The sequence below is a fragment of the Gardnerella sp. DNF00257 genome (assembly GCF_049262745.1).
Taxonomy (GTDB): domain Bacteria; phylum Actinomycetota; class Actinomycetes; order Actinomycetales; family Bifidobacteriaceae; genus Bifidobacterium; species Bifidobacterium piotii.
Genome location: NZ_CP058403.1, coordinates 1,211,103 through 1,268,773 on the forward strand (window position 1 = coordinate 1,211,103; position 57,671 = coordinate 1,268,773).

Genomic DNA, 57,671 nt, shown 5'->3' on the forward strand with positions numbered 1-57,671 from the left:
TTAAGCTCTTCGTATTCCCTGCGCTTTGCAAGACGATTCTTGCGAGCCTTAGAGGACTTTCCACCTTGGCGACCAAACGCACCTGCGGCTCCTGCGCGTCCGCGACCGCCCCTAGATGGGCCTGCGTTTGGAGCACCTGCAGCCGCTGCTTGGAAGCTTGCAGCTTGATTTGCGTTAAAGCGCGACTCTGCCGATGGGCGCGATCCTGCCCCACCATTGCCGCCGCCTGAACGATGCGAACCTTGCCATTGGGAACGATTTGCTCCGTTTCCACCATTGCCATTGCCGCCGCCTTGACGGTTTCCGCCGCGACCACCGCGTCCGCGACCACCACCGTTGCCGCCGTTGCCATTGCCAGATCCTGGCTTTGAGCCACGAGCGTTCTCTGCAGCTGCGCCTGGACGCGACATTGGGTGTGGGCGTGGAATGTCTCCAGGTGTAGGCGCGCGCATACCCTGCTTTCGACTAAACGGATTGTTTCCTGGACGAGGAGCGGCTCCCGAGCCAGAGCCTTGGTGTGGTCTAGGGCGTGGAGGCATTTGCGCAGAACGCTCTTGCTTAGCAGATTTAGATTCTGCACCACTGCGCTTTTCTGCGTTGCGCTTTGAATCGCCAGACCTAGAAGCATTATTAGGCTTTGCGTTTCCAGCCGAAGGCTTAGGAGTTGCACTGCTAGCAGCATGCGCGTTAGAAGTCTTAGATTCGTGATTTTCATGCACTTTTTGCGCAGAATTCTGCTTTGCAAAAGACTTTTGTTCTGGCTTTTGATTAGCCTTCTTTTCTGCATTTTGACCATGCGATTCTGGCTTGTTACTAGGCGCAGAATCCGCAGATTTATTAGATGCATGATCAACATTCTTAGACGCAGAAGGCTTCGATTCGCTCTTTGCAGCAGAATCCGCAGGCACAAATTCCGTCTTTAGACGACGCACTACAGGAGCTTCAACGGTTGAAGATGCGGACTTTACGAATTCGCCCATGCTCTTCAAACGTTCCAATACGGTTTTACTATCTACGCCAAATTCTTTGGCCAGTTCGTATACGCGCTTTTTTACCACTCAGTGTTCTCCTCAGTCTGTGGCAGCGTAAAACGAACGCAGCCACTTTATATTGTTATAAGATTCTTACTCTTATGCTTTTTATTTAGATATCTCATAATGCGATATCTCATCGTGTAACCATGATTTCAACCATGATTTTGTACCTCGTTCCCTAGGCAAAAAGCTGTTAATAAGCCCAGATTGCAGCTTTCAGCTTACTCGAAACGTTGGATTCTCGGGAGTGTCGCAAGTTTGCTAAATGCTAGCAAAATCTTATTCCGCCGAATTAGAATCAGCGTTCATTGCTTCTTGCTTTTTAGCATGCTCTTCCGCAGACTCAATTCCAATCTTCCAACCAGTCAACTTTGCTGCAAGTCGCGCGTTCTGTCCCTCCTTGCCAATGGCAAGCGAAAGCTGAGAATCGTGAATAAAAGCAACAGCAGTCTGACTTTTCTCACTAACAACATGAACTTCAGTTACTACTGCTGGAGACAACGCAGCGGAAACAAACTGTGCTGGATCTTGCGACCAATCAACAATATCGATTTTTTCTTGACCAAGATTTTCCAATACAGCACGAACGCGCGAACCACCAGGACCAATCAAAGCACCCTTTGGATTAACGCCATCTGTGTTAGCGCGAACAGCAATCTTAGTGCGAGCGCCAGCTTCGCGAGCAATTGCCATAATCGAAACAGCTCCCGAAACAAGTTCTGGAACTTCTCGCTCAAAAAGTCTGCGAACAAGATCTGGGTGAGACCTAGAAACAACTATTTCTGGTCCGCGCAATCCGCGAGCAACGTTTACAACATAAACGCGAATACGCTCGCCGTGACGATACCTTTCGCCAGGAACTTGCTCTCTTCTAGGCAAAATGGCTTCAACGTCTCCAACAGCAACGTGAATATTAGAAGGATCTTTAGAATCCTGCTGCACAATGCCGTTAATAAGCTTTCCTTTTTGACCAGAAAAAGCTCCAAATACGCGGTCATCTTCCACTTTGCGGAAAAGTTGAGTAATAACTTGGCGAGCTGTTGCTGCAGCAAGACGCCCAAAATCTCTAGGTGTATCGTCATACTCCTCGCCCAAAGTAAATGCTGGGTGAGGATTATCTTCTGTAGGAACACCCGGAATCTCATCTCGTGCCCATACAGTAAAGCAGCCAGCACGCTCATCTAGCTCAACTCGAGCATGCCTTGCTGGGTGGGAAGTCTTCATGTATGCAAGACGCAAAGCCTCGGCGAGTGCCTCGTCCAGCTCATCGGCATTAATCCCCTGCTGAGCCGCAAGCTGATGCATTCCCGCCAAATCCAATTCCATCGTGCACGTCCTCCTGTGATTCATTTATAAATTTTCACTTATAAAATTAACTTATTCTTCTTTTATACGTTTTACGCATAACAAAACGCTAAAATCTAATTTTAACAAGTACGTAAAGCGCAAAATCTTATGACTATGATTAAAAATGTTAAGCATAAAATGTTAGACACAAGGCAAGCCAACATTGGTCACAGTCACGGACTATTTTAGTAGATTATGCAGACACGTTTTGTTTTGTCCTAAAGCCTTGCAAGGCGTGCAAAATATTATCAAACGCGTAGCAAAAGGTGTTCTAATGCGCAAAAAAAAGTTTGTTCTAGTATTTGCATCACTTATTGCTGTATTAATGGCTTTTAGCGCTTGCTCGGGATCAAGGCAATTTAATAACGTTAATAACACTGCGGTTCGTTCATCTAAAAGCAATAATGAGTGCTACCAGGTTCTACAAAGCGCAAAGCACAATCAAAAAATCGTAGATAAACAAGAAGCAAACGTAACTAGAAACAACTTGCAAAATGCTGCGGATTCTTGGAAAAACGTTGCAATACAATGCAACGCACGATTTGCTCAAGGCGTTGTTTTTAGCGCGCAAAACACTTGGAAATTGGCCAACTTAAGTCAAGGTAACGAAAGCGGAGCGGCAAACGCCTCTAAAATCGCAAATCAAATGGAATCAAGCGTTTACAAAAAATTGTATGACTTTGCAAATAGCACTAGTAACTTGTATTGGAATCACGACCCACTTGCAAAAGCGGCATTAGAACAAGACAAACTAGCTTTTATGTTACAAACTTTAGCTGCAAAAGATGTTGATAATGTTTCGTTAAGACAAAGCGATATTACAGCTACGATTGCTAACACGCTTATGCACTTTGCTTCAAGCGGAAGCGACTTGCGACAAAAAGTATACGAAATACCGCAAAAGAATCTGGATTCTGGCGTTGCAAAAGACGAAGCGAGCGCAAAAGACTTGCCAATAGTTGCAATAGCGTATATGGATTGCGCGCGCGGAGAACTAGACGCGCTAAATCAAGCCATTTTCCCTACAAACAAAGACGGCAGCGTAAATCATAGCGCACTTTCTAGCAGAACAAATCAAGAGTTTATTGAGATTCTTGCAAACATTACTATTTCGCATATTATGAGCGCGTACGCGTATGGATACCCTAGCGATTCTTCCGCGATTTATGCGCTTTGACTGAGCTTGAAATTGCATAGCGCGTTTCAAGCTCCTTCAAAGCGCTGAGCCACTCAAGGCAGAAGCACTGCTTCTGCGTGGCGAAGACGTTCGCGCGCTTAGACCGCGCGAACGTAGAAACACCCAGCCCTCTAGCAACACCAAATAGGAAATAGGAAATATCACTCGCGTAAGTAAAAAGGGTTTCTAGCGATTTGCTAGAAACCCTGCTTGCGGATGAAGCGAGATTTGAACTCGCGGAGGGTGTAGCCCTCACACGCTTTCGAGGCGTGCTCCTTAGACCGCTCGGACATTCATCCTTTGCGCTAATCGCAAATACGCAAAACGCAAATGCAAAAAGAAACGCAACTTTTCAATTGTAAAACAACCCTAGAATATACAAGCGCATGGCGCGTTGAACTCACCCAAGCTCCTCGATAGTGCGCTTAGCACGAATCGCGTTTGCTCGCGCACCAAGCTCCTCATCTTTAGGGTATTCAACATATTCCAAAGTCAAACCATTTGCTGCAATCGGCCCAGTAGAGCCTTCTCGAATCGGATTTTCAATCTTATTTTTGAACCAATCAACAGAACGCTTTGCACACCCAACTTGCACGCACGCTCCAACAAGCGAACGAACCATGTTATGCGCAAACGCATCTGCAACAATAGTAAACTCAAGCAAACCGTTCTCAATGCAAGGAATTTTTCCAGTTGATTTAGATAAACAGCTCCCCACGCAAACGCGATTCCAAACAGCCTTTTTAACGCAGCGAATCGTAGTTCCACCAGGATTTGGCCGCGCAAAAGAGCCAAAATCATGTAAACCAACAATCAAAGACGCCGCCTGATTCATGGCATCAACGTTTAAGTCGTAGTCAAGTTGCAACACAAAGCCACGCATGCGCGGATCCAAATTCGCGCGATTTGCAGCATCACTAATCCTATACACGTATGTGCGATCCAACGCAGAAAAACGCGCGTCAAAACCGCTTGGCGCAATGCTTACGCTGTGAATCGAAATGTCTTTAGGCAAAACGCCACAAAGCCTATATTCCAAGGCTTTTACTGGCGTAAGATTTGTGTGACCGACGCAATTTTGCAAAATGGATTCCGAAACGTCTAAATGGCAAACTTGGTAAGATGCGTGAACGCCCGTATCTGTGCGGCCAGCAACGCTAAGGCGCAAAGGTTCGCTAGCATCGCTTTTATTCACGCGCAAAACCTTGTGCAATGCGTCTTCTAAAACACCTTGAACGGTGCGCAAAGTAGGCTGCTTTGCCCAACCATAAAAATCGCCGCCATCATACGCTAAATCCAAACGAAGACGCATTCAAAACCTTTCCAAACAGATTTACAGACAGACTTACAAACAGACTTCCACTAGTTTTTCTTATCTGAACCGCCAGCGAGCGCAAAAGCACTCATAACGCTACGAATCAACTCATATGTCTTTGAATCCATATGCATTGCAATCTTCAATAATGTAGGAACAACCTCCGACCAATGCGAAGACATCTCGTCGAAAGTCGAGTACCCTAAACTACTAAACATGCTGTAAACACTATCAATTCTGCGTTTTCGCTCTTCAAATGGCAAATTCATCATCCACTCGTTTGCAGCCTTAGAAACGGCCAGAGCGCGCGGAGTTACACAATCGCAGTAGTCAAAATCACCATCTTTAACTTGCCAATACATGCCAAAATGTTGCATTAATCCAATTGAATCGGCAGCTGTAACCTTATACGGCACTCCCGTATCCATAATCAATCCAATAAAAGCAGATTGCGGAACAACTTTTTCGATTCTGGAAACAACGCGAGAAAAAACCTTTGGATCAACAACATCCGAGCCAAAACTAGGGCCGTCCATTGAATAGATTTTACTAATATGATTTCCAAGGCTTCGATCTTGCGCGTCTAATCGCATTGCCGCGTATGCAGCCATATTCCCGCCTTTTGAATGGCCCACAACAAATATTTTAGGATTATCACTTAAATCGCAATCATTGCTATTTTCTAGATTGCTCTTATCTAAATCACTATTCTTAAAATCACTCTTCTTATTAAACAAATTCGCAAAATAATCACCAACACTGCTAAAAATCCCACGAATACCGCCACTTTTGCAAGAATATTTACACGCGCGCCTAGATATAGAGAGCAAATACTCCGCCGACGACTCCTGCGCTGGCACTGGGCAGCGAAATGCCATGTTAAAGTCTTCCTTCCAGCCAACAAGCGTATTGTCTGTTCCCCTAAAAGCAACAACAAAGCAGCTAGACCCAATGCAATCTGTTAAATCAAAAGTAACAGCCGCAAATTGCTGTTCGCAAGAGTCATCAATATTCGACTCATCAAAACGTTCAAGAACCTCACCAACACGCATACCCCTATAACGCGGGCTAGACTCAACAGCCAAAAGTAGATTCTTGCGAAACTCATCTACCTTAGTAGAACCAGAGCTAAACATTGAATAAAAATCCTCGCCGCGAAGCAATTCGCTTAAAGGAACGGTTGCTAGTGCGTTAGAATCGTCATTATACTTTGGAATCGATTCAGGCATGCAAATATACGCCAACTCGCATAAAATAAGCGAATCTACGGCGTTGAATTTTCGCTCTTTAAAATTAGTAAAATCGTTATTCAGTAAATCGAGAATATTTGGCATAGTTCAATAATAATTGATACCAGATATAGAAAAGATATGTCAGATATATAAAAACGGGCTGGAGATATCTCCAACCCGTTTAATAAACCTTTATACTTGCGATTAATCGCAAAAGATTTACTTACCGATGCATCAAGATGCTAATCTCAACTACTCGGCTGCTTCTTCTTTAGCAGCAACCTTAGTAGCGGACTCAGCTTCCTTAACAACAGCCTTCTTTGGGCTTACTGGCTCAACAACAAGCTCGATAATAGCCTGTGGAGCAGTATCACCACGACGAGGGGCCATCTTAACGATGCGAGTATAGCCACCTTCACGCTGCTTCATCTGCTCAGCAATCTGAGTGAAAAGCATGTGAACAACGGACTTATTGCGAATTACGCGCAACACGCGGCGGCGCGAATGCAAATCGCCACGCTTAGCGAATGTTACCAAACGCTCAGCAAGTGGACGAAGACGCTTTGCCTTTGGCAAAGTAGTCACAATACGACCGTGCTGGAAGAGGCTTGTAGCCATATTGGCCAGCATCAGGCGCTCATGCGCTGGGCTAGAAGCCAGACGAGGCCCTTGTTTCGGTGTAGGCATTATTACTCCTTATTGCCGCGGAATTCAGGTGGGCAAAAACCCGAACATCCAAAAACCGCGACGATTTACGGTGGTTGTTTACTCGTCTTCTGGCGAGAAGAATGTGCCACCTTCGAGATTATTGGCGTCAAAGCCAAGCGGTGAAGGCTTAAGAGACAATCCCATGGATTGCAACTTTTCTTTAACCTCATCGATGGATTTCATGCCGAAATTACGAATATCGAGCAAATCCTGCTCAGTGTGAACTACCAGCTCACCAACTGTGTGGATTCCTTCACGCTTCAAGCAGTTGTAGCTGCGCTGCGTTAGGTTCAAATCCTCAATTGGAGTGGCCATTTGGGAATCAGCTTCCGCCATGACTGGAGCTGGACCAACTTCAACACCTTCAGCATCGACGTTAAGCTCACGGCAAAGACCGAAAAGCTCAACCAAAGTCGAACCTGCGGACGCAACTGCGTCGCGTGGTGTAATAGCTGGCTTAGTTTCCACATCCAGGATGAGCTTATCGAAGTCCGTGCGCTGTTCCACGCGGGTAGCTTCGACCTTATAGCTCACCTTCAAAACTGGCGAGTAGATCGAATCCACTGGAATGCGACCGATTTCGCTGTTTTCCTGCTTATTCATTTGAGCAGGCACGTAGCCACGACCACGCTCCACAGTGAACTCAATTTCGAGCTCGCCATCTTCAGCAAGTGTAGCGATATGCATCTGTGGGTTGGCAATAGTGACGCCAGCAGGAGGAGTAATATCTCCAGCTGTTGCCTCACCCTTGCCGCTCTTGCGTAGATACATCACTACTGGCTCGTCATACTCACTTGTAAGTACGATGCCCTTGATGTTCAGCAGGATTTCAGTGACATCCTCTTCAACACCTGGCAGAGTCGTGAACTCGTGTAAAGCACCAGAGATGCGTACCGAAGTAACGGCCGCACCTGGAATGGAGCTCAACAAGGTACGACGCAGCGAATTGCCGAGCGTGTATCCGAAACCTGGTTCCAACGGCTCAATAGTAAAGCGAGAACGCTGGGGATTCAGTGATTCCTCGGTAAGTGTTGGACGCTGTGCGATAAGCACTTTTGTATCCTTTCAGCTTCTGGTCGGTGGTGCACTCGCCGCCCATAAGCGGGTTGGATGGATGGATTCGTAAGAGTGCTCAGACGCGGCGACGCTTTGGTGGGCGAACGCCGTTATGCGCTTGTGGGGTGACGTCGGTAATAGAACCGACCTCAAGACCCGCGGACTGAAGGGAACGGATAGCGGTTTCGCGACCGGAACCTGGACCCTTAACAAACACGTCGACCTTTTTAAGGCCATGTTCCATTGCCTTACGAGCAGCAGACTCAGCGGCCATACCTGCAGCGTAAGGAGTCGACTTACGGGAACCCTTAAAGCCGACATCGCCACCAGAAGCCCAAGAGAGGACTGCACCCGATGGATCGGTGATGGAAATAATCGTGTTATTGAATGTTGATTTAATATGCGCCTGCCCAACCGGTACCGACTTGCGGTCCCGGCGACGCGGCTTGCGCGAGGCTTGCTTTGCAGCTGCCATTGACCCTCGTTTCCTATGACGAATTAGTTGGTATGTCTAGGCGATGAGAATTAACTCGTGGCCTAGAGCCGACCACCGACTATCGGGTGGCCTTCTTCTTCCCGGCGACAGTACGCTTTGGACCCTTACGAGTACGAGCATTAGTCTTAGTACGCTGACCACGCACAGGAAGACCCTTGCGATGACGCTGGCCTTGATAGCAGTTGATCTGAATCTTACGACGGATGTCAGCGTCGATTTCACGACGCAAATCGCCTTCAATCTTATAGTTGGCCTCAAGATAATCACGCAAAGTGATTAACTGTTCATCCGTAAGATCCTTGACGCGGGTATCCGGATTAACACCGGTCGCGGCAAGCGTTTCCTTAGCGCGAGTGCGACCTACACCAAAAATATAGGTGAGGGCAATCTCAATGCGCTTCTCATTGGGAATATCTACTCCGGCAAGACGTGCCATTGTAATTCCTTTACTATTACGCAGGTCGTGCACCAAGTCTCCCGCAATAATATCGATTATTTACGGCCTGGGCCTGCGCACCCAGGGTTCAGCTTAAGCTGCGACTTAGCGCCTTATTCCTTTATATTCGCGGTGGAGATCCACTCAGCCCTGACGCTGCTTATGACGTGGGTTGATGCAAATCACCATGACGCGACCGTGACGGCGGATCACGCGGCAGTTTTCGCAGATCCTCTTCACGCTAGGGCTGACCTTCATGGTTTTCCTTTGCTTGTACCTTTACTTATAACGGTACGTAATACGTCCGCGGTTCAAATCGTAAGGACTCATCTCCAGCACAACACGATCTTGCGGAAGAATGCGAATGTAATTCTTACGCATTTTTCCCGAAATCGTCGCTAGTACGATGTGCTCGTTCTCAAGCTGAACGCGAAACATCGCGTTAGGCAGTGCTTCTACTACCGTGCCTTCGACTTCAATCACACCGTCTTTTGCCATGAGCCTCGTTCCGTTCCTTGGATATACTACTTTGCGCATCCGAAGACACGCCAATCTTCTATGATACAGTAAATGCGCCCAATACAACACTCGGCGTGTCGCAAGGGCGCATTATTAATATGAGAAAATCTAAATCTTAAATAAATCTCATACCAAGGATTCAACTATGCGATTGTTGATTTCGGCAATATCTCCAACGCCATCAACTTCAACAAGTTGACCACGGCTTTCGTAAATATCCAGCAAAGGAGCTGTTTCCTTCTCGTAAGTTTCCAAACGCTTAGCAATAACTTCTGGAGTATCGTCGGAACGACCCTGCTCTACAGCACGCTTTTGCATACGTTCAAGCAAAACCTCACGCTCTGCTTCGAGAGCAACAACATGATCTAGTGGAGTACCAAGCTCTTCCAACATGCGATCAAGCGCCTGAACTTGAGAAGCGTTGCGAGGGTAGCCATCTAGAATCCAGCCATTCTTTGCATCATCTTGAGCAAGACGATCTTTAACAATGCTATTTGTTAATTCATCTGGAACAAGCTCTCCCTTATCGAGATAACCTTGAACCTTCTTGCCAAGCTCCGTTTTATTCTTTAAGTTGTAACGGAAAATATCGCCAGTAGAAATAGCAGGAATATTGTAATGCTCTGCAAGCAAAGCGGCTTGAGTGCCTTTACCTACTCCTTGCGGACCCATAATTAACAATCGCATATTAATCTCCTAGTTTTATGCCAATGCAAATCCAATACAAATATTAAACAAAACCTATCTGAAATACTACTTAGCAACCTGCTTATTATTGCTGTGATCAAACAGGAATCCAGCATACTGGAATTGCTCAGTTTGAGCCTTAGCTTGACGCAAAGTATCCAAACCAACACCAGCAATAATCAGAATTGTTGTACCACCAAATGGAAGCTTCATATTAAGATGCAAAGACATAATCAAAACCGTTGGAATCAAAGCCACAAACAGCAAGTAAATAGCACCAACTGTGTTAAGCCTATTCATAACGTAGCTAAGATAACGGCTTGTAGCGCTACCAGCGCGAATACCAGGAATAAATCCGCCGTATTCCTTCATGTTGTCTGCAGTCTCATCTGGATTAAAAGTAATCTCGGTGTAGAAGAAGCAGAAGAACACAATCATAACGGTGTACAACGCTATGTACCAAGCAGAAGTAGAGTTTGCTAAATTGGCATTAATCCAACGCACCCAATCCTTACGACTATCTCCAAACTGAGCAAGAAGTGTTGGAATAGCAAGAATCGAAGACGCAAAGATTGGTGGAATAACGCCACTCATATTCACCTTTAATGGCAAGTATGTGGAAGAACCACCGTACATCTTGCGACCAATCATTCGGCGCGTGTACTGAACAGGGATTCTACGCTGAGCAAGCTCCACAAAGTCAACGAAAATAAGAATCACAAGGAAAACGCCAGCAACAATGGAGAACTTAGTCCAATCTCCATTAAGGCCATTCGTACCCCAACCGATTTCCCACAACTTTGGAAGGAATCCAGAGCAGATAGACATAAAGATTAATACAGACATACCCTGGCCAATACCCTTATCTGTAATAAGCTCTGCCATCCACATTATGAGGCCAGTGCCACCAGTCATGATTAAGACCATTACAATAAGGCTCCACATAGAACCGTCTGGAATAACTTGGCCGCATTGATAGTTAAATAGCGCGCCAGAACGAGCCGTAACCAAAATGGTAGTTGATTGCAAAACAGCCAAACCGATGGTTAAGTAACGGGTGTACTGAGTAAGCTTTGTTTCTCCAGATTGACCTTCTTTGTGAAGAGCCTCAAAGCGTGGAATCACAACTCTAAGCAACTGAATAACAATGGACGCCGTAATGTATGGCATAACACCCAATGCAAAAATCGAAAGCTGCAAAAGAGAACCGCCAGAGAACAGATTCACCAACCCAATAAAGTTCTCGCTAGAAGAAGCCAGCTTAGCGGTGCAAGCTCGAATAACTTTGTAGTCAACTCCAGGAATCGGAATAAATGAGCCGATTCGGTAGATAATAATCATTGCGAAGACGAAGAGGATCTTATTCCTCAACTCCTTCGTCTTGAAGGCCTGGATTAACGTTTTCACCTGGGTCTTCCTCCCTTTTTTGCGCTACGATCTAGGCGCACCAGTAAAAAAACAAACTCTGAGGCAATAGTTTATATCACGGTACATACTGAAACAATAATTGAGTGAGTTTTGCAATAAAATAATCCCCCCAGCGCAAACTAGGGGGATTATTAAACAGTTAAATCACTGCGTTAATTAGCATTACTAGCTTAAGTATTACTACTTATTACTACTCTTCGCTAACAGAGCCACCAGCAGCTTCGATCTTGGCTTTAGCGGATGCAGAAGCCTTAACTCCCTTAAGAGTCAAAGCAACCTTAAGATCGCCATCGCCCAAAACCTTAACTGGGTAACCATCACGCACAGCGCCCTTAACTACCAAATCAGCAACAGTGACTTCACCACCCTTTGGGAAGAGTTCTGCAAGGGCTGCAACATTAACAACCTGGAACTCCTTCTTGAATGGGCTCTTAAAGCCACGAAGCTTAGGCAAGCGCATGTAAAGTGGAAGCTGGCCGCCTTCAAAGCCTGGACGAACTTGGTAACGCTTCTTCGTACCTTTGTCTCCACGACCCGAAGTCTTACCCTTAGAGCCTTCACCACGACCCACGCGGATGCGATCCTTCTTAGCTCCTGGAGCTGGACGCAACGTGTGCATGTGCAACATTGGTTCTTCATTAGCCATAATCAGTCAACCTCCTCAACGCTCAGCAAGTGGCGAACGGCCATAACCAAGCCACGATTGACTGAATTGTCCTCGCGAACAACGCTTTGACCAATCTTGTGAAGGCCAAGAGTCTTAACGTTAGCGCGCTGACGCTCGGTGGAATGAACCAAACCGTGCACCAGAGTGATCTTTAAGTTAGCCATCACTCACCATCCTTTGCCTGGGCAGCCTTAGCAGCCTGAGCTTCTTCACGAGCCTTGCGTGCTTCGGCAATGCCAGCAGCGCGCTCACGAAGCAATGCGTCTGGTGCAACTTCCTCGAGGGAAAGTCCACGACGAGCGCAAATTTCTTCTGGCTCTTCAAGCTTCTTCAAAGCATCCACAGTAGCGCGAACCACGTTAACAGCGGTTGCGGAGCCCATGGACTTGGTGAGGATATCGGTAATGCCAGCGCACTCCATAACAGCACGCACAGCGCCACCAGCGATTACACCAGTACCTGGAGCAGCTGGACGAAGCAAAACTGTACCAGCAGCATCGTGACCCAACACAGGGTGAGTCACGGTACCACGAATGCGTGGAACAGTAAACATGTGCTTCTTAGCGTCAAGCTGACCCTTAGCGATAGCTGCTGGAACTTCGCGAGACTTACCGTAACCAACACCAACAGTGCCCTTACCGTCGCCAACAACAACAAGTGCTGCAAAGCTAAAGGTACGGCCACCCTTGTGGGTCTTGGAAACACGGTTAATAGTAACTACGCGATCCAAAAGCTCTTCGCCGCGGTTTTCTTCACGACGGCTACGACGTTCGCTACGCTTACCTTCGCCCTTAGAACGACGGGAACGACGATCGTCGGTACGCTCCTCAGCGGATGCCTGAGTGTTCTGAGTTTCTTCAGCCACTTGGGTTTCCTTTTCGTTATCGCTCACAGTGCTAGACCTCCCTGACGGGCGCCTTCAGCTACGGCTGCGACGCGACCATGATACTTATTACCGCCACGATCGAAGATAACAGCGGTGATTCCCGCTTCCTTCGCCTTGGCTGCGATTAACTCGCCAACCTTGGTAGCAGCTTCAGTCTTCGTACCAGTAAAACCAGCGAAGTCAGAAGTCAAGGTGGAAGCGCTTACAAGGGTAAGACCCTTAGTGTCATCCACAATCTGAGCAACCATGTGACGGTTAGAACGAGAAACTACCAAACGTGGGCGCTCTGGAGTGCCAGAGATGCGCTTACGAAGGCGGGCGTGACGACGCAAACGTGCGACTTTGGTACCCTTACCGAAAATCTTAACGCTCATATCACTTACCAGCCTTTCCAGCCTTGCGCAAAATACGCTCATCGCTGTACTTAATGCCCTTGCCCTTATAAGGTTCTGGAGCACGAAGCTTGCGAATGTTAGCGGCAGCCTGACCAACGGCCTGCTTGTCAGTACCCTTGACGATTACCTGATTTGCGTTTGGCAATTCAAACTCAATGCCCTCAGGTGGCTGAACGGTAATAGTGTGCGAATAGCCGAGCGAGAACTCAATGCCCTTGCCCTTCATTACAGCACGATAACCAGTTCCAACAATGTCTAGAGTCTTGGCGTAGCCTTCGTGCACACCCTTAACCATAGACGCCACGATTGCGCGAGCCAAGCCGTGCTTTGCACGAGTTGGACGCAAATCGTCAACTGGGGTCAAAACGATCTTGCCATCAGCAACTTCAGCGGTAATACCTTCTGGAATTACATAGGAATCAGAACCCTTAGCACCCTTAGCGCTAAAGGACTGACCTTCAATCTTAACTTCCACGCCTGCAGGAATGTCGACGGGGAGCTTACCAATATGCGATGCCATTTTCAGCTCTCCTTTCTCACCATACGTAGGCGACGATTTCGCCGCCAATGCCTCGATCGAGGCATTCCTTCTGAGTCAACAATCCCGAGCTGGTCGAGATAATAGCGATACCGAGACCGCCAAGAGGCATAGGCAAAGAATCAGACTTTGCGTAACGACGCAAGCCTGGCTTAGAGATGCGCTTAATGCCCTGGATGGAACGCTGACCATTGGAGCCGTACTTTAACGTAACTTCCAAAGTCTGTCCAACCTTAGCTTCTTTAGCAGCAAAGTCTTTAATGTAGCCTTCGCGCTTAAGAATCTCGGCGATATTCGCCTTGAATTTGGAGTACGGCATTTCCACGATATCGTGCTTTGCCGCGCTCGCATTACGCAGACGTGTCAACATGTCTGCGATAGGATCTGTCATTGTCATGTTGGGCTAACGCCCTTTCTCGCCGTGGTTTCCACCGCCTGTTTGTTATTTATAAAGCAGTGGACCTTCAGCGTCGATATTTACCAACTGGACTTCGTAACACCCGGCAACTCACCGCGATGTGCCTTTTCACGAAGGCATACACGGCACAGACCGAACTTGCGATACACGGAGTGAGGACGACCACAAACCTGGCAACGCGTATAAGCGCGCACCTTGAACTTCGGCTTAGCGGCCGCCTTGTTTTTCAGAGCGGTTTTTGCCATATCAGTTCTCCTTGAATGGGAAACCGAGGTGCTTAAGTAGCGACTTCGCTTCCACATCGTCCTTGGTGGTGGTCACCACGGTGATGTCCATACCACGCTGATGATCAATCGAATCAGGATCAATCTCGTGGAACATTGATTGCTCCGTAAGACCGAAGTTGTAATTACCCTGACCGTCGAACTGGTTGCCATTAATACCACGGAAATCGCGGATACGTGGCAAAGCCAGAGTGAGCAAACGATCCAAGAATTCCCACATACGATCGCCACGAAGAGTTACGTAAGCGCCAATAGCTTGGCCTTCGCGCAAATGGAACTGCGCAACAGACTTCTTAGCCTTAGTAACCTTTGGCTTCTGACCAGTGATCAAAGTGAGATCCTTAATCGCACCTTCGATGAGCTTGGAATCGCGAGCTGCAGCGCCAACGCCCATAGAGACGACGACCTTCTGCAAACGAGCCACCTGCATAGGATTAGTGTGGCCAAATTCCTTTTCCAAAGCTGGAACGATTTGATCATTGTATTGCTGCTTTAAGCGCGGAGTTGCCGGCGCCTCAACTGTAGTATCGGTCATGCCAGCTCCTTTCCGGACTTCTTAGCTACACGCACGCGCACGGTCTTTACTTTGCCGTCGCGAGCTTCTTGCTTAACAATCACGCCCACGCGGGTTGGCTGCTTTGTCTCTGGGTCAATCACCATAACGTTAGAACGGTGAATTGGAGCCTCAACAGAGACGATGCCTGCCTGCTGACCCTGCTGGGTAGCACGCACATGCTTCTTAACAACCTGAACACCCTCGACGATCAAACGGTCTTCGGCGAGTACACGAAGTACTTTGCCTTCCTTACCGCGATCCTTGCCGCGGATAACCTTTACCTGGTCGCCGGACTTAATCTTGGCTACCATCTCAGATCACCTCCGGGGCGAGGGACACAATCTTCATGAAGCGCTTATCGCGCAATTCACGACCGACTGGTCCAAAGATACGAGTGCCCTTTGGTTCACGGCCGGAGCCGAGAATAACAGCGGCGTTCTCGTCGAACTTAATATAGGAACCATCAACACGACGATGTTCCTTGACAGTACGGACGACGACAGCCTTAACTACGTCGCCTTTCTTGACCGACCCGCCAGGAATAGCATCCTTAACGGAGGCGACGATAATGTCGCCGATGCCGGCATAGCGTCGCTTCGATCCACCGAGCACGCGGATGGCAAGTAATTCCTTAGCACCCGTGTTGTCGGCGACATGAAGCCGCGTTTCCTGCTGAATCATTGATTCTCCTTAGTCGAGCTGGTTCTCCCCGCTCACCCGTACCGCTCAAATAAGCAGCACAGGTGAAGCGCGGAGCCTTGCTGAACTTGTTTACTTGGCGCGCTCGATAATCGAGTCGAGACGCCAACGCTTGGTCTTGCTCAAAGGCCGAGTTTCCATAATACTCACGAGGTCGCCAATATGCGCCTCATTGTGTTCATCATGGGCCTTGACCTTGCGGGTGGAGCGGACGACTTTACCGTAAAGTGGGTGTGTCGAACGCTGCTCCAGCTCCACGGCAATCGTCTTGTCCATGGCCTCGGACACGACGTAGCCGCGACGAACCTTGCGGAAGTTGCGCTCTTGGTTCTCAGCCATGCTTACTTCTCCTTGACCTCAGTGGCGCCAGGCTCTTGGCTGATGCCGAGTTCACGCTCACGCAGGATAGTATACATCCTGGCTATGTCGTGCTTGACCGCCTTGAGGCGAGCGCTGTTTTCAAGTTGACCAGTTGCTGCCTGGAAGCGCAAGTTAAAAAGCTCTTCCTTAGACTTCTTTAAGAAGCCTTCGATTTCAGCATTAGTCTTCTCGTTTAAATTCTTGATGGTGTAGTCTGCAGTTCCGACTGGCATCAGATGTCACCGCCTTCACGCGCAATAACACGGCATTTCATTGGGAGCTTGTCGATAGCGCGGCGCAAAGCCTCGCGAGCGACGTCCTCAGAAACACCACCGATCTCGAACATTACACGACCTGGGTGAATGTTGGCAATCCAGAATTCTGGAGCACCTTTACCGGAACCCATTCGTGCACCAAGCGGGTGCTTGGTTAATGGACGATCAGGGAAAACCGTAATCCACACGCGACCACCACGCTTAATATAGCGGGTCATTGCGATACGGGCTGCCTCGATCTGACGGTTAGTGATGTACGCCGGAGCCAGCGCCTGAATACCGAAATCGCCGAAAGCGATAGCGGTTCCACCCTTAGACATGCCGCTACGGGTAGGACGGTGCTGCTTGCGATATTTAGTCCTTTTTGGGATAAGCATCTGCTCACTCCTTCGTTTCCGTTGCGGCAGGAGCTTCAGCAGCTACAGCCTCGGCTGGCTTTTCAGCCTGTGCCTCGGTAGCCTTCTGCTGATTGGCAGAGCGTGCTCCACGACGTGGACGACGATCGCCACGGCGACCTTCACGCTTACCCTGCTGAGCCTGCTGCTCTTCAAACTCACGCTCAGTCATATCGCCCTTGTAAATCCAAACCTTTACGCCAATACGGCCGTAAGTGGTCTTGGCCTCAAAGAAGCCGTAATCAATAAGGGCGCGCAAGGTCTGCAGTGGAACGCGACCTTCGCGGTAGAACTCAGAACGGCTCATTTCGGCGCCACCAAGGCGACCAGAGAGCTTAATACGGATACCCTTGGCACCTGCACGCATTGCGTCTTGCTGTGCCTTACGCATAGCACGACGGAATGTAACGCGGTTAGTCAACTGTTCCGCAATTCCCTGAGCAACTAATTGAGCGTCAAGTGCAGCGTTCTTTACTTCAAAGATGTTGAGCTGTACTTGCTTACCAGTGAGCTTCTCAAGCTTTGCACGAACACGCTCGGCTTCTGCGCCACGACGACCGATAATAATACCTGGACGAGCGGTGTGAATATCCACACGAACGCGGTCACGGGTACGCTCGATAACAATGCGGGACACGCCTGCACGTTCGAGGTCATGGCTCATTTCCTTGCGAATCTTGTCATCCTCAAGGACGAAGTCACGGTAACGCTCGCCGGCTTTAGTATAGTCGGAGAACCACCTAGAGCGATGATTCTCGGTAATGCCCAGGCGATAGCCGAAAGGATTGATCTTCTGACCCATCTTTAGCGATCCCCTTCCTTAAGCGAGACGATAACAGTGATATGGCTTGTGCGCTTGTTAATGCGCGCAGCGCGACCCTGTGCACGAGCGCGGAAACGCTTAAGCGTTACACCCTCATCCACATAAGTTTCCTTGATGACCAAGTTTTGCTCGCGGAATGGTTCTCCAGCTTTCTCAGCCTTAACGCGAGCATTAGCGATCGCGCTTTCAAGAACCTTGCGCACCGGCAACGATGCGTCTTGAGGAGCAAACTTCAAAATGGTAATAGCTTCGCTTGCACGCTTGCCTCGGATGAGGTCGACCATGCGGCGAGCCTTGCGCGGCGTCACACGTACGTGACGAGCGATTGCTTTAGCTTCCATGTGTCCTAACTCTCCTTTAGCGGCGTGCTTTCTTGTCGTCCTTCACATGACCCTTGAAGGTCTTGGTTGGGGCGAATTCACCGAGCTTATGACCAACCATTGCTTCGGTAACGAATACCGGCACATGCTTGCGGCCATCGTGTACGGCAAAGGTGTGTCCAATGAAATCAGGAGTGATCATCGAACGACGCGACCACGTCTTGATGACGTTATGCGTGCCCTTGTCGTTTTGTTCATCGACTTTCTTCTGTAAGTGGGCGTCGACGAAAGGGCCCTTCTTGATGCTACGAGTCATCTGTTCGACACTCCCTTACTTGCGGTTCTTACCATTCGGACGACGACGAACAATCATCTTGTTCGAAGCCTTCTTCGGACGGCGGGTACGAACCTCGCCCTTGCCCCATGGAGAAACAGGTGGTTTACCACCACGGGTACGACCACCATGAGGGTGATCAACAGGGTTCATAGATTCGCCTCGGGTGATTGGCCTGCGACCAAGCCAACGAGCACGACCTGCCTTACCAAGCTCGATATTAGCGTGGTCGGAGTTGCCAACCTCGCCGATTGTAGCGCGGCAACGAGCGTCCACGTTACGAATTTCGCCAGATGGCATACGCAACTGAGCGTAAGCACCATCCTTAGCTACGAGCTGAACGGCAGCACCTGCGGAGCGTGCAATCTTTGCGCCACCAAGTGGACGAAGCTCGATTGCGTGAACCACGGTACCAGTTGGGATGTTCTTAAGAGGCAAGTTGTTGCCTGGCTTAATATCAGCCTGGGCGCCAGTCTCAATAACATCTCCCTGGGAAATGCCTTCAGGAGCGATAATGTAGCGCTTCTCACCATCTGCATAATGCAACAATGCGATGCGAGCGGAACGGTTAGGGTCATACTCAATATGAGCGACCTTGGCTGGCACGCCATCCTTGTCCCAACGCTTAAAATCGATGAGACGATACTGACGCTTGTGTCCGCCGCCGCGATGGCGGGAAGTCATGCGACCGTAAGAGTTACGACCGCCAGTTTTGCTGAGTTTGCGTACCAACGACTTTTCAGGAGTAGAACGCGTAATCTCGGAGAAGTCCGAAACCGAAGCGTTACGACGTCCTGCAGTCGTAGGCTTATAAACGCGGATAGCCATAATATAGTATTCCTTTACTTTTCTCGGCTAGCCTTCAGTTACCAAAGATATCGATTGTCTGGCCTTGTGCCACGGTGACAATAGCGCGCTTTTGATTCACACGACGACCGAAGCCGGTGCGAGAGCGCTTGAGCTTGCCAGCGCGATTCAAGGTGTTAACATTCGTTACCTTGACTTTGAAGATTTCTTCGATAGCCTGCTTGATCTGAACCTTGTTAGCGTTTGGAGCTACAACGAAGGTGTACTGGCCACGATCGGAAGCTGCATAGCTTTTTTCAGAAACAACTGGCTTTAAAATGATGTCATGTGCTGGGTTATGGACTGCGACCATTTAAATCAGGCCTCCTTAACTTCAGGCTCGGTCTTAGCTGCAACGAAGGCTTCGAAACCTTCCTTGGAGAAGACGACATATTGAGCGGTGATGACATCGTAGGTGTTGAGCTGATCAGCGAAGATCACATGCACCGTAGGAATGTTACGAACAGACATCCACTCGTTAATGTTCTCGCGAGAGAGAACAACAGTGGTGAACTGATCCTTAGTTACTGGTGTGAGTGCTGCAACAGCTGCCTTTGTGGATGGAACATCCTTAATGCCAAAGTCCACAATTGCAATGCGACCAGCATTTGCACGATCCGAAAGAGCATAACGAAGAGCAGCTGCCTTCATCTTCTTTGGAGTACGCTGATCGTACTTGCGAGGAACTGGGCCGTGCACAACGCCACCATGTACCCACTGTGGAGCACGAATGGAGCCTTGACGAGCACGACCAGTGCCCTTTTGCTTCCATGGCTTCTTACCGCCACCAGATACGTTAGCGCGATTCTTAACCGCGTGAGTACCCTGGCGAGCAGCAGCAAGCTGAGCAATAACGACCTGATGAACCAATGGGCCGTGAGCTAAAACGTCTTCGTTGGAGATGCCGAAAATCTCGGCAGGAGCTTCAACAGTGCCGTTTGCATTACCCTTGGTGTCAGTTACGTTCAGAGTTACGTTTGCCATTTAAATCAGGCTCCCTTCACTGCCGAACGGACTAGAACGATAGCACCCTTAGGTCCTGGAATAGCACCCTTGATAGCTAAAATACCGTTCTCAACATCCGAAGAAACGATTGTGAGGTTGAGCGCAGTAGAAGTCACATGACCCATGCGACCAGCCATACGCTTGCCCTTCAAAATGCGGCTTGGAGTTGCACATGCGCCCACAGAACCTGGACGACGTTCATTCTTGTGCGAGCCGTGAGTACGACGGTAAGACTTGAAGCCCCAACGCTTGATTGTGCCAGCAAAGCCTTTACCCTTTGTAGTACCCGTTACGTCAACTTCTGCACCTTCAGCAAATACCTCAGCGGTCAATTCCTGACCTGGCTTGTAATCTGCTGCATTTTCAGTGCGCACCTCAGCGAGGTGACGACGAGGAGTCACGCCAGCCTTTGCAAAGTGACCAGCCAATGGCTTGGTAACCTTGGTAGGATCAATCTGGCCATAACCGAGCTGTACGGCGCAATAACCGTCAGTTTCTTCGGTCTTAACAGCGGTAACTACGTTGGTAGCAACCTCAACCAGAGTTACGGGGACAAAAAGGCCGTTTTCATCCCAAACCTGGCTCATGCCCAGCTTACGGCCGAGCAAAGCAGTGCGATTCTTATTTTGCGACATTATTTACCCCCCTTCCTACAGCTTAATCTCGATATTTACATCCGCAGGCAGGTCAATGTGCATCAAAGAATCCACAGCCTTTGGCGTTGGATCAACGATGTCAATGAGGCGCTTATGAGTGCGCATCTCGAAATGCTCGCGAGAATCCTTGTATTTGTGAGGAGAACGGATAACAACAAACACGTTCTTCTCGGTCGGCAGAGGAACCGGACCCACTACTGTGGCGCCCGCGTTCGTCACCGTCTCGACGATTTTCTTCGCCGATTGGTCGATGACCTCATGGTCATAGGACTTAAGCCTGATGCGGATTTTCTGTCCCGCCATTGCCGTCCGCCCTTTCTAGCGATTCGTTTACTGTTTACCAACCTGTATCAAAGGGCACCGGGAGAATAGACACTAAAGGCCATTCCACATCAGTGCGCAGCCTACAAAAATCAACAAAAAACTGCGATTTCTGCTTCTGCGCTCGCTTTTTTGAATTACAATATGCGAGCCTTAAAAACAGGCAACTAAGTAATTAAACCATCAACCTTGGATTAACAAAAATCGGGCGTGTCGGCTATTTTCCAACGAAAAATGGCAGAAACTACAGCTAGTGCAGCCTCTGCCATTTGTAACTAAATATGCAATAATCATTCAATAATTATCTAGATAATCACTTAGATAACCACTCAAATAATCATGCAATAAATTTTACTTAAATTCTACTTCGATTCACGCTGTAGGCGCATACGATGTCCTTCTTCTTGAGAAACACCATAATACGCTGCAATCGCAATATCCTTCATATCTTCGATTTGAGGAATACGCGGATTTGCAGGAGCACACTGATCTTCGTAAGCACGCATACCAATCTGATCCAACAAAGACCAGTAGTATTCTTCGTCCACACCGCACGCCTTAAACGAAGCATCCATGCTAAGGAGATTATCCCTATAATTTTCAACAGCGCGCGCCAAATTCTCCACGCCCTCTTGAGGAGTTTTACCAGGATTTACACCAAGATTCTTAGCAAGCTGCTGGTAACGCTCTGGAGCGATATAGCGATTGTACTTTGGCCAGCTTGTAGGCTCTTGTGGAATTTGACCATTGTAGCGAATTACATAAGGAAGCAAAATCGCATTTGTGTGGCCGTGCGCAACGTGGCACAAAGCTCCGATTGTATGCGCCATTGCGTGGCACATTCCAAGGAACGCCGAGCCAAACGCCATTCCAGCCATCGTAGCTGCATTATGCATCTTCTCTTGAGCTTGAATCTTGCGCTCGGAATCGTTGGAATTCACAGAATCGTTAAGATTCTCCCAAATCAACTTTGCTGCATGCAATGCCATTGCATCAGTAAAGTCGTTAGCATAAACAGATGCAAAAGCTTCCATAGAGTGAGTCAAAGCGTCAAAACCAGAATCGCAAGCAAGTTTTCTAGGCTGCGTACGCGCCAAAACTGGATCCACAATTGCAACCGAAGGCGTAATCGCGTAATCCGTAATCGGGTACTTGTAACCAGTCTTATGGTCTGTAATAACAGCAAACGGAGTAACTTCCGATCCAGTTCCAGAAGACGTTGGCACGCAAATTAAGCAAGCCTTTTTACCAAGAGGCGGAATCTTAAACGCACGCTTTCTAATATCAAAGAACTTCTCGCGCAAATCTGCGAAGGAAATTTCTGGGTGCTCGTAAAGAAGCCACATAATTTTTGCAGCATCCATAGGAGATCCGCCGCCAACAGCAATAATCGTGTCTGGCTGGAATTCTTCGCGCATCATTTCCGCGCCGCGCTCAACAGTTTCAACGCTTGGCTCTGGCTCAACGTAATCAATAATCCTAAACGTTACGCGATTGTCTCTAGCGCGAAGCTGATCAATCACCTTGTCTATAATGCCAAGCTGTTCCATCACTTTATCGCACACAATAACAGCGCGCTCAATGCCATACATGTCTCGCAAATAGCGAACAGCATTCGGCTCAAAATACGTTTTGGCCGGAATCTTGAACCATTGCATATTGTTATTCCTTCGCGCTATGCGCTTTATATTAATAAGATTTACCGCTTGAACGTTTCCAGAAACAGAGTTTCCGCCATAAGAACCGCATCCCAATGTAAGAGAAGGCGCGATTGCGTTGTAGATGTCTCCAACGCCACCCAAAGATCCTGGGGAGTTCCAAATGATTCGGCAAGCATGCATACGGCTGCCGTATTCTCGAGCAAGCTGCTGATTATTGGTGTGAATCACAGCAGTGTGGCCAGCTCCGTGCACAAGCATTTTCTCGCACATTTCAAAGCCTTGTTCCTTGTTATCTGCGCGAAGCAAAGCGTGAACAGGAGCCAACTTTTCCATTGTTAGAGGCTCCATCTCGCCAACTTCCTTGCACTCAGCAATAAGAATCACGGCATCTTCTGGAATCTCAAATCCTGCTTGTTGCGCAATAAATTGAGGCGACTTTCCAGGAACAACAGAATTAAGCTTTGGAGTTTGGCCACTATAAGACGTGCAACCAAACATGTATTGCTCAAGCTTTGCTTTTTCTTCTTCGTTTACAAAGTAAGCTTTACGGCGCTTTAATTCGAGCTTCAAAGCATCATACACATCTTTATGCGCAATAATCGCCTGCTCTGTTGCGCAAATCATGCCGTAATCAAAATGCTTTGAAAGCACCAAATCGTTTGCAGCGCGCTCAACGTCTACATCTGCATCAACGTATGCTGGCGCGTTTCCTGCGCCCACGCCAAGTGCTGGCTTACCAGAAGAATAAGCAGCTTTAACCATTCCAGGGCCACCTGTTGCAAGAATTGTTGCAACATCTGGGTGCTTCATTAAAGCTCCCGTAGCTTCGATTGATGGATGCTCAATCCACTGAATGCAATTTTCTGGCGCTCCTGCTTCTATTGCTGCATCGCGCACAATTCTTGCTGCTTCCGCGGAGCACTTTTGAGCAAATGGGTGGAATCCAAAAATAATTGGGCAACGAGTTTTAAGCGCGATTAGCGACTTAAAAATGGCTGTAGACGTTGGATTTGTTACTGGCGTAACGCCTGCAACAATGCCAACTGGCTCAGCGATTTCGTCGATTCCAAGAACATCATCTTCTCTAATAATGCCTACAGTGCGCTGGCCTGCAAGATAATGCGTAATATGTTCGCATGCAAAAATGTTTTTTGTAGCTTTATCTTCTACTAATCCTCTGCCTGTTTCTTCAACAGCCATTTTTGCTAAGACTAAATGCTTGTTCAGAGCTGCAATCGATGCTTTTGCTACAATTCTGTCTACTTGAGTTTGATTTAACTTTTCAAATTCATCTAAAGCGACTTTTGCTTTTTTAGCTAACTCATCAACTTCTTGTTTTGCAACTAATGCCGCTTGCTCTTTTTCATCGAGCACATTTTCTTGCGCTGTTTCTTGCGCTTGCGCCATTTGGTCCTCCTTGATCTTTAGATTCCTTACGTACTTCTACGCTTTTTGCACATCAACATTTACATGCATAATCTTCTATGAAAGACGCATCATAATGCTGGTATGTGATACATTTCACAATTTACTTGAATTACTGTACTATTTTGGCTTTGCAGCGAGTTGCGCTATTTATGAGCGAGGTTTATCCTCTAATGTTCGTTATTTGTTCTTATTTGTAATGATTTATGTGCGATTTGCTGAAAAATTTTCTAGAATGTTAGCTTTAGATGTTACTTACAAACGATTAATAACATTTAACTTGATTCTAGATTACACACAAATAAAAAATGGCTCCCAGCATGAGCCAGGAGCCATTGAAGTTGTAATTCTTCGCAGCTTAACGCTTCGAGAACTGAGGTGCACGACGTGCCTTGTGCAAACCAGCCTTCTTACGTTCCACAACGCGAGCGTCGCGGGTCAAGAAGCCAGCCTTCTTCAAGGAAGCACGGTTTGCATCGCGGTCAATAGCGTTCAAAGCGCGGGCAACGCCCAAGCGAATTGCGCCAGCCTGACCAGTGGTGCCGCCGCCGTCTACCAAAACGACAACGTCGAACTTACCTTCAAGCTTTAGAAGCACGATTGGGGAATTAACTTCGCGCTGCAATAAGCGAGATGGGAAGTATTCCTCAAGAGTGCGGCCATTAATAGTCCACTTACCAGAACCTGGAACCAAGCGAACGCGAGCAACGGCTTCCTTACGACGACCAGTGCCATAGCCTGGAGCGATAGCGGAAGTACCAGTGCCTGCACCAGCGTTGGTTTCGGTGGTGTAGCTAGTCAGTTCTTCTTCGTTCTCAAGAACCGCGGAGTTGTTGTTATCTACCATAATCATATTCTCCTTACGATTCACTTAGCCTGCTGGCTAACCTGAGAGATCTCAAAGACCTGTGGCTTTTGCGAAATATGAGGATGCTCAGCGCCAGTGAACACACGAAGGCGATCAAGCTGAACCTTAGCAAGACGATTCTTTGGAAGCATTCCCCTAACAGCGGAAACGATGATGCGCTTTGGATTCTTCTCCAAAAGCTCAGCATAGCTATCGCGGCGAAGTCCGCCTGGACGGCCAGAGTGGGAATACAATTCCTTGCTCAACTTATTGCCAGTCAAAGCAATCTTATCTGCGTTAATAATAATAACGTGATTGCCAGAATCAGCGTGAGGAGCATAAGTTGGCTTATTCTTACCACGAAGCAAAATAGCTACCTGGGAAGCCAAGCGACCAAGCACCACATCAGTGGCGTCGATAATGTACCAGTCATGAGTTAAATCTGCTGGTTTCGGTGTGAAAGTCTTCACAATCGTACCTTTTCTCTATTGTGTTTCGAGCTTTATATCTTCTTGGTTTATAGAAGATACTCTACTCATAATCCGTGGGCTCCCTGAAAGTCCTCGATGGCGAGTGGGAAAAGCGCTTTGAAGGACCCCTTAGGGAAACACAACAATCTGCAAGTATATCGCCATATGACGACTATTTGCAAACTTCTATTTTACATACAACGCGGACTACAACGTTATGCAAATGCGGACTACAACGCTCGCAAGTCAAAAACAAACGCTGCAGCCCGCAATTAATAATGCATCTACCTCTATTTATTCATCTCTATTTATTCATGATTTGCGCTAAAGACTTAACTCTAGGCAAGTCGAATAAATCGTCCAAAAGAACAGGATTGCAATCAGCATCTGCCAAAGGAATACGCCAATTTGGATATTCGTCGTTAGTTCCAGGCTGATTTTGCGCTCTGTGCTCGCCAGTGGCGTCAACAATCGACGCAGCAAGCAACTTAGAAGGCGCAGCTTTAAGCGCTTTATACAACGCTTCTACAATCTCTTGCTCATGCTGCGACTCGTCTTCTAGCGCACTTTCGCTTAAGAATCCGCCAGAAACAAGCATCTTAAGCATTGCGTTATGCTCTTTAACAGCATCGGCGCGGAACTCTTCTACAGAGCCAGTAAGAAGATTCAAACGCTCGCGAATATTAACGTGCTCGTAGTTTAAGTACCCTGCAGCAGGTGGCATATCGTGAGTATTTACAGATGCAAGCGTCATTTCGCGCCACTTCTTAGGCTCGCGGAATGCGCCATCTCTCTGTTCAAACCACTCAACCGTGCATCCAAGAACCTTATTCTTAGCCAAAACATCTAGAGCTTCAGCTGGCACAACGCCAAGATCTTCTCCAACTACAACGCCATTTGCGCGCGTGGCTTCAATCGCAAGAATGCCAAGCATAACGTTTGCATCGTAGTAAACATAAGCTCCGTCTCCTGGAGTAGATCCTTCTGGAATCCACCAAAGTCGGAAAAGTCCAAGAATATGGTCGATTCGCACAGCTCCTGCAGAAGCAAACATGCCATGAACCATATCTCTGTAGGTCTTAAAGCCTGTGCGCTCAAGCTCAAATGGATTAAGCGGAGGCTGAGACCAGTTTTGACCTTGCTGATTGAAGTAATCAGGAGGCGCACCAACGCAAGCACCATTGGCGAATCGCTCTGGATTCCACCAAACTTCCGATCCTGCTGGATGCACGCCAACAGCCATATCCGACATAATTCCAATGCGCATTCCTGCTTTTTTAGCTGCCATTTGCGCATCGTGCAACTGGCCGAACGCAACCCACTCAAGCCAACGATAAAACTCTAGCGTGTCTGGGAATTGCTTTGCTAAAGCGCTAATCTCATCGGAATCTTTAGTAAGATGCTTCTCCCAGCAATCATCGCCATTAGGCGCACCCCACTTGTCGTAGCAAAGGCACCAAGTTGCGTAGGATTCAAGCGTGTCTCCCATATCTTTCTTAAACGCTTCAAACTTTTGCGCGCGCTTATCTGACATGCCCGACTTAAAAATAATCCACAAAGCGTGCATTTTTACGCGCCACATTGCGTCGCGATCAATAATTTGCGCATCATTATTAAGCGGCTCTACTTGATTATGCAAATCGTCAACGCTTTTGCGATCTTGATCGCTAAGAAGATTATATTCTGGAATGCTTTCTGGGCGAATATACGTAACGTTTACCATAGACCTAGCAACAGGCAAATATGGCGAAGGCGTTAACGGAGCAACTGGCTCTCCAGCATGAAGCGGATTTACAAGAACAAAGTCCGCTCCCGACTTTTCTTTAGCTTTAACAAGCAAATCCGCCAAATCTGCGTAATCGCCAACTCCCCAAGACTTAGAGGAGCGGATTGAATAAAGCTGAGCCATCCAACCCCAAATTTGCTTGCCATCTTTTTCTAGTTTCTCAATAGTATCAATGCTTTCTGGCGCACTAATAAGAGTGGCCTCTTCTACGCGGTTCTCAACACTAACACGCAAAGTGTGGTAGCCCATTGGAACGTCTGCAGGAATCTTAAGCAAAGAAGTTGCTACAAACTTGCCGTCTACTGGAATTGCAACGTCATTTTGAGAAGGCAAAATCTGCAAATCACCCTTGTATTCACTGCCATCTTCCAAAATAAGCGTTGCTGTAGGATACTCTAAAATCCCAGTATTTATACTTACTTCGCTTTCTTTACCAACTGTGTGCAAAACTGTTGGAGCAACTAGGCGAGTGTGACGCTCGCTAAGAATTTTTTGAGTTGCTTCTTCGATTTGCTTATTGTTTTGAGCTTCTACGCATAGCGATTGCAATACTTTTACAAGTACGCTATCTGCTATTTTGTGCTCTACGCCATCCGATCCAACAAATTTTGAGCGAACGCCCATTAGTTCAGCCAAATGTATTAACGGACTTGTTGGCTGCACTGTTTCTTCATTTTTAGTGTTCATATTTTCCATCGAGTCTATTTGTGGGGTTTTAATGCAAACGTATGCAATTATTATTCATTTTACTTTTATACTCAAGACTTATTTTTATATTTAAGACTTATTTAAGACTTTTGACGCAGCAAGCGAGACATCCGAGTCCTTATCTTTAGACAAAGCAATCAAAGTTGGCTGCGACACACCAGGATTAAGAGCCACTGCTCTTCTTACCATTGCAGAGAGCACAGGAGAATCGTCACTTTCTTCGCTTGCACCAAGAGAAGCCAAGTAATCCAACGTTTTTGTGCTAACACCATTTATTTGCGCACCTTCTAATCGCATTTTCCAAGATGTTCGCGGATTGCACAAAGCGGCATCTCTAACTTGTGCACAAGAATCTTTAGTAAGCCTTCCAACTAGCCAATTCTTAGCATTTTCGTTCTTTGCAACAGCTAAGCGAACATTACTTGATTCGTCTTGAGAAAGCTTAACCAAGATATTCGGGAATGGCATTACTGTTGCTAAGTGAATGCGATCTTCTTCTGGAGTGTTTGAATTGCCTGCTACAGCTTCCAAGAGTGCAGTCGCTCTAGAAAATCCTGCCTGATCAGACCTATCTGGCAACTCTTTTACAGCAAATTCATGCAATTCTTTAGAATCACTGGAATGCCTTAAATGCTCATACACCGCGGTTAACGGCTCATATAAATTGCTAGAATCATTAGATTCAATAGATAAATCGCGGCTTGCACCATTGCCTAAATCATCGTTTTGCTCAACGCCATTAAGCTTTTGCGTATCATTCATAAACGACTCACCAACCTTTGCTTAATCACTTATATAATCTATCAGCTTTGTAACACAAATCTTAAAACCAAGAATCAAACAAGTGTCAAATAAGAATCAAACAAGAATCACTAAAATAAAAATCAGCAAATTCTAGTGCAAACACCACAAAAATCTGGAATTATTACTCCAGAAAACGTATTTTTTACTGCTTCAAGGAATCTATCTGATTCTTCACGCGGCAAACTCACTGTTAATTCAATAGAAACGCCGTATTCTTCGCTTATAATTTCCGCATTATTTTTTAACAATAAATGCTTAAACATTCTTAAATGCGAGTACTCAACTTTGCAAGAAAAACAATTACACTCTACAATATCCGCTATTTTACTAGACTTTATAGCACCTGCAGCCGAAGCAGAATACGCTCTTATTAAACCACCAGAGCCAAGCAAAATCCCACCAAAATAGCGCGTAACTGTTACAACTGCGTCTACAACATTAGAAGACCTAATAACATCTAAAATTGGCTTACCTGCAGTGCCAGATGGCTCGCCGTCATCGCTCATACGCTCGCACAATCTGCCATTTTTATCTGCGTAAATCGCAGCGTACGCAACATGCCTTGCTTTGGGGTGAATCATCCTAATTGACTCTACAAACTCAAGCGCTTCTTCAGCACTAGAAACGTGGCAAGCATCCGAAATAAATTCGGACTTCTTTTCCACAAAAGCAAAGTGCGCAGGATTCTCACATAAATCAGTTACGGTTCGCATATTCTTCATATTCGATATTTGATATTCGATACTCAATGCTGAATACTCGATATTTAATATTCAAATCGTTTTCAATTCAAACAGTCTTAAAGCTACAAAAGATTATATGCAACCACTAGAATTACAAATCACAAATCACAAATCGCAAGTCACAAATCACGACTTATCGTAGCGCATTAAGTGATCTACAACGTCTACAAGCTCCGCAACTTTCTTATCTGTAACATTTTTATTTCCAGCGTCTTGCGCCTCTTCTAATGCCTTCGATATTTCTTGATGAGCAACTATAAGCGCAACCGCCCTAAGAGCTGCCGTAGATGCAGAAAGTTGCATAAGAATATTATTGTAGTCTTCTCCCTTTTCAACCATATTTTCAACAGCGTGAACTTGTCCACATACTCTATGCAAGCGAACCAGCATCTTTGCTTTGTCTATGTTGTAGTCACTCATAAAAACCTCATCTGAAAACAGTGCTTTTATATACTATTTACATGATAATTGTGCGTTGTATAGTACGCAAAACTATAAGCACCAAAAAGCTATGTTTATAGAATAAATTATGCATATTATACAACGCAACTATTTATCTGTTTTAATACCTTATTAATATATCTCAATATACATCTTTTACAAATTTATGCACATATGAATCAAATATTTTATGAGAGATTTTATGCAATGCAGCTTACACGTTTTGCCAAAATCACAGATCCTGCAATAAGCACTATGGCCAAAGAGAACATTAATGTTGTTTCAACTTTTACGCCAGTAGTTACTAAATGCCCAACACGAGCACCTAAACGAGCATGTTTCCGTTTTGAATTCTTTGTTCCACTTACATATTGATTATTTGGCTGCGAGTTCTGCTCTACATTAGAGTCGCTTACTTGTTGATTATCTCCATACTGAGAATCTCCCTGTTTAGAATCTCCCTGCTGAGTAGCGCTTTGATGAGTATCAACCTTCTTAGAATCACCTCTCTGAATAGCCCCTGATTTAGTAGCTGTATATTTACCTTCCTTGCTATCTTCCTTGCCTTCAACATGCTCAGATTTATGCTGAGAATCCGCATTAACATTACTTTGATTATCTTTTTTATTGTTTTTTTCATTAATTTTATCGTTATTAGCATTACTCTTAGCATTACTCTTAGCAGTCGCATCTGCATTTTGATGAACTGTATTATTGGTCCCAGCATCTACTTGCGCACCGAGCGTATTATTATTCGCTCCAGCGTTTACACCAGATTGCGCATTGTTGCCAACTTGCGCTCTGCCAGACTGTGTGCCAGCAACTTCATTCTGCGCACTAGAACCTTGTGTGCCGCTAAGCTTTTCGCTAGAACCGCCAGGATTATCCTGCTTACCAGACTCACCAGTCCCAGACTGCTTCTGATTACCAGGCTTTTCGCTAGAACCACCAGGCTTTTGCACACCAGGCTGCTCTTGCTTACCAGGCTCACCCTTTCCAGGCTGCTCTTTTCCAGGCTTATCTTGTTTTACAGGTTCCTGCTTACCAGGCTCACCCTTTCCAGGCTCACCATTACCAGGATTATCTTGCTTACCAGAACCTTGCGGATTCTGAGGATTCTGCTTTGAAATAATATTATCTACAACGCCACCACTAGGAGACGTCTTTGGATCGACTTCACTACCTGTAACATTTCCACTACCAACAGGCTCGCTCTTACCTGGATCTTGTTTACTAGGCTTTTCGCTAGAACCACCAGGCTGCTTCTGATTACCTGGATCTTGCTTACCAGGCTTTTCGCTAGAACCACCAGGCTGCTGCTTTCCAGGCTCACTCTTTCCAGGCTCACCCTTACCAGGCTCCTGCTTTCCAGGCTCACTCTTTCCAGGCTCACCCTTACCACTAGCATTCTCCGCCTTATTAACAGTCACAGTAACAGGCTTATTTCTATCAAAGAAGCTTCTACTATCTTCGTTATTAAACGACGTCTTAAACTCTTGCGCTCTAGAAGAACCTGGGAATTCATAAACAAAAACATACATTCCACTTTTAGCCGTATTGCCATCTAAAAGATCGATCATATCTCCAACTTTTTCAAACTTTTCTTTTTTATTCTCAGCACTTCTGTTCTCTTTGTTATCTTCACTGCCCTTGTTATCTTCACTATCGCCATCTTTACCAGATTCTTTGCCAGCTTCTTTACTATTAGACTCGTTATGAGTAAGAATTATCTTTCCATTGCCAAGCGTGTAAGTTCCATTACGCAATGGAACATCCCATGAATCTATTTTCTTATGATTTTCGTCTTCTTTAGGCTCTTCAACCGAGCTAGAAACAAGCTTTACCATATTTTCATTGCTCATTGAACCATCTTTGTTTCCAACCCACCAAAGACGAATGTTCATCTTTGCATCTTTACTAAACCCATAATCGGTATTTCCATCAAATTTTCCGTAGTCTTTTGGAACACCACTAACAACTATCGCATCCGAAACGTCATTTGTATCTTTATTTTTTAGATTCTTAACATGTTCAATCGATATTTTTGCCTTATGCGAAACTGTTGAATTTACGTTTCCAAATTCTTCAACAAACTTTTCTGGAATAAACTCTCTAACGTCGTCTTTTTGATTTCCAGGATCAATAAACCAAACCCACGTTCCAAATAATCCTGCATCATCTTTGTTCACTTTATAAACTTTTGCGCTAGCAAGTTCATCTTTAGATAAGTCACCTTTTGCTTCGTGCGCAACCGCTTTAACTTCTTGATTTTCTCCCGAAAAATAAACATCGGCTGCAGCAACTTGACGAATATTCTTATCTTCTCGTAGTTCCTTTATATACTCTTCTACTTTGTCTTTTTTATTTTCGCGTTTTTTCATAATATCGTTATAAGAACCAACAAAGTAGTATCCACGAGCACGAACGTCTTTACCACTTACCCACTCATCTTCAGTAGGATTCTTTAGCGACGAAGTAACAGTATCTTCTACAGAATCGCCTACTTTCAACTCTTTTACAGTCGACTTAGAAGAAATCGAAGGCTGGAACTTTCTGTGTGCTCTCTCTGTTAATACATTTGTAAATTCTCTGACTTTTTCATCTTTTGCTACTCGTATTAAAGCTGCTCCATTCCCTATATCTTTTCTTTGCAAATATGGAATGTAGTATTCACCTTTAATTTCTGCTTCGCCTTCTCCTGTTGCAACCCAATCAATTCCATACAACGTACTATAAGATCCAATGTAATCTTTAACCTCTTTAACCTGCTTCTTATCTTTTATAAAACGCAACTTATCGCCTACTGCAGTAACTTTAAAATTTATATTTTCATAGCCAGAGGGAACCTTGTTTAGATCAATACCATTCGCATCAATAACTACTCTACCGTGCTTAGAATAGTAGGTAGCATAAGGGTCAAGTATTTTGAATCCCATACTGTTAGGCGTTTTTTGGGTTACTTCATTCCACAGTTTTTCGGCTTCTTCCTTTAAGTTGAACGCAGTATCAAATCCCCTACGCTTTGCTTCTTCCCACCCGCGTTTATCTTCATCATAATGTTCATGAATTAAATATGCTGCAGCCTCCATTCGGGATGTAAAATCATTTTCAATAGCAAACTTAGCTATTCTTGCTGTGATTTCATTAATATTGTTAACATCAAGCGGAATATCTCTCCAATCGGAATCAGCTTTTACAGTTGATCCAGTATTAATGCAAAATACGTAATTACCATCTTCATCTTTTTTTACAATTTTTTTGCTCGGACTCACTTTTGAACAGGCATCACTATACGTATAGTATTGACCAAAAATATCTGCAGAAGCAGCATTTATTGCGCCATTCCCAACAACAATTGCAATAGTCGCCAGCAACGCTGTCATTAAAGAGAACATTCGCGTGCGCTTATTGCGTAAAAAGATTGGAATCCCTTTACATCCATGTTTTCCCATATCAACTCCTTAAAACGTTGTTTTCTCTAACGTGACAAACGTTTTTGCTAGCCACGATGAACAAAAAATTCGCTCATGCTCTAACTATGATTTAGGAATTTCAATCTGTAAATAAAAAACTTTCAATGTGGTTAAAGGCTATTTTAGAGGGCAGTTATCCACATTGTTATACACAATTGTGCACAATCATACACAGTAGTGGTGGTTGCTGGCGACTCGCGTTTATAGGAATATGTTGCAATCAGAAAAATAGGGGTTATATCGTCTATAGGCCAAAATAGCAACCATGGTGCTATGTGCAAAATCAAAACAAAAAGCTCTAAACCGCTGATTTTCAACGATTTAGAGCTAAAACCGCGGAGTCAGAGAGATTCGAACTCTCGAGCCGCTTACGCGACTAACACCTTAGCAGGGTGCCCCTATCGGCCACTCAGGCATGACTCCACTTTGTAACTATTCAAGATAGCAACAGATTCAGACTATATCACCTCTTGAGGACGTGCACAATGCTTAAGCGACACACCAAAAGCGCAAAAGTGGATTTAATAGCCAAACAGCAATATTTATGCGGGATTATGATCTCCCGAAAATGTAATCACAACAGCCAACATAACTAGAGCCATTCCGCAAACGTCAATCAACGTTGGCATTTCGCCAAATCCCATTCCAACAATTGCAGCAATCGCAGGGTAAAGCGCTTGCATAACCGAATACCGTGCAGAAGACACACGCTTTAGCAAAACCTGGTCTAAAAGCGTTGGAATAAAAGACGCACAAGTTGCAATAACAACCATTAATCCAAGAAGTTTCAAAGATCCATAAGGCTGAGCAGCCCAAGTTGCACTAGATTTAGGATGCACAACATGCAAAATTGCAGGAACACCAAGAACACTCGATTGCAAAAGCCAACCGATTAAAATAGCTATACTAACTCTGTCAATTGCATTAGAGCCTCTTGCAAGCATGCGCCCAGATACAATGTACATTCCCCACATTGATCCGCCAATAAGAATTGCCACTAATCCAACAAGAAAATGCGGGCTTTCGTTAGAACGCATAGACGCGCTTGCAAGAAGCACAATTCCACAAGCAGCAATAACAATTCCAACGCGCTCTCGCCATGTTTTACCCGTTATAACAGCAACCATTAGCGGCCCTACAAACTCAATAGTTACAGCCACCCCAACAGCCATACAACTAATAGCTAAATAAAACATTGTGTTCATAAGAACAACAGAAATGCCTACTGCAACAACAATTAACCATTCTTTTAATGTTTTAGGAAGAGAGTTGCGAGCGCGCTTTTTACGCGAAAAAGGTCTTCTCCAAGCAAGCAAAAACAAAGACATAAACCCAACGCGATACCACACAGAATATAGCGGATCGAGCTGGCTAAACGCGACCTTTGCTATAGACGTTGCTAGATAGACCGTTGCAGCTTCTACAACAACGATTAGCAAAACAGGCATGCGATTTAGCGCGTTTACTATGATTTGTTTCATAAAGCATACCCTACACGGCAGTAGTTATATTTGCCAGTAGTTATTTTGCGTATTTTACACTTATTTTTCGTAAACTTATTGCGACACACTATTGTACAAAATCGAACGTTTGTTCTACTATAAATTCATGAGCACAGCACCGCGAGTTAATGCAGCTAAACGCGATTGGGGGCGCAATGCGTCTGGCTGCACAATACTTCATATCGATATGGATGCATTTTATGCATCACTCGAGGCGGCGCGTAATCCTAGGTTACTTGGCAAACCTGTGATTATTGGTACAGGCTCGCGCTCCGTAGTTTCGGCAGCCAGCTACGAAGCACGTAAGTATGGCGTGAATTCCGCTATGCCTACAGCGCGAGCACGAAGCTTGTGCCCTAATGGCATTTTCCTGCCGGTAGATATGCCATATTACGTTTCCATTTCATCTAGGATTTTTAAGGAGGTCTTTTCAAAGATCACAGATAAGGTTGAACAGGTTTCTGTAGACGAGTGTTACATGGACGTTAGTTCCGCGTTGTTGCGCTGGAAAACGCCCATCGCCATAGGCGAGTGGATAAGAAGCGAAGTCGCGCGCAAGTTTCATATCACTTGCTCTGTGGGGATTGCATCAAATAAGCTGATCGCAAAAATGGCGTCAACGAACGCAAAGCCAAACGGAATGCTGATTATCCCCCAAAATCGCAATGCCGACTTTGTTTCAATAATGCCATTACGAGCAATACCAGGAATTGGACCCGCGCTTGCTAAAAAACTAGCTACGTGGGGAATAAATAGCATTGAGATGCTTAGAAGTGTAGATGAGAAGACTTTGGAACGAGTTGCTGGGTCTAAAGTTCTTGCGCGAATGCTTTATAACACTTCGCGCGGAATTGATACACGGCAAGTAATGCCCCACGTTCCAGAGAAATCCATTGGAACAGAAAGCACTCTTGATAAAGACACCACAGATATTGCAGCAGTGAAAAACCTGATCAGGCACTGCTGCAACGAAGTGGCGCAAGAATTACGCAATCGCAACACAATGGCAAAAACAGTAACGTTAAAATTGCGATTCAGTGATTTGCACTATGCAACAAGATGCAAAACATTAAGAAACGTAACCGATTGCGCTCCAGAGATTTATAAGCATGCTTGCGATTTACTAGAATCGGTAAATCCAACAGTTCATGACCATAAATTAGGCGGAAGTCATATTTGTTTACTAAGCTCCGTCAGGCTTGCTGGCGTTAGCGTAAGCAATCTTGTAGATAAAAGCAAAGCGCTTGTTCAGCCTACGATTAGCGACATCTTAGAAGAGAACGAAAGAGAAAACACCATAAGTGGTATGCGTAAAAATTCAACAGAAATTGCGCAAAACGCAATAAAAAATACGCATGCAAGAATAAGTCACGCAGAACACGTATTAGATGCAGTAAGAAAAAAGTACGGCAACAATGCTGCTCAAATGGGCATTTAAGCATCTTTTTTAGGAAGAGCAGCTACGCGATCCTCATCCCAACCAGATGGGCCAGCTTCTTGCGCACCACCTAAATCGCCAAGCTTGTTAAAGTATTCAACAGCAGCGTCTTTATACCATTCCCACTCTTCTGGAACATCGTCTTCGTAAAAGATGGCTTCTACTGGGCATGCAGGCTCGCATGCGCCGCAATCAACGCATTCGTTAGGGTTTATGTAAAGCGTGCGATCGCCTTCGTAAATGCAATCAACAGGGCACTCGTCAACACACGCTTTATCTTTAACGTCAACGCACGGTTCTGCAATAACGTAAGGCATAACAAACGCCCCCTTTCACACCCAAAAATAAACTAACTCTTCTATTATAGTTCACGTTACGAGTGCAAAACGCATTGAGTCGGCATACATAATCGCATACCGACTCAATACAGTTAAATTAACGTCTCAAAAAATCAACGTCTAAAAGCAAAAGCCTATTGAGCATCCTCTTGAGCAGACCCAACAGCCGCCTCTTGAGCTACCTCTTGAGCTGCCTCAGCTCGCGCTTGATCTTCCGACTCGCCTTCCGCAACTTTTTCTGCAGCAGCAGCATCTTGCGCAAACAAGGTTTCTACTGGAACACCAAGCTTCTTAGCTTTACGAAGTTGCCTTCCAAGCAAAGAATTGCGGTAAGAATAGCCAAAGTACACAGTAAAACCGATTGCAAGCCAGATTGCAAAACGAATCCATGTAAGCACAGAAAGGTTTAGCATAAGCCAGAACGTAGAAAGCGCGGCGAAAATAGGTAGAACTGGATTCCATGGAACCATAAAGGATCGATGCAAATCAGGTCTACGCATACGCATAATAGGAACGCCTGCAGAAACAAGCAAGAACGCAGAAAGCGTACCAATATTCACCATATCGGAAAGAATTCCAATATCTAATGTAGAAGCGATTATTGCCACAACAATGCCAGAAACAATCTGAATACGTGCAGGAATTCCGCGCTTGCTAACCTTAGAGAAGCTACGTGGAAGCAGGCCATCTCGGCTAACAGCAAACACAATACGTGTAAGGCCCAAAAGAAGAACCATAACAACAGTTGTTAAGCCGATTACAATTCCAAGGGAAATAATCTTAGCAGCCCAAGTTGCGCCTACAAGCTCAAAGCTCGTAGAAAGCGAAGGAGCGTCTTGCTTAGCCAAATCCTTGTAAGAGACCATACCAGTTGTAACAACAGCAACAAGAATGTAAAGAACAGTCACAATCAAAAGACCAAGACCAATGCCCCTAGGAATGTTCTTGTGTGGGTCTTTAGTTTCTTCTGCCGTAGTTGCAACAACGTCGAATCCAATGAATGCAAAGAACACAAGTGCTGCGCCAGAAAGAATACCCGTAACGCCGTAAACAGCTGGCTGCATGCCAGTAATCCACTGCCAGAGCGGCTGGCTCATAGTGCCAGAAACGTGAATACCCTTAATGCTAGCAACGTCTGTTGCAGGTGGAACAAATGGAGTGAAGTTAGAAGCCTTAATGTAGAAGAATCCAACAACAACAACGAACAAAACAATACCAATCTTAAGAATTGTTAAAGCGCCGTCAAAACGAGCAGAAAGCTTTGTTCCAACAACAAGCATAATCGTAAAGAACGCAACAATAGCTACTGGAGCAAGATCAAAAGTAAAACCGCCAATATTTACCGAAGTAGATACGTTAAGACCAAACAAGTGCATTAAATCGTTAAGATAAACGCCCCAATATTTGGCTATAACAGATCCTGCCATAAGCATTTCCAGAATCATATCCCAGCCAATAATCCAAGCAACAAGCTCGCCGACTGTTGTATACGTAAAGGTGTATGCAGATCCTGCAACAGGAATCATCGAAGCGAACTCAGCGTAGCACATTGCAGCCGTTCCGCAAACGATTCCAGCAATAATAAAGCTAATAATCACCGCAGGTCCCGCATGGAATGCAGCTGCTTGAGCGCCAACAGAGAAGATTCCAGCGCCAACAGCAACCGCTACGCCCATAACCGCAAGATCCCAAGCATTTAGCGTGCGCTTAAGATGGCGATCACCATCCATTGTTTCTGCAATAGTCTGCTCAACAGACTTTTTTCTCCATATTTGCATAATCCAACCTTCTCTAAAACTACGTCTAAAACATTCCATATAAGGGGTTATATGTTATAAATCGCAAAAAATACGGTTCAGCACACATTAAGTGCTATTAAACAATAATTTTTACGATATTAAAAGAGCATAGTACTTTGTCTAGCGGAAAATCACAACACAAATCGCAATTTATTATGTTAAATTATGCTAAATTTGTGTTAACAATTGTCTTAACAATCCGCACTAACGCCGATTAAAACAGGTTCTGGAACAAGTTTTACACCAAACGAATCGTAAACACCATCTATGATTTTGCGCGCTAAATCAACAATATCCGAGCACTTTGCGCAACTACGATTAGTCAACGCCAAAGTGTGCAAAGAAGACAACCCTGCTTTACTTTTTGTGCCATCGCTTTGCGTAAGTCTAAATCCCCTGTGGAATCCTGCATGGTCAATAAGCCATGCTGCAGAAGTCTTAACTCCTTTAGAGCCATCTGGCAAAGTGGCGTCAAAGCGCGGAGCGTCTTCTGGCAGCAAAGCTGCTTGAGATTTAGTCAAAATCGGATTCATAAAGAAGCTTCCGCAACTATGGCGGTCCGCATACTTGGAATCGCCTTCTAACAAATCTCCAGCAGCATAGTCTTCATTTTGAAGTCTAATCGAATACTCAACACCGTTTTCGCTTTTTGCGTAGCACATCCACTTATTTGCGTAGCGCATAGCATCTTCAAGCATGCCCTTAGACGCTCTAACGCGCAGAACTTCGCGACGAATCTTAGATGTTTCCATCCTATCTCCAACTTGCACACCAAGCGCGTGAGCAAGCTGCGAATGTGCCACAACTCCCGTTTTTGAATGTTTTAAGCAAAAAGTAACAGATAAAACAACGTATCTAGGCGTTGGGAAGAAGCAATCAGCAGCAACACCAGGCGCCTTATACATGCTTTTTTTGAGAACAGACGTGCGGTAGCCAAACTTAAGATCTGCAAGATTCATATAAAAAGTGGTTTTATCTTTACGATCCCAAACTTCTACAGATTCAACGCTTTGCGCAACTTCCGCACCGTATGCGCCAATGTTTTGTACAACAGACGCTCCAACCGTTCCAGGAATCCCAGATAGCGCTTCTACGCCTTGCAATCCAAGCTCAATAGTGTGAGACACAAAATCATCCCAATTGCAACCAGCTTCCGCACTAACGTGAACCAAAAAATCTCCGCTAGTTTTATCAACGCCGTCTATGCCAGGAGCAGCCTCATCTAAAACGCAAATCTCACGACGAGCATCGCGCACAACAACTCCGTTAAACGGCTCGTCGCTTACAAGCATGTTAGACCCGCCACCAATAACACAAAGCGGCAATCCAGCGCAATCTGCGTCTTCTACAGCTTCTATAACAGCCACTCTGCTAGTAGGCTCTACAAAACGAGCAATAGAACCGCCAACACCAATTGTTGTAAGATTTGCAAAAGTTGGATTATCAGATTCCAATAAGGATGATTGCATACTCATACGATTAATCCTAACAGCAATAAATAACAAAAAACCCCGCAAAACGCGGGGTAATAAAGCTATAAAACTTCGCCGAAGTTCACGCTTTTAGCGAGTCTCGCGATGGAGAGTATGCTTGCCGCAGCGTGGGCAGAACTTGCTCAACTCAAGGCGATCAGGCGTATTACGACGATTCTTCGTCGTGATGTAATTACGCTCCTTGCACTCCGTGCATGCAAGCGTAATGCCTGGACGGATGTCTGCGCTCTTACTTGCCATTTTGTTCACCTCTAGAATATTGTATGTTGACCAACTCCTGCTGGCCATTGTAGCGAGGAAGAGACTCGAACTCTTGACCTTACGATTATGAGTCGTACGCTCTAGCCAGCTGAGCTACCCCGCCAGAGAGCCTCGAGTGAGAATCGGACTCACGACCTCTTCCTTACCAAGGAAGTGCTCTACCACTGAGCTATCGAGGCGTGGCGGGTAGTGGATTTGAACCACTGAAGCACGAAGCAACTGATTTACAGTCAGTCCCATTTGGCCGCTCTGGTAACCCGCCAACGTTTCCGTGCGGAGAAGAATATCTCCAAACGGCAACTTTGTTATTTTGCCACGAACGCGCGACTAATGCAAGTTCAAGACACGCCGAAAGCAAAAATCACATCTAAATGCATCTAAAAAATGCGATTATTTATCTGCTATTTAAGCGAAAAACCATCTTTCTTTAAAGACTCGCACACTTTAAGTACGCGATCATTTGCCTCGGTTTCTGCGATTGTAATGCGAATACCTTCTCCAGCAAACGCGCGCACAGAAAGACCTGCATCAACAAAACGCTGATTAGCTCGCTCTGTATCTTCGCCAAACGGCATCCAGAAGAAGTTTGCGTATGGCTCGGCAACATTCCACCCTTGCTCTCGCAAACCGCTCACAACGCGGTTACGCTCCTTAACAAGCGCATCTACGCGATTGCGCATTTCTGCAAGCGCTTCACTCTCCAAAGACGCAAGAGCAGCCACTTGTGCAATTTGGCTTACACCAAACGGAACAGCCACTTTTCGCATACCATCTACGACTTGCGCGTTTGCAATAGCGTAGCCAATGCGCAAACCAGCCAAACCGTAAGCCTTAGAGAATGTTTGAGCAACAACAACGTTTGGATATTCGCGGTAGAGTTGCATGCCATCCGCCGTACCCTTTGCGTTGTTAAATTGCACGTAAGCTTCGTCAATAAGCACCAAAACATTGCTTGGAACAGCATCCAGCACTCGTCTAGCTTCCTCGTCTGAAAGCGATGCAGACGTTGGATTGTTTGGATTGTTCAAAATAACAAGACGAGTGCGCTCATTAATCGCATCAATCATTGCATCTACATCGTGCGGCCCATCTGCGCGATTAGGGATTTTAACGCTTGTAGCGCCAGCACCAGTAACAATAATCGGATACGCTTCAAAGCTTCTCCACGGGTATATAACTTCGTCTCCAGGGCCTGCAACAAGATTTACAAGTTGCGTAATAACCTCTGTAGAGCCGCATCCAAGAACAACCTCGTCTGGAGTAACGTTAAACTTTTTAGCTAACTCTTCTACGACTTCTGTTCCGCGCATGTTTGGATAACGATTAATAACCCCAAGCGCACGGCTAGAAATGGCGCTTTTCACGCTTTCTAACGGCTCAAATGGATTTTCGTTGCTAGAAATCTTATATGCGCGAATGCCGTCTAATGCGGGCGCTGGTTTACCTTGCTTGTAATTTGGCAAAGTATCTAAAATACTGCGATGTTTGTAATCCATGATTTTATAATAGTCGCGTCTTAAACAAATTAAATAAATTATTAGACGTATTAAAACAAATCAGACACACTAAACGATTAAACAAAAACGCTGAAAACAGCGGTAAACCGTCATTTTCAGCGCTAAATAGCTTTATATTACTTGACTAATACAAGTAATTAGCCAAGCGAGTAATAAAATCAGCCAAGGATTGCAAGAACGTCACGAGACGAAACGATTAAGTAATCTTCGCCTTCGTAATGAACTTCTGTGCCACCATACTTGGAGTAAAGGATCTTGTCTCCAGGCTTAACATCCATAGGGATGCGCTCGCCCTTATCGTCACGGCGGCCTGGGCCAACAGCCAAAACCTCTCCCTGCTGTGGCTTTTCCTTAGCATTATCTGGAATGTACAAGCCAGAAGCAGTTTGAGTTTCTGCCTGAGCTTGCTTAACAATAATCTTATCTTCCAAAGGTGTGAGTTTAATCGACACTTCGGTACCTCTTTCTAGAGAAATGTAACCTTTGCGCGAATAATGTTGACGAGGCTGACGATCACGTCAAAACTATCGAGCACTGAACCTTATAATAGCGCGTTTTTAGCACTCTACCAACTAGAGTGCTAAAATTTTAGAAAATTTTTACAAACTTTAAGCAGCGCGACGAGCCAAAACATCCCTTAAATCGGCTTTACCAAGCGAGTCTTTTGTGCTAACTGGAGGCTCTACAGTAACTTCAGACACTTCAGAGACTTTGCTTGAATCGAAAGCCGCCGCCGATTCGTTTGAATCGTCTGTTGAAATCGCTTTAGTAACTTGCTTAGTGGACTTTATCTCTAAGCTTTGCGGACCCGCATTTTTGCCATTAGCACCAAAATCACTAGAATCATCGCCAAACGAGAACGATATAAGATCTTGGTTAGAGTTGGAGGCATCGGCTTGCGAGCGCGCATCATTAGCAGCGGAAAAATCGCCAGCAACCGCGCTTTTTGCCACCTCTTTACTGCTTGATCCAGCTAAAGCCATGCTTATATCTCGCTGTTGCATAACCGAAGTCTCTGTGTTGTCTGGATTTTCGGCATGCTGTGAGTTTTCTGCATTTTCAACAACTGAGTTTACAGCAGCGTCAAAAATTGGCTCCACAACAGAATCATTAAAAGCTGCAGAACGCTTGTTATACAAAGCAACTTTTGCTTCCCACTTGCGCGCTTGCTTAGCAGCCATAGAACCAAAATATAGAACAGTGCAAACAGCAGCAAGAGGAATGATTGCAAACCACGCACTATAAAGGCCAGAAAGACCCGCAGCAAACACAACAAGAGTTAAAAACGCTAGAGAAAGCACCAACGCACGGCGACGGCGGATTGCTGCACGACGAAGCGCGCGAATACGGGCAACGTGTGCAGGCGTAAAAGCACCATTAAACTGCTTAGCGCACTTATGTTTATTAGCGTTCACGCCATTGCGACTGAACTTGCCATTGTTAGGCTTTGTATTCGCTTGCATCTTCGACGGCTGCATGCCAACCCCTTTCGCCATCGTGCCGCTACACGCGTGGAAAAGCGAATCACTGCTATAATCCACAATGTGCAACGAAGGTGAATACCTATCTTCGCTGTGCTCCAGCATTGACTTCATGCTGTTTTCAGTGCGTTTAGGCAACCAACCAAACATTAAGGCTACGATGATGATCAATACCGTTAACGCGCTCACCGATTCATAACCCATACGTACAAATATAAAGTGCATTAAGGATGTAAAGGCTAAAAATAAGTCGGCGTGTCGGATTTTTTGCGATTGTTTCGCAAAATTTTACAAACAAAAAAGCGTTTACGATTAGCGATTAGCCGCTTTAATGAGGCGGTATTATGAGCTAGGATATGTGATGGAATTATAGATTGGAGGAACCGTTGCCTACTTATCATTACCGTTGCAAGCAATGCGGATATGATTTTTCACAGCATCAATCGTTTGAAGATGAGCCAATTACCGTGTGCCCAAAGTGCGGAAAGCAAGAAGTTCGTAAGGTTTTTAGCGCACCACCAATCAACTTTAAGGGTAGCGGATTCTACCGCACCGATAAGTAACGTGCAAATAACCCATTAAAATTTGTGCATAAGTGCATAAGTGAAAAAATATGACGCAACTTATGTGTGTATGTGAATAAATTGAAAATTTATGACGCCACTTATGTGCTTATGTGCGTAAGTGGCGTTTATTTTGCTGCGCATGCGTGCGTATGTTAGTAATCACTTATATTGATATATGTTGATATGTGGATTAATACCAATCAAAAATGGCTATTTATGTGTATATGTGCGTAAGTAACTATTAAACTTAATCAAAAATGTTTATATGTGCATAAAATCCTCGTAAAATCCCCATCTAAGCTAGCCTTTAACCACATTGCACAAAAAAGCTTGCAAAAGCACTACGCGTGATAAATGATGCTTATATGCGTACATCATTTTTACTAAAAACGGTTGGCTACAACGCGGAAAACAAGATGCCAGTAGAGCTTATAAAGCGCAGAAAAAGGGCGCAAACCTTAAACATGCTTTCAATATTTTTTATAAGTGTTGCAACATTGTTTTCAATACACCTTATTTCAACGTTTCAAGCTACTCAAAGCGTGCCAGTAGCCATTAGAAACATAGCAAAAGGCAGCGTGATTAAACAAAGTGACCTGCATTACGTTAACGTGCCTAAAAGCAGCGTTTTTAACAATGTTCTTAACCAAACTTCTATAAACAATTCCTCTAAAAACTCTATTATTGCTGCGTGCAACATTAAATACGGAACGCCGATTTTTAGCAATCAAGTTACAAAGCAAACAAAAATTCCGCCTGGCTTTACAACGATTTCGGTTAATCTTGCAAGCAGTAGCGCCAGCCTTGCGACAGGAGACGTTATTTCTATAGCGTTTAGCAAAGTTCCAAACAGCTTAAATACAGCCAATCATTCAACAAATCCAACACAAATAGAAACATCTAGCGACGCCAGTTTTTCCGATAACATTACTTTGCAAGACAAAAACGTTTCGCTTGTTAACAACGTAATCGTTGTTAACGTAAATAATTCTGCACAAAGCGCACTGCTAGCAATGCCAGCAGAAAACGCGTTGCAAATCATAAACACGCAAGCGATTATTCCAAACCTTGCGGTAATAGCTGTGCAAAACTAGCAAGCAATAAATAAACGCATGCCAGCCGCTATGCAAAGTTTATCTACCGCGTTCGCTAAAAACCGCCCAATGAGGAGGAAGCTCGCTAAGAATACGATTATCGTCATCTTTTGCGCGCTGCTCAATCGTTTGAGCGTCGCCCGACTCTTGCTTTACGCCGTCCGCATCAAAAAGCTCAGGCCCTTTACGAACCACGCGCGAATGGCCCCTAGAACACCTGCGATTAGCGTTGTATTCGCTCATTGCTGTTCGCCGCTTTTATAAAGCTCGCCAATTCTAGAAACAATTCGCTCAACTTCTTTTTCGGGATTAACGAATGCTCCAACGCTCCAAACGTTCATAACAGACCAGCCAAGATACTCCAAATCTTGAGCGAGTATGCGATTGCGCTCACGAGTAGACTCAAGGCTCATAAAACACGCATCGTCAGTTAGAACGGCCAAAGCAAACGGCTTATCTGGCAAACCAACAACAAGAGGAATACTATGATCTTCACTAAAACCGTAGTTTACTGCCACATTAAGGCCGCGAGAGCGAATTCGTTCTGCCAAATCCGCAAACAAAACGTTACTAAAGCCGTTTGCGGAAAAATCGCCAGCAGCTTGCGATTTTGCAGCTTCGCCCGCGTCAGCAGAATCAGCAGAATCGACAGCAACCGCTGCATTTACTGCATCAACTGGATCATCGTCCAAATTCTGCGCCCAAGTAAGCAAATCCTTAAGAAGCTTAGGTCCGTCTTGATGCAAACGATCATCTTCCATATCGCTAGACTTAAATGCGCAAACAATGTCCAAATTTCTTCTAGCCAAAGCCAAGGAGTCAAGAAGCATGGACTTTCCGCCTTCTTCTTCCAAAACTCCAAACTGCTGCAAAAGCCTTCCGTGCGAAGTCTTTGCGTAGCACAGCGAAAGAATAACATCCGTTGCGTATGCACCAACAGCCTCGTTTACGCTTACAAGTCGAACATGCCTAAGGAATCTACCCATATTTTCGTCTTTAACGGCCAACGCCTTAAGCTCCACTCCAAGCCTGTTTCTAAACACGCTTGTAAGAGTCACAACTGCAAGCACGTAGCTAGAAGGAACAACGCTAAAAGTCTTAGCGCGCTGCTTAATCAAAGACACAACTTCATCAATCTCGCGCTGGCTGCTTTCAATAAGACCAGTTGCCATAACTGGAACGCCAGCGGCTTCTACTTGATGAAGCTTAACCTTGCCTTGCATTTTTTCTACAGGAACATCGTGTCTAAGCACGCCGTAGCCGTGATTTTCAAGAAAATCGGCAAGATACGCGGACCGCCTGGTTGCTCGCGACTTAACGCAAACAGTAGGCAAAACGCTAATAAGGTCACTTACGCTTTGCGAGCTAACAGTTTGCTTGTGCGCAATAACAACGACTTGGCGTGCGCGCGCAAGAATGCTAAGCAGCTCAATGTTGTTAATATGCTCTGCAGAATCAATAATCACAACGTCTACAATCGGCTTAAACTCAGTCATCATAGTTAAAGTAGACGGCATTGCAACCAGAATCGGCTTAGCAGCAAGCAGCAAATCTGGGTAGGAGTTCATCAACTTAGCAAAAGTTACACCCGAACCATTGCTTGCAAGAGCAGTGTGAAGCTGATTTGCCTCTTGAGAACGCGCAAAAAGCAAGTCGCAAAGCTTTTTAAGTGCTTCTTGCTGAACCATTGGCCCTACGGAACGCACATGCTCCGTGTCTACTTGAACAAAACGATCGGAAGCGTCTTGCAACGCGGAGCCGTCTTGATTAGATATAATCTCGGAGGAATTAACAATATCTTCAAAAACGGTAGTCCACCAAGCTAGATGAAGCTCGCCATCTAAGGCCTGGCCCGTAACTTTACGCCTACGCAAGTCGCAAACAAGATCTTCTAAACCAACGCCGCGCAATTCACGCTCAATAACACACCTACCTGGTAGCGTGTCTAAAGATTCGCGACTATCGTGCAAGGCTTGCAAGCGCTCGTCAAGCTTAGTAAACTCAATGTTTTCAAGGTCTGCGCCAAGTCGCGTTGTAGAAAGCACAGCGTTAAGCGCTACAAGATTACGGTCTAAAAGCTCCTGCGTGCTAACGATTTCGTCTAGCTTAGGAGGCAATACTGGCCAACCGCCATGAGGCACAAAAGTACGCCATTGCGCAGCTTGCGCGGCAACAATCTTTAACGCTTCGTGAAGATCGTCTACCTTTGCGCCAACACGCAAAAGGCTGCGCGCTTCTTTAATGTGATGCCTGCGCTCCCAAAAGCCCATTGGCGTGCCTTCGCGCTTGCGAACTGCTTTAGGCTTGCTCGCTTCAATCATTGCGTTAAGATCGCGCTCAAAAATATCTGGCTGGAAAACGTCTAAAACGCGGCGAAGATTCTTTAGAACCGTAACCTGTCTACCCCATTCTCGCGCCGTAGAAGGAATAGGGAAACCGCAATTTTGCACAGTTGACTTAACGTGCTCGCGCGCGGCTGGCAAAAGCTTTGTAAGAACGTCTACAACGCGCTGATACACTGTTACAGCCTCGTTCTCGCTAAACAGCGAAGCACCAAACCACGGCGTATCTTCGGCATTAGTAGTAAATTCACCAAGAGAATCTGCCTCGTGCAGCTTTTGTGCCCACTCGTCTAAATGACCAGAAAGCGAGCGCGCAGCATCTACACTAAGACGAACATGCGTGCAAGGATGCGTAGGCAGCATGGCGATTCCTGCAAGATTTTGCATAGTCTGATAAGCGGAGACACCCCATCGCTCGTTTACTCCGTGCAAATCTCCCAAGTAGCGGTTTAATCGCGTTTTAACGCCAACAAGCTCGTCGCAAACTTGCTCAAAGCGGCTAGAAGCAACGCTTTGGCGAGACCCAACTGCCGCTATAAGTTGCGAATCAACGTGCTTAGCAAGATGTGAATCCGAAACGTCTAGCGAAAGCGAAGAAATCTCGTTTGCGCTAAGAGCGTGGCGGAATCGGCGCTGCTGCTCCATAACGTTTGGAACGTACAAAACGGATTTTCCTGCAAGAACGCAGCGCGAAGAAATTGCAGCTGCGATTAAAGCGGAATCGCATCCAGCATCTGCGTCTATTGCCAAAGAAGCGCCATTTGCCGCCATTCCTGCAGCGTATCGCACAGCGTTACTAACGTCGCCAACTTCATATTCGTAGTGTGGGTCTGCATCTAGTGGAGAATAGTCGGAAGTAGCTTTTGCACCCAGCGATTCAACGGCAATATCATCTCCCGCAATCGCGTCAATCATTGTATTTCCAACGTTCCCCAGCTTAAGCGCGCGCAAAATCTGGCCGCTTTCTGCTAAGAATCTAGATCCCGAGTCCGTAAAACAACCGAGCACAATATCTCGCTCAATGTCGAAATCTGGGAAGACTCTTTGCGCAGCAGCACAAATCGCGTCAAAAACTGCAGATGTTTCTGGCGTGCCGCTCTGGTAGTTTGAGCCATCAAAAAGCGCGTCTTCGCTAAGGTGCACGCCTCTTTCTTGCAGCCTAAGAACAAGAGCGTGGTTTAGGCGAACGTTTCCCGAAAAGTAAATCGTTGCAGCCGTCTCGTCTTTTCCAGCTTCTCGCAAAACGCGTACTGGGTATGTTAAAACTGGCACATGATTGCCGCTCCAAGACGCAACTCCAACAACAAGCGAAAGCTCCGAAACGCCATTTTCGTGAGCTTTGTTGTCTCTGTCTTCAAAAACTCTGTCTAGCCTTCTACCTGCCGCGCGCAGCATTCCCGAATCGCGGAAAAGCGCTTGAAGAGTGGCCTTTCCACTGGCAAAAAGCTGGGCGATTCCCGAAGGATGCGCGTGAGTTAACTCTAGTTGCGCACAAAGTTTTGTTATGTCTTCTAGCGGAGAAGGAGCAAGCTGCGACTTGTATTTTTCATGCCATTTGTTCATGCGCTCGAGTTTCTCGGCGCGCAAAGATTGTGCAGATTGGCGAGGCGCAGCCTGGTCTGCCTGGTCTGCCTGGTCTGGCTTATCTGTCTTATCTGAAAGATTTTGCTGATTTTGCTGGCTTAACTGACTTGCCTGGCCTTGCTGGCTGTGCATAAAGTCATTTTGATTATCGCTCATACTACTCAACTCCCTTATTTACAAGCCGATTGCATTGCGATACGCGCTGTATCCGCTATTTTGCGCCAACGCTTGATCCACGTCTGCGTTCCCCTGCGCCGAAAGCCACGCATACAAATCGTCGTACAAATTTGTGTTCATTGCCAAGAATGGCAGCAACTCTTGGTACTTTGCCATCTCAAATTGCTCGGCAAAATCGTCTGTTTTTTGCGCTTCTTCCGATGTAAATCCTCCAGCAGAAACCACTTCTTTGCGAGCGCTAAATTCGCCATTTGAAACTTTTTCAAACACGGATCCTGGCTCAAAAGCTGGTGTAAATTGCGCGGAATCGCTTGCGATTGTAGCGCTTACATCACTTATGTTGTTAGCGTCACTTGCATCACTAGCATCACTTACATTGCTTATGTTGTTAGCATCACTTACATTGCTAGGATTGATTACATCGCTAACATCATCGTTAGTAACAACATCGTTAGTAACAACATCGTTAGCAACAACATCGTTACTAGCATCATCGTTACTAGATACATCACTACTAGCAACATCATTACTAGATACATCGTTATTTGCAGCATCGTTATTTGCAGCATCGTCAAATAAATTGCGCGGTTCCACAGGCGATTCAAACTCATCTCGAACAACAGGCAAAACAACCTGACCCGCAATAACAGGCTTAATTTGCTCTGCAACGCTTTCTGCAACACTTGCAACATCTAGAACGCTTGCAACATCCGCAACACTTGAAGGCTCAACACTCGAAGGCTCAGCGTCAGTTACAGCAGAAGTTACAGCAGAATTATCATTATCATCCGCATCCGCACCAGCATCCCCCGCCGAAGCACTACCAAGATCATCTGCCTCAGCAGCATCATTAAGCCGCTTTTGACTATCCCAAACCAAATCAGGCCGCGAAACCGACTGCGCATGGAACACACCCGTTGGCTCCCCCGCGCGAATGTCAAGAATATCATCTACCGACAAATCCGCAGCGTCTGGCTCCTTAATATCATTATCTGGCGCGTAAGAGAACAAATCGCGCACTGGCTGCGCACCCGAATCACTCCCCTGCGGCGCCTTTTCTTCAATGCGCACAAAATCAACTGGAACGTCGCCAAATTGCATGCGAACAATGCTGTCTGGCATGTGGAAATCAACGCCTGGGTCTAGTCGCAGCAAGTCGCCGCTTTCGCTAACCAAGTAAGTTCCGTTTGTAGAGTTTAAATCGCGAATCGTAGCCGCGCCGCTTGCATCAACAATAAAAAGCGCGTGTCTTTTAGACATAGAGCGCTTATTGTCTACTACGTCTACGCGCATAAAACCGTCTTCGCGCAAAGGGCGTATAGGCTTCCTGCCAATTTCTACAGACCGACCCGCGCCAACGCGTGCCTGCTCCACTCCACCTACCGTAATCATCCAGCGCTGCAAGGTTTGTTGAACACTCACGGAACCTGCTCCCTTCAAAAAACACACTACACACTATTGTGTCATGCTTTGTGTATATTGCGCTAATGGCGATTGCGCAATCTTTCCCGAAAATGTACGTGATTTGGGTAAAATATGGTACAAAATGCGTCGACTATTTCCGCTTTTTGTACGTGATTTGGGTAAAATATGGTACAAAAAGCGGAAAATAAAGCAGATTTAAGCAAGAATCGATAAATGCTTAGCGTGTAAATCAAGCTTGCCGCGCTTTCTTTTAGCATCTGTAACAACCATAGTCGCAAGAATCACCGCGCACCCAACAAGCGCAATAACAAACAGCGTCATCCAAAGCGGCCACTGCAACTTGTCGTCTGGCGCCTTAACAAGATCGGGCAGCACGCGATACCCCGTTACCAGCAGCCTTTGCGAGTTCACACCGTACGGCGTGCAAGTAAGCAAAGTCACCAAATCGCGCCCCTTCTCGCGCTGCAACAAGCTTATGTCGTTAGGTTCTACAACGCTAATGCGAAACACCTTGTATCTTAAGGTTTCGCCTTGAATATCCAAATAGAAAAAATCGCCTTTTTTAAGATAAATTAAGTCGTCAAACATAGTGGCATGCGGCAAACCCGTGTGCGCCGTAATAACCGAATGCCTGTTTTTGCCGCCTACTGGCAAATCCGTGCCATATAGGTGACCAGCTCCATACGCTAAAACATCTTGCGAACTGCCGTGATAAATCGGCAGCTTAACGCCAATCTTCGGTATTTTTACGATTCCCATAATGCCCATTGGCTCATCCAGCACGCTATCGTACTTTTTATACTCAGGCGTTTTTTTAAAATCGTCCGTGCCGTTATATGGATCTGCCGTAAAAATCGCGTTGCGATGCGCGTTATACTCGCGCGCCTTGTCTAAGCTAATTGCACGCGCATCTTTAGGCTGCTCGCGGCTAAGCTTGTCGTAAATGGCAGAAAGCTGCTTAGACGCATGATTATTCCACAGCGTTGACGCCACTGGATACGTGAAGCATAGGATTGCTGCAAGCGCTAGAACGATTGGCTCTAAGATACGACGCAAATGCGATTTTTTGCGTTTTGCTTGCTTTTCCTTCTTATTAGGCTTCATTCCTACTCCAATGCGAATCGACTTGCATGGGCGCTTTGACTGAGCTTGAAATTGCATAACGCATTTCAAGCTCCTTCAAAGCGTGATTTGGCTCAAATGTAAAGTCCAGTGGACTTTACATGCCAAATCAGCTTTACGGCTACTAATAGCCGTAAGGAATAGCGCTTAGACCGCGCTAACGATACGCCTCGATAGCGGCGAAAAATCTCGAATCTCTACCTAGTTTGGCGTATTTGCGCAATTACAGCGCAAAAAGATTTAGGCACTTTGTACCAGGACACGCCAGCGTAGAAACAAAAGGCTCAATGCATTTTGTTTTAAACGCTGCAGCGTGTCTTCTGGTACAAAGTGCTCTAATCTTTTGCCTGATTAAACCAAACGCCACATAATTCAGCGTTTGCCAATCACGCCCATCAGGCTTTTGCCTGCTGTTCTTCTTCCTTGCGATTGCGCATGTAGAGGAACACGCTTGCTGCAATCAAGCCCATGCCAGCAAGCGCAAACAGAATCACGCCAGCAGCACCAGTTGCAGGAAGGTTGAACCATGTCCAAGGGCCTGTAGCACTCTTCTTTGTGTTAGAGAACGGTACAGTCGTGGTCTTGCCTTCTTCTACCCTAACAGTCTCAACTCTAGGCAAGCGCATGTAGTCGCCTGGAGCTTTAACCTCAACAAGGAAAATATCCGTGTCAGCTTGAACCTTAACAGGCGCCTTCAGTTTGCCAGTGTTTGCTTGAGTTGTAGCCTCTTCGCCCTTAAACGTAGAAGAGGCAGCGTTGCAGTTAACTTGAGCGTTACCATCGGCGCTATTTTGTTCTTCAGTAAGTGCCTTAGCGCAAGCTTCTGCCTTCTCCTTGCTGTTGAAAAGCCTAAACTCAGCGCCAGCAAGACCAGTCCTCTTCGATGCTTCCTTGCTTTCTTCTGCCGCGTCGTACTTGAACACGTCAAACCAGCCATACTTAACAGTAGAAGTACCTTTATCATCATCACCAGAAACGATTGGGCCTGGCTTATCTGCATCTGGCGTACTCTTAGTGCTTGCTGGGAAGAAACCAGACTTGTTTTTGACTTCAACGTTGGTCGTACTCTTTTTATCCCCAGTAGGAACATCTCCGCCCTGGTAATCCGCATTAAGGTCGAGCTTAATAGTAACGTCTACCTTAGGGTCTTGGCCGTTGGTAACAGCATTCAGCTTTTCAGCAATCTTCCCTAAGCCAGCAGGCGTAAACTTAACTAAGATACGCTTGCGGTCATTGTCAAGACTCTTCTTTTCGTTTGCATCAGACGATGAGGAATCCACGATAGAAACGGTATAATCATCGGTCACAGTGAGTTTATCATCCTTACCCGTGCCAATCTTCACAGAATCAACAGCTTTGCTGGCATCAGTTGGTGACGTAAACGCAGCAGTCGGGAAATCATCAAACACAGCAAAACCACTAAGATCGTCTGCTGTCAAAGCGCCAGTCTTGGTGCGGTTTACAGAAGCGCTAATCGTGTAGTAAAGCGTCTTATCTTTTGCAAGAACAGAGTTATGACCTTCGCCGTTGTCTAGCTTCTTGGTAAACGTCTTAGAAATATCCTTGTTCTTTGGTTCTATTGTTTTATTCCAATTGTAAGTGGTGGTCGTATTGTTACCCTCAGTCGTCGTCTCAATCAAAGGCATTGTTATGTAGAACTCGGTCTTATCTGCAGCGCCATAGCCTGCAGGAGGCGTTTCAACAACCTTGTACAAGCCGACTGGGAGGTTTTCGATTTTTGCAGTACCGTTAGCAGTAGTTGCATAATACACGTTGCCAGTGCCAGCACCAAGCTCTACGCCTGTAGCATCACCGCGGTTAAGCTTATCGACTATGCCAGCAATCTTGGACCAGGTGGAAAACTCATCGTATTTAAGCGTATCAGTACCAATCTTGGTTACCTTGGTAAGCGTAAACTTTGCACCATCAAGACCACCGTCCTTGTGGTCGCCATCACTCTTGTACTTATACTTGTTAATCGTTAAAGTACCTTCGGTCTTTGTCTGATGAGTGGTATCACCTGTAGCAGGCTTAAACCACGGCGCATCTGGAGAATCGGCAAGGGGTTTCGGCTGTCCTTGAGGAATAACTGGCTTAGGCACACCCCACGCAACGCTTGCCATTGTTACGGCGCCAGCAACGCACAGCGTGCCAGCCATCGCGAGCGACGCAATCGCCGCAACGCACTTTCTTGTTAACTTATTCATATTTTCTCCTTTTCTCGATGCTTCTAAAAGCAGTTGAGTTAAGTTGTTTTGTTTTTGTGTTTACTGTGTGTTTGCGCGCCGATTGAGCCTTATTTGTACTTGCTAAGCACTTGTTTGTACCCATTCGGCACTTGTTTGTGTTTGTGTTTGTGTGTTTGTTTTGTTTTTTGACTACCTGGAATATCTTCTGGAAATATCTTGGTTTAGTTAATCTAATTATGTTTTTATTTTTGCTACGCGCACTGCACTAATACGCGCGCACAACTTTATTACGTAGGCAGCTTTCACATTAGCATCGCCGCCTTTCGTAAAGCAGCTTTCTGCATGCTTCACTTTGACTTATAACAAATCCAGCAGCGAGCACGCTCACCATTACGGCGGCTACAGCGCCCAGCTGCAAGTTCCAATTCTGACCGCCCGTATGCGGCAAAGTAAAATCTTTGGTCACGTGAATGTAAACGGCTGATTGCGCATAGTCTTTGTCGGCTGTTAGCTTCGCACTCTTAAAAGCGGCGGATATTTTCTGTGGTGTTACGCCTGTTTTAGCTACTTCGGTGTTGAACTTATCAAGCACATCTTGCTTAAGCGCGTACACAACGCACTGGTAATCGCCAGTTTCCGTTGGCTTAAATGTAGCGCTGGCGTTAGTTCTAGCAGCAAACCTGGTAGTGGATCCATCAGGCGTGCAAGACTGCTCGCCTTCGTTTGAAGTACATGGGTTTTGAGCCTTGTCATCTGGGAAACTAAAGCCAAGACTGCTTGGATCTACCCATTTTGTATACTCAAAATCTGCAGCACCTGTTTTGGATGCGTTACTTGCGCCGCCTGCAGCGCCTGCGTTAGTTTTTTGCGGCTTCTCTCCCTTCGAGCACAACATTTTAAGCGTAATTTGTTTTGTGGAATCCGCCTCAGACGTAGCTTCAATAAACGGCTTAAGCTCCATTCCCTTCATAACAGAAACAGTGTCGCCATCCGCCAACGCCGAAGAAGCGCCACCAGAACCAGAATCATTGCTCTTAAACGGATACACGCTCAGCTTAAGATCGCCATCTTTAACCTCAAGCTTCTTCTTTTTCTTCGACTCAAAAACAATCTTAATAGTCTTAACGTCCCAGACTTTCTTTCTGTCATATGCACCCGATTCAAAAATGCCATACGGGTTAGGAGTCGGATCTTCCGGGCTCTGTTTTTCCGGGACATACGCACTGAATATATCTTCCACTTTTACATTCGTATCAAAAAGATTCTGTTTAAGATGCGTGCTACTATCGCTAATTTTGCTATCAAATACTTGATCAAATGTATAATGATACGTTTTAACACTGCTAGACGATACACTAACACCCTTAAGCGCAAGAACTTTGCATATAAAAGTTCCAGCCTCTTTAGGCGTGCCAGTAATCCAGCTTTGCGAGCGCTCGATAATATCATCACTTTCATATAAGTTGCCACTAGACTCGCTAAGTTTATTGTCATCTGGGCGTTTCCCTAAAGCATGATCCCACTGCTTTTGTGTAGGCGGTGGATTATGACTAGTTGAACCACCAGCAGGCGTAGCACTATCGCTAAGAGTTAAGCCATTAATTGAATTAAGGTAGTAATCACTATCTTTAGTTTCATCTCCGTCTTTATGGCAAACCATGCGATGATAAATAAGATTTGGCCTCTTAGAAGATGTAGTGTCAATAAAAATCGGAGTTATTGGGCTAAAGTTTCCTTTATCATCCGATTCAACAGTAGCGGCAATACCGTTATCTTTAACTTCAGCACGATCTTTAGAGTCCTGGTGATTATAAACCTTTAACGATAAAACATCATTCGTAGGATTTTTGTATCTAATCTGTATACTAAAGCGTGAATATTTATTATATGAAGGACTACAGCTATTAGTGCACCATTGCGAACGAGTAAGAGTAGAATTGTCTTTATATTTTACCTTTACAAACACATAATAACTGCCATTATTCAACCATTTATTAGCATGTATTTTAATTTCGCCAGAAGTAGGATCTACTTTAACAAAATCATTATTTTCTACATTTGACTCAAGTGCAGTACTTTCAGTTGAAAGTCTCTCTAAAGAAAAACTTTCAATAAGGCCTTTAACACTACTAGATGCGTCTGTCTCTTCGTCTATTGTCGGAATACCCTTATCATTAATTTTCTTAACACGACGAAACACTGGCGTTATAGTATGAGATTCACCTATGTTGTTTATTGTAATAGATTTTTTAATTACAACCCTTTTTTTCTTTCTAATAGTATAAAAATACTCTGCTACATAACATTTTGCGAGTTCTGTTATGCCAGCATCGCTGCACTCTTTCGGAAGCGGAGTACTGTCCGCGGCGGCGCGAGTGTTGCCCAGCTCACGCTTTTGCAGACGCAATTTATTTGCAGCCTCATCTTTTTTAGCGGATTTTTCAGCGTCTTTAGCAGCGGCAGTGTCTTTATTAAGGCTCTTGTTTACGCCTTCTACATCACTGTTTTGCTGCTTCTTCGTTGAGTCAACGTTTTGGGCGTGGTCTGCATTAGAGCCGCCTTGCTTGGAAGGAGTTTGCGAATTGTTAGGGTCTACAGTCTTAGATTCTTCAGTCTTAGATTCTTCAGCATCGCCCTTTGCAGCAGCATCGCCTTGTGCAGCGGATCCGTTTTTTGCAGGCGCTCCAGCAGTTTCCGCAGTCTTATTCTCAGGCTTTTCGGTTTGAGTTTGCGCCTGTTTAGGCTCGCCCTGCTGGCTAGCGCCCATAGAGGCAGATGGCATAATCATAAAAGTGGCAAGAATCGTAGCAACAGCAACAAAAAGCGCAACAATAGCGCGACGAGCACACGCAGTTTTAGAGCAAATTGAACGCAAAAACCGAAGGAAACGGCCACCGCAATGTAAATTACGCATCAGCACACCTCCCTCCACGCGTATTTACTAAGTTTGCAAATCAAAACGCAAAACTTACAGATTAAATAATCATCTGCTAACTACGGCCAGTAAATGGGCACTTATCATAAGCCTTTAATAATATACCCCCCCCCCTATGAAAACATCAAGTGCGATCCACGCGCAACACACCGTAAACTCAATACAGAACCCGTCAGCTTTCCCGCATTTTGTACGTGAATTAGGTCAAATATGGTACAAAATGCGGAGTTATTTTCCCGACTTTGTACGCGATTTAAGCCAAATTTGGTACAAACACCGTCAACTTTTCCAGAGTTTGCGCGAAGGCAGGACGGAGCGAAGCATAGCGGGTATAATTAGAGTGCAAGAAAAACACAGACCAAACAAAACACAAGCATTAGGTTGGAATATGAAACGCATTAACACGAGCACAAACGCGGCAAGCAAAATCGCCGCAAACTCGCTAATCGTTTTTACATGTATCTTTCTTGCAACCTGCACAAGTCTGGGCGTAATCTACCGCGCACAAGGATCTTTAACAGATTTTAATTGGCTAAATGCGCTGATTTTTGTAATCGCATTTTGCGCATATTACGCAATTTTGAGGGTTCTTATTTATTTTGGCAAAAACGGAGTTATGCCAAAAATCGTAAGATTTATGCGCGCAGAATCATCGCCAGAATTATCGCAAGCAGAATTATCGCCAGAAAAATCAAAAACAAAACAATCGAAATTAAAAATCGCAACAACACTCCGCGCCGCATTTTTTAACGCAAAACGCGCCCTAAAGTGGTGTTTTTACCACTCAACCCGCCGCAAGCGAAACATTTTTCTAACGCTGATTATCGGCTGGCTATG

60 protein-coding genes and 5 tRNA genes (2 of these 65 cut by a window edge) are annotated in these 57,671 nt (G+C 45.6%); 5 read left to right on the forward strand and 60 right to left on the reverse strand.

Features of this window, described 5'->3' with window-relative positions; all coding sequences use genetic code 11:
- A protein-coding gene (gene infB / locus HXT23_RS04650) for a translation initiation factor IF-2 (RefSeq protein ID WP_422112764.1) crosses the window boundary here: on the reverse strand, nt 1-1,058 show its 5' portion. The gene continues 1,840 nt to the left of window position 1, outside the view; the window shows 1,058 of its 2,898 coding nt (coding positions 1-1,058); it begins with the start codon at nt 1,056-1,058; the stop codon falls past the left edge of the window.
- Between the two features lie 255 nt (nt 1,059-1,313).
- Nucleotides 1,314-2,360, reverse strand: coding sequence for a transcription termination factor NusA (gene nusA, locus HXT23_RS04655; RefSeq protein WP_004131711.1), 1,047 nt, complete (start codon nt 2,358-2,360; stop codon nt 1,314-1,316).
- Between the two features lie 256 nt (nt 2,361-2,616).
- On the opposite strand from nusA, the gene HXT23_RS04660 reads away from it, so the two are divergent.
- Nucleotides 2,617-3,558 (forward strand): hypothetical protein, encoded by a 942-nt coding sequence (locus HXT23_RS04660; RefSeq protein ID WP_020757194.1) that lies wholly within the window; start codon nt 2,617-2,619, stop codon nt 3,556-3,558.
- 213 nt (nt 3,559-3,771) lie between these two features.
- On the opposite strand, the gene HXT23_RS04665 is transcribed toward HXT23_RS04660, so the two are convergent.
- The 42 genes from HXT23_RS04665 to HXT23_RS04870 all read right to left on the reverse strand — a co-directional run bounded on the left by HXT23_RS04665 (nt 3,772) and on the right by HXT23_RS04870 (nt 35,052).
- Nucleotides 3,772-3,857 (reverse strand) — tRNA-Ser (locus HXT23_RS04665).
- Between the two features lie 101 nt (nt 3,858-3,958).
- Nucleotides 3,959-4,870 (reverse strand): tRNA pseudouridine(38-40) synthase TruA, encoded by a 912-nt coding sequence (gene truA / locus HXT23_RS04670; protein WP_020757193.1) that lies wholly within the window; start codon nt 4,868-4,870, stop codon nt 3,959-3,961.
- Between the two features lie 50 nt (nt 4,871-4,920).
- Nucleotides 4,921-6,207 (reverse strand): Mbeg1-like protein, encoded by a 1,287-nt coding sequence (locus HXT23_RS04675; protein ID WP_020757192.1) that lies wholly within the window; start codon nt 6,205-6,207, stop codon nt 4,921-4,923.
- A 150-nt stretch (nt 6,208-6,357) separates the two neighbouring features.
- The gene (gene rplQ, locus HXT23_RS04680; RefSeq protein ID WP_004131707.1) at nt 6,358-6,792 is read right to left on the reverse strand and encodes a 50S ribosomal protein L17; all 435 of its coding nucleotides are present in this window, start codon (nt 6,790-6,792) and stop codon (nt 6,358-6,360) included.
- Between the two features lie 78 nt (nt 6,793-6,870).
- A complete protein-coding gene (locus HXT23_RS04685) occupies nt 6,871-7,866 on the reverse strand; it encodes a DNA-directed RNA polymerase subunit alpha (protein WP_004131706.1) in 996 nt (331 codons plus the stop codon).
- 79 nt (nt 7,867-7,945) lie between these two features.
- Nucleotides 7,946-8,344, reverse strand: coding sequence for a 30S ribosomal protein S11 (rpsK, locus tag HXT23_RS04690; RefSeq protein WP_004105468.1), 399 nt, complete (start codon nt 8,342-8,344; stop codon nt 7,946-7,948).
- A gap of 79 nt (nt 8,345-8,423) precedes the next feature.
- Nucleotides 8,424-8,801 (reverse strand): 30S ribosomal protein S13, encoded by a 378-nt coding sequence (gene rpsM, locus HXT23_RS04695; RefSeq protein WP_004105472.1) that lies wholly within the window; start codon nt 8,799-8,801, stop codon nt 8,424-8,426.
- Between the two features lie 144 nt (nt 8,802-8,945).
- Entirely contained in the window at nt 8,946-9,059 is a 114-nt protein-coding gene (gene rpmJ / locus HXT23_RS04700) for a 50S ribosomal protein L36 (protein WP_003842636.1), read from the reverse strand.
- Between the two features lie 21 nt (nt 9,060-9,080).
- Nucleotides 9,081-9,299, reverse strand: coding sequence for a translation initiation factor IF-1 (gene infA / locus HXT23_RS04705; RefSeq protein ID WP_004105485.1), 219 nt, complete (start codon nt 9,297-9,299; stop codon nt 9,081-9,083).
- A gap of 147 nt (nt 9,300-9,446) precedes the next feature.
- A complete protein-coding gene (locus HXT23_RS04710) occupies nt 9,447-10,007 on the reverse strand; it encodes an adenylate kinase (RefSeq protein ID WP_004131705.1) in 561 nt (186 codons plus the stop codon).
- 66 nt (nt 10,008-10,073) lie between these two features.
- Nucleotides 10,074-11,414, reverse strand: a complete 1,341-nt coding sequence (secY, locus tag HXT23_RS04715; protein ID WP_016635990.1) for a preprotein translocase subunit SecY — start codon at nt 11,412-11,414, stop codon at nt 10,074-10,076.
- A 211-nt stretch (nt 11,415-11,625) separates the two neighbouring features.
- Nucleotides 11,626-12,081: a 50S ribosomal protein L15 gene (gene rplO / locus HXT23_RS04720; protein ID WP_004131703.1), complete on the reverse strand. Its 456-nt coding sequence runs from the start codon at nt 12,079-12,081 to the stop codon at nt 11,626-11,628.
- Nucleotides 12,082-12,083: 2 nt separating this feature from the next.
- On the reverse strand, nt 12,084-12,266 hold the full coding sequence (gene rpmD, locus HXT23_RS04725) for a 50S ribosomal protein L30 (RefSeq protein ID WP_004131702.1): 183 nt from the start codon (nt 12,264-12,266) through the stop codon (nt 12,084-12,086).
- Nucleotides 12,266-12,994, reverse strand: coding sequence for a 30S ribosomal protein S5 (gene rpsE, locus HXT23_RS04730; RefSeq protein WP_004131701.1), 729 nt, complete (start codon nt 12,992-12,994; stop codon nt 12,266-12,268). Before rpsE ends, rpmD begins: the two co-directional genes overlap by 1 nt.
- Nucleotides 12,991-13,362, reverse strand: a complete 372-nt coding sequence (gene rplR / locus HXT23_RS04735) for a 50S ribosomal protein L18 (RefSeq protein ID WP_004114376.1) — start codon at nt 13,360-13,362, stop codon at nt 12,991-12,993. Before rplR ends, rpsE begins: the two co-directional genes overlap by 4 nt.
- A gap of 1 nt (nt 13,363) precedes the next feature.
- Nucleotides 13,364-13,903: a 50S ribosomal protein L6 gene (gene rplF / locus HXT23_RS04740; protein ID WP_004133436.1), complete on the reverse strand. Its 540-nt coding sequence runs from the start codon at nt 13,901-13,903 to the stop codon at nt 13,364-13,366.
- 16 nt (nt 13,904-13,919) lie between these two features.
- Nucleotides 13,920-14,318, reverse strand: a complete 399-nt coding sequence (gene rpsH / locus HXT23_RS04745; protein ID WP_004131699.1) for a 30S ribosomal protein S8 — start codon at nt 14,316-14,318, stop codon at nt 13,920-13,922.
- An 80-nt stretch (nt 14,319-14,398) separates the two neighbouring features.
- Nucleotides 14,399-14,584, reverse strand: coding sequence for a type Z 30S ribosomal protein S14 (locus tag HXT23_RS04750; protein ID WP_004114370.1), 186 nt, complete (start codon nt 14,582-14,584; stop codon nt 14,399-14,401).
- A gap of 1 nt (nt 14,585) precedes the next feature.
- On the reverse strand, nt 14,586-15,158 hold the full coding sequence (gene rplE, locus HXT23_RS04755; protein WP_004114368.1) for a 50S ribosomal protein L5: 573 nt from the start codon (nt 15,156-15,158) through the stop codon (nt 14,586-14,588).
- Entirely contained in the window at nt 15,155-15,490 is a 336-nt protein-coding gene (gene rplX / locus HXT23_RS04760; protein ID WP_004114367.1) for a 50S ribosomal protein L24, read from the reverse strand. Before rplX ends, rplE begins: the two co-directional genes overlap by 4 nt.
- A 1-nt stretch (nt 15,491) precedes the next feature.
- Nucleotides 15,492-15,860 carry a 50S ribosomal protein L14 gene (rplN, locus tag HXT23_RS04765; protein ID WP_004114366.1) on the reverse strand — a complete coding sequence of 123 codons (369 nt, stop codon included), beginning with the start codon at nt 15,858-15,860 and terminating at the stop codon, nt 15,492-15,494.
- A 90-nt stretch (nt 15,861-15,950) separates the two neighbouring features.
- Nucleotides 15,951-16,217 carry a 30S ribosomal protein S17 gene (gene rpsQ, locus HXT23_RS04770; protein ID WP_004114365.1) on the reverse strand — a complete coding sequence of 89 codons (267 nt, stop codon included), beginning with the start codon at nt 16,215-16,217 and terminating at the stop codon, nt 15,951-15,953.
- Nucleotides 16,218-16,219: 2 nt separating this feature from the next.
- A complete protein-coding gene (gene rpmC, locus HXT23_RS04775) occupies nt 16,220-16,471 on the reverse strand; it encodes a 50S ribosomal protein L29 (RefSeq protein ID WP_004105502.1) in 252 nt (83 codons plus the stop codon).
- A complete protein-coding gene (gene rplP / locus HXT23_RS04780) occupies nt 16,471-16,890 on the reverse strand; it encodes a 50S ribosomal protein L16 (RefSeq protein WP_004114362.1) in 420 nt (139 codons plus the stop codon). The genes rpmC and rplP overlap by 1 nt, the downstream gene beginning before the upstream one ends.
- A gap of 4 nt (nt 16,891-16,894) precedes the next feature.
- Nucleotides 16,895-17,710, reverse strand: a complete 816-nt coding sequence (gene rpsC / locus HXT23_RS04785; protein ID WP_422112765.1) for a 30S ribosomal protein S3 — start codon at nt 17,708-17,710, stop codon at nt 16,895-16,897.
- Nucleotides 17,711-17,712: 2 nt separating this feature from the next.
- Complete coding sequence (gene rplV / locus HXT23_RS04790) at nt 17,713-18,072, reverse strand: 50S ribosomal protein L22 (protein WP_004131697.1); 360 nt, start codon at nt 18,070-18,072, stop codon at nt 17,713-17,715.
- Between the two features lie 16 nt (nt 18,073-18,088).
- Entirely contained in the window at nt 18,089-18,367 is a 279-nt protein-coding gene (gene rpsS / locus HXT23_RS04795) for a 30S ribosomal protein S19 (RefSeq protein ID WP_004114357.1), read from the reverse strand.
- A gap of 15 nt (nt 18,368-18,382) precedes the next feature.
- Entirely contained in the window at nt 18,383-19,213 is an 831-nt protein-coding gene (gene rplB, locus HXT23_RS04800) for a 50S ribosomal protein L2 (RefSeq protein ID WP_004114355.1), read from the reverse strand.
- Nucleotides 19,214-19,247: 34 nt separating this feature from the next.
- Nucleotides 19,248-19,544 carry a 50S ribosomal protein L23 gene (gene rplW / locus HXT23_RS04805; protein WP_004114354.1) on the reverse strand — a complete coding sequence of 99 codons (297 nt, stop codon included), beginning with the start codon at nt 19,542-19,544 and terminating at the stop codon, nt 19,248-19,250.
- Nucleotides 19,545-19,549: 5 nt separating this feature from the next.
- On the reverse strand, nt 19,550-20,215 hold the full coding sequence (rplD, locus tag HXT23_RS04810) for a 50S ribosomal protein L4 (protein ID WP_004133440.1): 666 nt from the start codon (nt 20,213-20,215) through the stop codon (nt 19,550-19,552).
- 5 nt (nt 20,216-20,220) lie between these two features.
- On the reverse strand, nt 20,221-20,871 hold the full coding sequence (rplC, locus tag HXT23_RS04815) for a 50S ribosomal protein L3 (protein WP_004116043.1): 651 nt from the start codon (nt 20,869-20,871) through the stop codon (nt 20,221-20,223).
- 15 nt (nt 20,872-20,886) lie between these two features.
- Complete coding sequence (rpsJ, locus tag HXT23_RS04820; protein WP_003808013.1) at nt 20,887-21,195, reverse strand: 30S ribosomal protein S10; 309 nt, start codon at nt 21,193-21,195, stop codon at nt 20,887-20,889.
- 380 nt (nt 21,196-21,575) lie between these two features.
- Entirely contained in the window at nt 21,576-24,281 is a 2,706-nt protein-coding gene (gene adhE / locus HXT23_RS04825) for a bifunctional acetaldehyde-CoA/alcohol dehydrogenase (RefSeq protein WP_128832005.1), read from the reverse strand.
- A gap of 376 nt (nt 24,282-24,657) precedes the next feature.
- On the reverse strand, nt 24,658-25,146 hold the full coding sequence (gene rpsI, locus HXT23_RS04830; RefSeq protein WP_004131694.1) for a 30S ribosomal protein S9: 489 nt from the start codon (nt 25,144-25,146) through the stop codon (nt 24,658-24,660).
- A gap of 20 nt (nt 25,147-25,166) precedes the next feature.
- On the reverse strand, nt 25,167-25,616 hold the full coding sequence (gene rplM, locus HXT23_RS04835) for a 50S ribosomal protein L13 (protein WP_004131693.1): 450 nt from the start codon (nt 25,614-25,616) through the stop codon (nt 25,167-25,169).
- Nucleotides 25,617-25,920: 304 nt separating this feature from the next.
- Complete coding sequence (gene malQ / locus HXT23_RS04840) at nt 25,921-28,089, reverse strand: 4-alpha-glucanotransferase (protein ID WP_422113085.1); 2,169 nt, start codon at nt 28,087-28,089, stop codon at nt 25,921-25,923.
- 90 nt (nt 28,090-28,179) lie between these two features.
- Nucleotides 28,180-28,872: an AbrB family transcriptional regulator gene (locus HXT23_RS04845; protein ID WP_422112766.1), complete on the reverse strand. Its 693-nt coding sequence runs from the start codon at nt 28,870-28,872 to the stop codon at nt 28,180-28,182.
- A 122-nt stretch (nt 28,873-28,994) separates the two neighbouring features.
- Nucleotides 28,995-29,636 (reverse strand): IMPACT family protein, encoded by a 642-nt coding sequence (locus HXT23_RS04850; RefSeq protein ID WP_016635654.1) that lies wholly within the window; start codon nt 29,634-29,636, stop codon nt 28,995-28,997.
- Between the two features lie 147 nt (nt 29,637-29,783).
- Nucleotides 29,784-30,077 carry a metal-sensitive transcriptional regulator gene (locus HXT23_RS04855; protein WP_422112767.1) on the reverse strand — a complete coding sequence of 98 codons (294 nt, stop codon included), beginning with the start codon at nt 30,075-30,077 and terminating at the stop codon, nt 29,784-29,786.
- A gap of 221 nt (nt 30,078-30,298) precedes the next feature.
- Nucleotides 30,299-33,550 (reverse strand): peptidase, encoded by a 3,252-nt coding sequence (locus HXT23_RS04860; RefSeq protein WP_422112768.1) that lies wholly within the window; start codon nt 33,548-33,550, stop codon nt 30,299-30,301.
- Between the two features lie 357 nt (nt 33,551-33,907).
- Nucleotides 33,908-33,994, reverse strand: a tRNA-Ser gene (locus tag HXT23_RS04865).
- A gap of 119 nt (nt 33,995-34,113) precedes the next feature.
- A complete protein-coding gene (locus HXT23_RS04870) occupies nt 34,114-35,052 on the reverse strand; it encodes an EamA family transporter (RefSeq protein ID WP_422112769.1) in 939 nt (312 codons plus the stop codon).
- A 127-nt stretch (nt 35,053-35,179) separates the two neighbouring features.
- Here HXT23_RS04870 and dinB point away from each other — a divergent pair, with 127 nt between their 5' ends.
- Entirely contained in the window at nt 35,180-36,511 is a 1,332-nt protein-coding gene (gene dinB / locus HXT23_RS04875) for a DNA polymerase IV (RefSeq protein WP_422112770.1), read from the forward strand.
- Here the strand turns inward: dinB and fdxA are convergent.
- The 10 genes from fdxA to HXT23_RS04925 all read right to left on the reverse strand — a co-directional run bounded on the left by fdxA (nt 36,508) and on the right by HXT23_RS04925 (nt 43,550).
- Nucleotides 36,508-36,828 (reverse strand): ferredoxin, encoded by a 321-nt coding sequence (gene fdxA, locus HXT23_RS04880; protein WP_004131685.1) that lies wholly within the window; start codon nt 36,826-36,828, stop codon nt 36,508-36,510. The genes dinB and fdxA overlap by 4 nt on opposite strands.
- A gap of 155 nt (nt 36,829-36,983) precedes the next feature.
- The gene (locus HXT23_RS04885) at nt 36,984-38,627 is read right to left on the reverse strand and encodes an APC family permease (protein WP_422112771.1); all 1,644 of its coding nucleotides are present in this window, start codon (nt 38,625-38,627) and stop codon (nt 36,984-36,986) included.
- A 212-nt stretch (nt 38,628-38,839) separates the two neighbouring features.
- Nucleotides 38,840-40,123, reverse strand: coding sequence for an FAD-binding protein (locus HXT23_RS04890; RefSeq protein WP_422112772.1), 1,284 nt, complete (start codon nt 40,121-40,123; stop codon nt 38,840-38,842).
- Nucleotides 40,124-40,210: 87 nt separating this feature from the next.
- Nucleotides 40,211-40,381, reverse strand: coding sequence for a 50S ribosomal protein L33 (rpmG, locus tag HXT23_RS04895; protein WP_004114322.1), 171 nt, complete (start codon nt 40,379-40,381; stop codon nt 40,211-40,213).
- A 50-nt stretch (nt 40,382-40,431) separates the two neighbouring features.
- Nucleotides 40,432-40,505, reverse strand: a tRNA-Met gene (locus tag HXT23_RS04900).
- Between the two features lie 4 nt (nt 40,506-40,509).
- Nucleotides 40,510-40,581 (reverse strand) — tRNA-Thr (locus tag HXT23_RS04905).
- A gap of 1 nt (nt 40,582) precedes the next feature.
- Nucleotides 40,583-40,664 (reverse strand) — tRNA-Tyr (locus tag HXT23_RS04910).
- Nucleotides 40,665-40,803: 139 nt separating this feature from the next.
- Nucleotides 40,804-41,898: a histidinol-phosphate transaminase gene (gene hisC, locus HXT23_RS04915; RefSeq protein WP_422112773.1), complete on the reverse strand. Its 1,095-nt coding sequence runs from the start codon at nt 41,896-41,898 to the stop codon at nt 40,804-40,806.
- A 179-nt stretch (nt 41,899-42,077) separates the two neighbouring features.
- Entirely contained in the window at nt 42,078-42,371 is a 294-nt protein-coding gene (gene groES, locus HXT23_RS04920) for a co-chaperone GroES (RefSeq protein ID WP_004131681.1), read from the reverse strand.
- 156 nt (nt 42,372-42,527) lie between these two features.
- Nucleotides 42,528-43,550, reverse strand: coding sequence for a hypothetical protein (locus tag HXT23_RS04925; protein ID WP_422112774.1), 1,023 nt, complete (start codon nt 43,548-43,550; stop codon nt 42,528-42,530).
- A gap of 236 nt (nt 43,551-43,786) precedes the next feature.
- Here HXT23_RS04925 and HXT23_RS04930 point away from each other — a divergent pair, with 236 nt between their 5' ends.
- Entirely contained in the window at nt 43,787-43,963 is a 177-nt protein-coding gene (locus tag HXT23_RS04930) for an FmdB family zinc ribbon protein (RefSeq protein ID WP_016636054.1), read from the forward strand.
- Nucleotides 43,964-44,331: 368 nt separating this feature from the next.
- Nucleotides 44,332-45,060, forward strand: coding sequence for a hypothetical protein (locus HXT23_RS04935; protein ID WP_422112775.1), 729 nt, complete (start codon nt 44,332-44,334; stop codon nt 45,058-45,060).
- Nucleotides 45,061-45,099: 39 nt separating this feature from the next.
- On the opposite strand, the gene HXT23_RS04940 is transcribed toward HXT23_RS04935, so the two are convergent.
- From HXT23_RS04940 to HXT23_RS04965, 6 genes are all read right to left on the reverse strand, one after another.
- Nucleotides 45,100-45,303, reverse strand: a complete 204-nt coding sequence (locus HXT23_RS04940; RefSeq protein ID WP_422112776.1) for a hypothetical protein — start codon at nt 45,301-45,303, stop codon at nt 45,100-45,102.
- Nucleotides 45,300-48,965: a helicase gene (locus tag HXT23_RS04945; protein WP_422113086.1), complete on the reverse strand. Its 3,666-nt coding sequence runs from the start codon at nt 48,963-48,965 to the stop codon at nt 45,300-45,302. The genes HXT23_RS04940 and HXT23_RS04945 overlap by 4 nt, the downstream gene beginning before the upstream one ends.
- 195 nt (nt 48,966-49,160) lie before the next feature.
- Nucleotides 49,161-50,555, reverse strand: a complete 1,395-nt coding sequence (locus HXT23_RS04950) for an FHA domain-containing protein (RefSeq protein ID WP_422113087.1) — start codon at nt 50,553-50,555, stop codon at nt 49,161-49,163.
- A 228-nt stretch (nt 50,556-50,783) separates the two neighbouring features.
- Entirely contained in the window at nt 50,784-51,692 is a 909-nt protein-coding gene (locus HXT23_RS04955; protein WP_422113088.1) for a class C sortase, read from the reverse strand.
- A 413-nt stretch (nt 51,693-52,105) separates the two neighbouring features.
- Complete coding sequence (locus tag HXT23_RS04960; protein WP_422112777.1) at nt 52,106-53,917, reverse strand: SpaH/EbpB family LPXTG-anchored major pilin; 1,812 nt, start codon at nt 53,915-53,917, stop codon at nt 52,106-52,108.
- 289 nt (nt 53,918-54,206) lie between these two features.
- Nucleotides 54,207-56,813, reverse strand: coding sequence for a hypothetical protein (locus HXT23_RS04965; protein WP_422112778.1), 2,607 nt, complete (start codon nt 56,811-56,813; stop codon nt 54,207-54,209).
- 409 nt (nt 56,814-57,222) lie between these two features.
- On the opposite strand from HXT23_RS04965, the gene HXT23_RS04970 reads away from it, so the two are divergent.
- A protein-coding gene (locus HXT23_RS04970) for a DUF6020 family protein (protein ID WP_422112779.1) crosses the window boundary here: on the forward strand, nt 57,223-57,671 show its 5' end (the start). It continues 1,630 nt past the right edge of the window; only the first 449 of its 2,079 coding nucleotides appear in the window; it begins with the start codon at nt 57,223-57,225; its stop codon lies off the right edge, out of view.

What these genes read in the sequence shown, in the direction of transcription:
- rpsQ (WP_004114365.1), bottom strand. Translation starts at nt 16,217, where the DNA reads ATGGCTGAGAACCAAGAGCGCAACTTCCGCAAGGTTCGTCGCGGCTAC.
- fdxA (WP_004131685.1), bottom strand. Translation starts at nt 36,828, where the DNA reads ATGCCTTACGTTATTGCAGAACCGTGCGTTGACGTTAAAGATAAAGCG.
- rpsJ (WP_003808013.1), bottom strand. Translation starts at nt 21,195, where the DNA reads ATGGCGGGACAGAAAATCCGCATCAGGCTTAAGTCCTATGACCATGAG.
- HXT23_RS04925 (WP_422112774.1), bottom strand. Translation starts at nt 43,550, where the DNA reads ATGTTTGGTTGGTTGCCTAAACGCACTGAAAACAGCATGAAGTCAATG.
- rplP (WP_004114362.1), bottom strand. Translation starts at nt 16,890, where the DNA reads ATGCTTATCCCAAAAAGGACTAAATATCGCAAGCAGCACCGTCCTACC.
- HXT23_RS04960 (WP_422112777.1), bottom strand. Translation starts at nt 53,917, where the DNA reads ATGAATAAGTTAACAAGAAAGTGCGTTGCGGCGATTGCGTCGCTCGCG.
- rplD (WP_004133440.1), bottom strand. Translation starts at nt 20,215, where the DNA reads ATGGCAAACGTAACTCTGAACGTAACTGACACCAAGGGTAATGCAAAC.
- rpsM (WP_004105472.1), bottom strand. Translation starts at nt 8,801, where the DNA reads ATGGCACGTCTTGCCGGAGTAGATATTCCCAATGAGAAGCGCATTGAG.
- HXT23_RS04885 (WP_422112771.1), bottom strand. Translation starts at nt 38,627, where the DNA reads ATGCAAATATGGAGAAAAAAGTCTGTTGAGCAGACTATTGCAGAAACA.
- truA (WP_020757193.1), bottom strand. Translation starts at nt 4,870, where the DNA reads ATGCGTCTTCGTTTGGATTTAGCGTATGATGGCGGCGATTTTTATGGT.
- HXT23_RS04965 (WP_422112778.1), bottom strand. Translation starts at nt 56,813, where the DNA reads ATGCGTAATTTACATTGCGGTGGCCGTTTCCTTCGGTTTTTGCGTTCA.
- rpsH (WP_004131699.1), bottom strand. Translation starts at nt 14,318, where the DNA reads ATGACAATGACAGATCCTATCGCAGACATGTTGACACGTCTGCGTAAT.
- HXT23_RS04950 (WP_422113087.1), bottom strand. Translation starts at nt 50,555, where the DNA reads ATGATTACGGTAGGTGGAGTGGAGCAGGCACGCGTTGGCGCGGGTCGG.
- HXT23_RS04710 (WP_004131705.1), bottom strand. Translation starts at nt 10,007, where the DNA reads ATGCGATTGTTAATTATGGGTCCGCAAGGAGTAGGTAAAGGCACTCAA.
- rplX (WP_004114367.1), bottom strand. Translation starts at nt 15,490, where the DNA reads ATGGTAGCCAAGATTAAGTCCGGCGACCAGGTAAAGGTTATCCGCGGC.
- dinB (WP_422112770.1), top strand. Translation starts at nt 35,180, where the DNA reads ATGAGCACAGCACCGCGAGTTAATGCAGCTAAACGCGATTGGGGGCGC.
- HXT23_RS04855 (WP_422112767.1), bottom strand. Translation starts at nt 30,077, where the DNA reads ATGAGTGACTACAACATAGACAAAGCAAAGATGCTGGTTCGCTTGCAT.
- rplN (WP_004114366.1), bottom strand. Translation starts at nt 15,860, where the DNA reads ATGATTCAGCAGGAAACGCGGCTTCATGTCGCCGACAACACGGGTGCT.
- rpsI (WP_004131694.1), bottom strand. Translation starts at nt 25,146, where the DNA reads ATGGTAGATAACAACAACTCCGCGGTTCTTGAGAACGAAGAAGAACTG.
- rplQ (WP_004131707.1), bottom strand. Translation starts at nt 6,792, where the DNA reads ATGCCTACACCGAAACAAGGGCCTCGTCTGGCTTCTAGCCCAGCGCAT.
- rpmC (WP_004105502.1), bottom strand. Translation starts at nt 16,471, where the DNA reads ATGCCAGTCGGAACTGCAGACTACACCATCAAGAATTTAAACGAGAAG.
- rplF (WP_004133436.1), bottom strand. Translation starts at nt 13,903, where the DNA reads ATGGCATCGCATATTGGTAAGCTCCCCGTCGACATTCCTGCAGGCGTG.
- HXT23_RS04845 (WP_422112766.1), bottom strand. Translation starts at nt 28,872, where the DNA reads ATGAATGATACGCAAAAGCTTAATGGCGTTGAGCAAAACGATGATTTA.
- rplO (WP_004131703.1), bottom strand. Translation starts at nt 12,081, where the DNA reads ATGGCTAATGAAGAACCAATGTTGCACATGCACACGTTGCGTCCAGCT.
- rplB (WP_004114355.1), bottom strand. Translation starts at nt 19,213, where the DNA reads ATGGCTATCCGCGTTTATAAGCCTACGACTGCAGGACGTCGTAACGCT.
- malQ (WP_422113085.1), bottom strand. Translation starts at nt 28,089, where the DNA reads ATGAACACTAAAAATGAAGAAACAGTGCAGCCAACAAGTCCGTTAATA.
- HXT23_RS04940 (WP_422112776.1), bottom strand. Translation starts at nt 45,303, where the DNA reads ATGAGCGAATACAACGCTAATCGCAGGTGTTCTAGGGGCCATTCGCGC.
- HXT23_RS04945 (WP_422113086.1), bottom strand. Translation starts at nt 48,965, where the DNA reads ATGAACAAATGGCATGAAAAATACAAGTCGCAGCTTGCTCCTTCTCCG.
- rplR (WP_004114376.1), bottom strand. Translation starts at nt 13,362, where the DNA reads ATGAGCGTTAAGATTTTCGGTAAGGGTACCAAAGTCGCACGTTTGCGT.
- rplV (WP_004131697.1), bottom strand. Translation starts at nt 18,072, where the DNA reads ATGGAAGCTAAAGCAATCGCTCGTCACGTACGTGTGACGCCGCGCAAG.
- rplC (WP_004116043.1), bottom strand. Translation starts at nt 20,871, where the DNA reads ATGTCGCAAAATAAGAATCGCACTGCTTTGCTCGGCCGTAAGCTGGGC.
- HXT23_RS04860 (WP_422112768.1), bottom strand. Translation starts at nt 33,550, where the DNA reads ATGGGAAAACATGGATGTAAAGGGATTCCAATCTTTTTACGCAATAAG.
- adhE (WP_128832005.1), bottom strand. Translation starts at nt 24,281, where the DNA reads ATGGCGCAAGCGCAAGAAACAGCGCAAGAAAATGTGCTCGATGAAAAA.
- rpmG (WP_004114322.1), bottom strand. Translation starts at nt 40,381, where the DNA reads ATGGCAAGTAAGAGCGCAGACATCCGTCCAGGCATTACGCTTGCATGC.
- rpsS (WP_004114357.1), bottom strand. Translation starts at nt 18,367, where the DNA reads ATGACTCGTAGCATCAAGAAGGGCCCTTTCGTCGACGCCCACTTACAG.
- rplW (WP_004114354.1), bottom strand. Translation starts at nt 19,544, where the DNA reads ATGGTCGCAGTCCATAACCCAGCACATGACATCATTTTAAAGCCAGTT.
- HXT23_RS04935 (WP_422112775.1), top strand. Translation starts at nt 44,332, where the DNA reads ATGCGTACATCATTTTTACTAAAAACGGTTGGCTACAACGCGGAAAAC.
- nusA (WP_004131711.1), bottom strand. Translation starts at nt 2,360, where the DNA reads ATGGAATTGGATTTGGCGGGAATGCATCAGCTTGCGGCTCAGCAGGGG.
- rplE (WP_004114368.1), bottom strand. Translation starts at nt 15,158, where the DNA reads ATGACCGATACTACAGTTGAGGCGCCGGCAACTCCGCGCTTAAAGCAG.
- HXT23_RS04870 (WP_422112769.1), bottom strand. Translation starts at nt 35,052, where the DNA reads ATGAAACAAATCATAGTAAACGCGCTAAATCGCATGCCTGTTTTGCTA.
- HXT23_RS04955 (WP_422113088.1), bottom strand. Translation starts at nt 51,692, where the DNA reads ATGAAGCCTAATAAGAAGGAAAAGCAAGCAAAACGCAAAAAATCGCAT.
- hisC (WP_422112773.1), bottom strand. Translation starts at nt 41,898, where the DNA reads ATGGATTACAAACATCGCAGTATTTTAGATACTTTGCCAAATTACAAG.
- rpmD (WP_004131702.1), bottom strand. Translation starts at nt 12,266, where the DNA reads ATGGCTAACTTAAAGATCACTCTGGTGCACGGTTTGGTTCATTCCACC.
- HXT23_RS04850 (WP_016635654.1), bottom strand. Translation starts at nt 29,636, where the DNA reads ATGAAGAATATGCGAACCGTAACTGATTTATGTGAGAATCCTGCGCAC.
- rpsC (WP_422112765.1), bottom strand. Translation starts at nt 17,710, where the DNA reads ATGGGTCAGAAGATCAATCCTTTCGGCTATCGCCTGGGCATTACCGAG.
- infA (WP_004105485.1), bottom strand. Translation starts at nt 9,299, where the DNA reads ATGGCAAAAGACGGTGTGATTGAAGTCGAAGGCACGGTAGTAGAAGCA.
- rpmJ (WP_003842636.1), bottom strand. Translation starts at nt 9,059, where the DNA reads ATGAAGGTCAGCCCTAGCGTGAAGAGGATCTGCGAAAACTGCCGCGTG.
- rpsK (WP_004105468.1), bottom strand. Translation starts at nt 8,344, where the DNA reads ATGGCAGCTGCAAAGCAAGCCTCGCGCAAGCCGCGTCGCCGGGACCGC.
- HXT23_RS04675 (WP_020757192.1), bottom strand. Translation starts at nt 6,207, where the DNA reads ATGCCAAATATTCTCGATTTACTGAATAACGATTTTACTAATTTTAAA.
- HXT23_RS04750 (WP_004114370.1), bottom strand. Translation starts at nt 14,584, where the DNA reads ATGGCAAAAACCGCTCTGAAAAACAAGGCGGCCGCTAAGCCGAAGTTC.
- HXT23_RS04890 (WP_422112772.1), bottom strand. Translation starts at nt 40,123, where the DNA reads ATGAGTATGCAATCATCCTTATTGGAATCTGATAATCCAACTTTTGCA.